General features: G+C 43.4%; 51 protein-coding genes, 3 pseudogenes and 1 riboswitch. Of the genes and pseudogenes, 16 read left to right on the top strand and 38 right to left on the bottom strand.

What is annotated here, in order from left to right:
* Nucleotides 1–254: 254 nt before the first annotated feature.
* From DW793_RS06075 to DW793_RS15260, 13 genes are all read right to left on the bottom strand, one after another.
* Nucleotides 255–1352, bottom strand: a complete 1098-nt coding sequence (locus tag DW793_RS06075; protein ID WP_118157366.1) for a hypothetical protein — start codon at nt 1350–1352, stop codon at nt 255–257.
* Nucleotides 1345–1848, bottom strand: a complete 504-nt coding sequence (locus DW793_RS06070; protein ID WP_117938377.1) for an RNA polymerase sigma factor — start codon at nt 1846–1848, stop codon at nt 1345–1347. Before DW793_RS06070 ends, DW793_RS06075 begins: the two co-directional genes overlap by 8 nt.
* A 108-nt stretch (nt 1849–1956) precedes the next feature.
* Nucleotides 1957–2556, bottom strand: coding sequence for a DUF4364 family protein (locus DW793_RS06065; protein WP_022288567.1), 600 nt, complete (start codon nt 2554–2556; stop codon nt 1957–1959).
* 27 nt (nt 2557–2583) lie between these two features.
* Complete coding sequence (gene aroC, locus DW793_RS06060; RefSeq protein WP_038671275.1) at nt 2584–3675, bottom strand: chorismate synthase; 1092 nt, start codon at nt 3673–3675, stop codon at nt 2584–2586.
* Nucleotides 3676–3761: 86 nt separating this feature from the next.
* A complete protein-coding gene (gene aroA, locus DW793_RS06055) occupies nt 3762–4991 on the bottom strand; it encodes a 3-phosphoshikimate 1-carboxyvinyltransferase (protein WP_118157365.1) in 1230 nt (409 codons plus the stop codon).
* A 12-nt stretch (nt 4992–5003) separates the two neighbouring features.
* A complete protein-coding gene (gene aroB / locus DW793_RS06050) occupies nt 5004–6113 on the bottom strand; it encodes a 3-dehydroquinate synthase (RefSeq protein ID WP_118157364.1) in 1110 nt (369 codons plus the stop codon).
* Between the two features lie 49 nt (nt 6114–6162).
* Nucleotides 6163–6351 (bottom strand): hypothetical protein, encoded by a 189-nt coding sequence (locus DW793_RS15890; protein WP_390624644.1) that lies wholly within the window; start codon nt 6349–6351, stop codon nt 6163–6165.
* A gap of 56 nt (nt 6352–6407) precedes the next feature.
* Nucleotides 6408–6632: an LURP-one-related family protein gene (locus tag DW793_RS15885; RefSeq protein ID WP_390624643.1), complete on the bottom strand. Its 225-nt coding sequence runs from the start codon at nt 6630–6632 to the stop codon at nt 6408–6410.
* Nucleotides 6633–6744: 112 nt separating this feature from the next.
* The gene (gene aroF, locus DW793_RS06040) at nt 6745–7767 is read right to left on the bottom strand and encodes a 3-deoxy-7-phosphoheptulonate synthase (RefSeq protein WP_038671269.1); all 1023 of its coding nucleotides are present in this window, start codon (nt 7765–7767) and stop codon (nt 6745–6747) included.
* Between the two features lie 350 nt (nt 7768–8117).
* On the bottom strand, nt 8118–9371 hold the full coding sequence (gene hflX, locus DW793_RS06035; RefSeq protein ID WP_181979725.1) for a GTPase HflX: 1254 nt from the start codon (nt 9369–9371) through the stop codon (nt 8118–8120).
* A 294-nt stretch (nt 9372–9665) separates the two neighbouring features.
* The gene (locus DW793_RS06030) at nt 9666–12002 is read right to left on the bottom strand and encodes a diguanylate cyclase (protein WP_118157363.1); all 2337 of its coding nucleotides are present in this window, start codon (nt 12000–12002) and stop codon (nt 9666–9668) included.
* A gap of 83 nt (nt 12003–12085) precedes the next feature.
* Nucleotides 12086–13837 carry an EAL domain-containing protein gene (locus tag DW793_RS06025; protein WP_252969697.1) on the bottom strand — a complete coding sequence of 584 codons (1752 nt, stop codon included), beginning with the start codon at nt 13835–13837 and terminating at the stop codon, nt 12086–12088.
* The gene (locus DW793_RS15260; protein ID WP_252969695.1) at nt 13810–14679 is read right to left on the bottom strand and encodes a hypothetical protein; all 870 of its coding nucleotides are present in this window, start codon (nt 14677–14679) and stop codon (nt 13810–13812) included. Before DW793_RS15260 ends, DW793_RS06025 begins: the two co-directional genes overlap by 28 nt.
* A 251-nt stretch (nt 14680–14930) precedes the next feature.
* On the opposite strand from DW793_RS15260, the gene recQ reads away from it, so the two are divergent.
* Nucleotides 14931–17216 (top strand): DNA helicase RecQ, encoded by a 2286-nt coding sequence (gene recQ, locus DW793_RS06020; protein ID WP_118157361.1) that lies wholly within the window; start codon nt 14931–14933, stop codon nt 17214–17216.
* Between the two features lie 111 nt (nt 17217–17327).
* A riboswitch (TPP riboswitch) is annotated at nt 17328–17437 on the top strand.
* 58 nt (nt 17438–17495) lie between these two features.
* A complete protein-coding gene (locus DW793_RS06015) occupies nt 17496–18080 on the top strand; it encodes an energy-coupled thiamine transporter ThiT (protein ID WP_117877970.1) in 585 nt (194 codons plus the stop codon).
* A gap of 88 nt (nt 18081–18168) precedes the next feature.
* Here DW793_RS06015 and DW793_RS06010 read toward each other — a convergent pair whose 3' ends face one another.
* The 3 genes from DW793_RS06010 to DW793_RS06000 all read right to left on the bottom strand — a co-directional run bounded on the left by DW793_RS06010 (nt 18169) and on the right by DW793_RS06000 (nt 22610).
* Nucleotides 18169–19842, bottom strand: coding sequence for a bifunctional diguanylate cyclase/phosphodiesterase (locus DW793_RS06010; RefSeq protein ID WP_118157360.1), 1674 nt, complete (start codon nt 19840–19842; stop codon nt 18169–18171).
* Between the two features lie 153 nt (nt 19843–19995).
* Complete coding sequence (locus tag DW793_RS06005; RefSeq protein ID WP_118157359.1) at nt 19996–20931, bottom strand: uridine kinase family protein; 936 nt, start codon at nt 20929–20931, stop codon at nt 19996–19998.
* A 92-nt stretch (nt 20932–21023) separates the two neighbouring features.
* Nucleotides 21024–22610, bottom strand: coding sequence for an MBL fold metallo-hydrolase RNA specificity domain-containing protein (locus tag DW793_RS06000; protein ID WP_118157358.1), 1587 nt, complete (start codon nt 22608–22610; stop codon nt 21024–21026).
* Nucleotides 22611–22819: 209 nt separating this feature from the next.
* Between DW793_RS06000 and spoIIID the strand changes: the two genes are divergently transcribed.
* On the top strand, nt 22820–23086 hold the full coding sequence (gene spoIIID, locus DW793_RS05995) for a sporulation transcriptional regulator SpoIIID (protein WP_038671255.1): 267 nt from the start codon (nt 22820–22822) through the stop codon (nt 23084–23086).
* A gap of 123 nt (nt 23087–23209) precedes the next feature.
* On the opposite strand, the gene DW793_RS05990 is transcribed toward spoIIID, so the two are convergent.
* On the bottom strand, nt 23210–23536 hold the full coding sequence (locus DW793_RS05990; protein ID WP_117877944.1) for a winged helix-turn-helix transcriptional regulator: 327 nt from the start codon (nt 23534–23536) through the stop codon (nt 23210–23212).
* Between the two features lie 276 nt (nt 23537–23812).
* On the opposite strand from DW793_RS05990, the gene DW793_RS15255 reads away from it, so the two are divergent.
* On the top strand, nt 23813–24028 hold the full coding sequence (locus tag DW793_RS15255; protein WP_252969694.1) for a hypothetical protein: 216 nt from the start codon (nt 23813–23815) through the stop codon (nt 24026–24028).
* A 5-nt stretch (nt 24029–24033) separates the two neighbouring features.
* Nucleotides 24034–24603, top strand: a complete 570-nt coding sequence (locus DW793_RS05985; protein ID WP_252969693.1) for a hypothetical protein — start codon at nt 24034–24036, stop codon at nt 24601–24603.
* A gap of 71 nt (nt 24604–24674) precedes the next feature.
* On the opposite strand, the gene DW793_RS05980 is transcribed toward DW793_RS05985, so the two are convergent.
* From DW793_RS05980 to thrH, 14 genes and pseudogenes are all read right to left on the bottom strand, one after another.
* The gene (locus DW793_RS05980; protein WP_117897684.1) at nt 24675–26144 is read right to left on the bottom strand and encodes a TrkH family potassium uptake protein; all 1470 of its coding nucleotides are present in this window, start codon (nt 26142–26144) and stop codon (nt 24675–24677) included.
* 10 nt (nt 26145–26154) lie between these two features.
* Complete coding sequence (gene trkA / locus DW793_RS05975; RefSeq protein WP_117928123.1) at nt 26155–27540, bottom strand: Trk system potassium transporter TrkA; 1386 nt, start codon at nt 27538–27540, stop codon at nt 26155–26157.
* Nucleotides 27541–27835: 295 nt separating this feature from the next.
* Entirely contained in the window at nt 27836–30094 is a 2259-nt protein-coding gene (locus DW793_RS05970) for an ABC transporter permease (RefSeq protein WP_118157357.1), read from the bottom strand.
* Nucleotides 30095–30105: 11 nt separating this feature from the next.
* Nucleotides 30106–30804, bottom strand: a complete 699-nt coding sequence (locus DW793_RS05965; protein WP_118157367.1) for an ABC transporter ATP-binding protein — start codon at nt 30802–30804, stop codon at nt 30106–30108.
* A 177-nt stretch (nt 30805–30981) separates the two neighbouring features.
* On the bottom strand, nt 30982–31359 hold the full coding sequence (locus DW793_RS05960; RefSeq protein ID WP_117877934.1) for a metal-dependent transcriptional regulator: 378 nt from the start codon (nt 31357–31359) through the stop codon (nt 30982–30984).
* Between the two features lie 34 nt (nt 31360–31393).
* Complete coding sequence (locus DW793_RS05955; RefSeq protein ID WP_022288587.1) at nt 31394–31552, bottom strand: FeoB-associated Cys-rich membrane protein; 159 nt, start codon at nt 31550–31552, stop codon at nt 31394–31396.
* 51 nt (nt 31553–31603) lie between these two features.
* Nucleotides 31604–34092 (bottom strand): annotated as a pseudogene (locus DW793_RS05950) (ferrous iron transporter B).
* A gap of 104 nt (nt 34093–34196) precedes the next feature.
* The gene (locus DW793_RS05945; protein WP_022288589.1) at nt 34197–34418 is read right to left on the bottom strand and encodes a FeoA family protein; all 222 of its coding nucleotides are present in this window, start codon (nt 34416–34418) and stop codon (nt 34197–34199) included.
* Nucleotides 34419–34487: 69 nt separating this feature from the next.
* On the bottom strand, nt 34488–34700 hold the full coding sequence (locus tag DW793_RS05940; protein WP_022288590.1) for a FeoA family protein: 213 nt from the start codon (nt 34698–34700) through the stop codon (nt 34488–34490).
* A 296-nt stretch (nt 34701–34996) separates the two neighbouring features.
* Nucleotides 34997–35404: a flavodoxin gene (locus tag DW793_RS05935; RefSeq protein ID WP_118157356.1), complete on the bottom strand. Its 408-nt coding sequence runs from the start codon at nt 35402–35404 to the stop codon at nt 34997–34999.
* Nucleotides 35405–35416: 12 nt separating this feature from the next.
* Entirely contained in the window at nt 35417–35989 is a 573-nt protein-coding gene (locus DW793_RS05930) for a DUF3793 family protein (RefSeq protein WP_118157355.1), read from the bottom strand.
* A 43-nt stretch (nt 35990–36032) separates the two neighbouring features.
* The gene (locus tag DW793_RS05925) at nt 36033–36332 is read right to left on the bottom strand and encodes a DUF2325 domain-containing protein (RefSeq protein ID WP_022288593.1); all 300 of its coding nucleotides are present in this window, start codon (nt 36330–36332) and stop codon (nt 36033–36035) included.
* Between the two features lie 249 nt (nt 36333–36581).
* Nucleotides 36582–37826, bottom strand: a complete 1245-nt coding sequence (locus tag DW793_RS05920) for an SGNH/GDSL hydrolase family protein (protein ID WP_118157354.1) — start codon at nt 37824–37826, stop codon at nt 36582–36584.
* 26 nt (nt 37827–37852) lie between these two features.
* Nucleotides 37853–38454: pseudogene (gene thrH, locus DW793_RS05915) on the bottom strand (bifunctional phosphoserine phosphatase/homoserine phosphotransferase ThrH).
* A gap of 240 nt (nt 38455–38694) precedes the next feature.
* Between thrH and DW793_RS05910 the strand changes: the two are divergent.
* The 5 genes from DW793_RS05910 (at nt 38695) to DW793_RS05890 (ending at nt 45940) form a co-directional block, all read left to right on the top strand.
* Nucleotides 38695–39414: a TetR/AcrR family transcriptional regulator gene (locus DW793_RS05910; protein WP_252969692.1), complete on the top strand. Its 720-nt coding sequence runs from the start codon at nt 38695–38697 to the stop codon at nt 39412–39414.
* Nucleotides 39411–42989, top strand: a complete 3579-nt coding sequence (locus DW793_RS15245) for a hypothetical protein (protein WP_118157353.1) — start codon at nt 39411–39413, stop codon at nt 42987–42989. The genes DW793_RS05910 and DW793_RS15245 overlap by 4 nt, the downstream gene beginning before the upstream one ends.
* The gene (locus DW793_RS05900) at nt 42986–43936 is read left to right on the top strand and encodes an NPXTG-anchored protein (protein ID WP_118157352.1); all 951 of its coding nucleotides are present in this window, start codon (nt 42986–42988) and stop codon (nt 43934–43936) included. Before DW793_RS15245 ends, DW793_RS05900 begins: the two co-directional genes overlap by 4 nt.
* Before the next feature lie 164 nt (nt 43937–44100).
* Nucleotides 44101–44676: a PduL/EutD family phosphate acyltransferase gene (locus DW793_RS05895; RefSeq protein ID WP_242988978.1), complete on the top strand. Its 576-nt coding sequence runs from the start codon at nt 44101–44103 to the stop codon at nt 44674–44676.
* Nucleotides 44677–44923: 247 nt separating this feature from the next.
* The gene (locus tag DW793_RS05890) at nt 44924–45940 is read left to right on the top strand and encodes a CPBP family intramembrane glutamic endopeptidase (protein WP_118157351.1); all 1017 of its coding nucleotides are present in this window, start codon (nt 44924–44926) and stop codon (nt 45938–45940) included.
* A 64-nt stretch (nt 45941–46004) separates the two neighbouring features.
* Here the strand turns inward: DW793_RS05890 and DW793_RS05885 are convergent, their stop codons facing one another.
* The gene (locus DW793_RS05885; RefSeq protein WP_118157350.1) at nt 46005–46526 is read right to left on the bottom strand and encodes a hypothetical protein; all 522 of its coding nucleotides are present in this window, start codon (nt 46524–46526) and stop codon (nt 46005–46007) included.
* Nucleotides 46527–46570: 44 nt separating this feature from the next.
* Nucleotides 46571–47422 (bottom strand): extracellular solute-binding protein, encoded by an 852-nt coding sequence (locus DW793_RS05880; RefSeq protein ID WP_181988304.1) that lies wholly within the window; start codon nt 47420–47422, stop codon nt 46571–46573.
* 424 nt (nt 47423–47846) lie between these two features.
* Here DW793_RS05880 and DW793_RS05875 point away from each other — a divergent pair, with 424 nt between their 5' ends.
* Together DW793_RS05875 and nrdR are read left to right on the top strand one after the other, a co-directional pair.
* A complete protein-coding gene (locus tag DW793_RS05875; RefSeq protein ID WP_290126976.1) occupies nt 47847–49187 on the top strand; it encodes a glycoside hydrolase family 130 protein in 1341 nt (446 codons plus the stop codon).
* Between the two features lie 130 nt (nt 49188–49317).
* On the top strand, nt 49318–49770 hold the full coding sequence (gene nrdR, locus DW793_RS05870; RefSeq protein ID WP_022288601.1) for a transcriptional regulator NrdR: 453 nt from the start codon (nt 49318–49320) through the stop codon (nt 49768–49770).
* Between the two features lie 1079 nt (nt 49771–50849).
* Here the strand turns inward: nrdR and DW793_RS05865 are convergent.
* Nucleotides 50850–52628: a glycoside hydrolase family 44 protein gene (locus DW793_RS05865; protein WP_118157348.1), complete on the bottom strand. Its 1779-nt coding sequence runs from the start codon at nt 52626–52628 to the stop codon at nt 50850–50852.
* 16 nt (nt 52629–52644) lie between these two features.
* Nucleotides 52645–54189, bottom strand: a complete 1545-nt coding sequence (locus DW793_RS05860; RefSeq protein ID WP_118157347.1) for an alpha-amylase family glycosyl hydrolase — start codon at nt 54187–54189, stop codon at nt 52645–52647.
* A 135-nt stretch (nt 54190–54324) separates the two neighbouring features.
* On the opposite strand from DW793_RS05860, the gene DW793_RS05855 reads away from it, so the two are divergent.
* A complete protein-coding gene (locus DW793_RS05855) occupies nt 54325–55215 on the top strand; it encodes an AraC family transcriptional regulator (RefSeq protein ID WP_118157346.1) in 891 nt (296 codons plus the stop codon).
* A gap of 42 nt (nt 55216–55257) precedes the next feature.
* Entirely contained in the window at nt 55258–55713 is a 456-nt protein-coding gene (locus tag DW793_RS05850) for a GGDEF domain-containing protein (RefSeq protein ID WP_290126975.1), read from the top strand.
* Between the two features lie 241 nt (nt 55714–55954).
* Here DW793_RS05850 and DW793_RS05845 read toward each other — a convergent pair whose 3' ends face one another.
* The 3 genes and pseudogenes from DW793_RS05845 to DW793_RS05835 all read right to left on the bottom strand — a co-directional run.
* Nucleotides 55955–56368 (bottom strand): hypothetical protein, encoded by a 414-nt coding sequence (locus tag DW793_RS05845; RefSeq protein WP_147342167.1) that lies wholly within the window; start codon nt 56366–56368, stop codon nt 55955–55957.
* 101 nt (nt 56369–56469) lie between these two features.
* Entirely contained in the window at nt 56470–56772 is a 303-nt protein-coding gene (locus DW793_RS05840; RefSeq protein ID WP_147342166.1) for a hypothetical protein, read from the bottom strand.
* 55 nt (nt 56773–56827) lie between these two features.
* Nucleotides 56828–56959 (bottom strand): annotated as a pseudogene (locus DW793_RS05835) (resolvase); the annotation flags it as partial.
* Nucleotides 56960–56961: 2 nt separating this feature from the next.
* On the opposite strand from DW793_RS05835, the gene DW793_RS14445 reads away from it, so the two are divergent.
* Together DW793_RS14445 and DW793_RS05830 are read left to right on the top strand one after the other, a co-directional pair.
* Complete coding sequence (locus tag DW793_RS14445) at nt 56962–57165, top strand: hypothetical protein (RefSeq protein WP_147342165.1); 204 nt, start codon at nt 56962–56964, stop codon at nt 57163–57165.
* Between the two features lie 290 nt (nt 57166–57455).
* Nucleotides 57456–57665 carry a hypothetical protein gene (locus DW793_RS05830; RefSeq protein WP_118157342.1) on the top strand — a complete coding sequence of 70 codons (210 nt, stop codon included), beginning with the start codon at nt 57456–57458 and terminating at the stop codon, nt 57663–57665.
* The last annotated feature ends 6 nt before the right edge of the window (nt 57666–57671 follow it).

The raw sequence follows: 57671 nt of genomic DNA, 5'->3' as shown, positions 1-57671 counted from the left end.
GCTAAGGTTTGTCAAGACTTTTCTTTGTGAACTTTTTATGAAGTTCTTTTTGTGCTACTCCTCAGGTCTCTTCTGTTCTCCCGAACCTTTTACCTTCGTTTCGCTTCTTCCTTTATCGCTCTCTCTCGAGGCGACTTGTTTATTTTATCACTTTTATGCCTTTTTGTCAAGCGTTTTGTACCGTTTCTATGTTTTTTATAGATATTTTCATTATTTTGCACAGAAACAGTACAAAACTTACACAATATTGACGATCAGAAGAACGTCGAATATATCTTTGACTCGCCTACATGATAAACTACCCCGTCATTGAACGCAAATACAACTGTTAGAGTAAAAGTACCCTTGCTGTCTGTAAAAGCGCCGTTCTGCGAATGTACAGTAAGCGTCCTGCACTCATTAGTATAATTAACGCCGAATGTCTTATTCACTTCCTCTATAGTCGATCCAGTCTTTATTCCGCCTATAGAGAACTCAGGACAATTATCCAAAAACAATCCCATGACATCACATTCACTTGCCTTAGCTTCTTCATAAGTATAATTGTCAATGGTCATGCTTCCTGAATATCCTGTTGCACCATTGCTGAAGAAAGTTTCCATATCATCTTCCGCTATCACATAATTCTTCGGGTCAACGCTCTCAGAATAACCGCCTAGACCTGCCGCCCAAAGACCCATATCCGCTACATCACTATACTTTGCAGGAAACGCAAATGCCCTGCCTTTTAATGTCATATCAAAAAGTCTTTCGTCCTGCACATATATCTCAGGGTAAACAGGGTCTTTTTCATCGAACTCTATAGGGTCTTCCGTTTCATTTTTGGACGATGTGATCTCCGATTTGCTGTCGTTTGCATTACTATCTGTATTTTCTGTATTACTATTGTCTGAAATAATTCCGCCATTGTTGTCACTTATGTGGTCATTATCTGCTATCTGCGTATTTCCACCCGTATTGTTGTTTATATTGGGCGTATCGTCCGTCTTGCCGTTGTCGATTTTTGAATCATGTGTACTGTCGACAATGCTTTCCTCTGTTTCGCCACCAGCTACTGTCTGATTTTCGTCAGAGCCGTTCCCATTTCTATTTATAAGGTCAGGCGACCAACTGTCATTGTACTGCACTGATGAACTGCCGCTTGTCTTTATGCTGTTTTTATCAGTTTTGCTGTCGGATAAAAACAGACCTGCTCCAACTGCCACACACAGTGCCGCCGCACATACTCCGCCTATCCACATAGGTTTCCTGCTTACCACCGCAGTATTGTTGAGCTTATTTTTCAATTCCTCGACCTGCTCTTCATCAGGCTCTATCTGCTCTTTCATGCCTCTGAAAAATTCCTTATTCATAGAAATATCCTCCTTTCAGCTTTTCTTTCAACATTTCTCTTGCCCTTGTAAGCTGCATTCTCACCGTTCCACTGCGTACTTTCACTATCTCAGCTATCTCATCAGTAGACATCTCTTCAAAATAGTAAAGATAGACCACCATTCTGTATTTTTCAGGCAGTTCCGTTACAGCACAGAAAACATCATTTTCCTCACGGCTTCTGAAAAAGCTTACCTCTTCCTTTCTTTCTTCAAGGGGAACTGTACGCCTGCGCCAGCTTGACAATGTTATCTTTTTGCACTGATTGAGAGTAGTCCTGATAAGCCAGAACTTCTCCTCATCATTGTCCTTGACTGTTATCCCCTTTCGATAAGCTGCAAGAAACACTTCCTGAAAAACATCGTCTGCATCTGCTTTTGAGCCAAGACGTGCTATAGCGATTCCATAAACGGTACTTTTATATTTATCTATAAGCCTGTCTATCTCTGAAGGCGTATTTTTCAAATTGACGTCCATTTGATCACCCCTTTATAATAAATACTTTTTCTCTCCCGAAATGTCACAAAAAAAATAAATTTTTTTTCAAAAGCCGCCTGAGCATATGCCCAGACGGCTCAACTTTCTTTAGAACAATCCCTGCTCCTCTGCAGCAGACGGCACATATTCCTCATTCTCGATTATATAGTCCACCACTCTGCAATAGAAATCTGTAGGATTCATCTGAATTTTCGATTTTATATAATTTGCCTGCTCCTGATCAGGTGCGTAAAGAGTTATGTCCATAAGCACCATATCATCGTCACAGCAGCGGCAATGCACGTTATAACCACGCTTTGCAGGCTTTATATCAAAGCTTACGTCACGATCGTTTTTAAGCTTGACGAACAGTCTTAGACCTGCCGCATATATCTTATCTCTAAAACTTTTCGGCACGAGTTTTTTAAATTTCTCAGCGCCCTCAATGCCCTTTTCAGTGAGCCGATAGTAATTCGTGCCTTCTATTTCCGCAAGCTCCAGCGTGCCGTTTTCCAACATTCTGCTGACAGCTTCCGTATATACAAAATAATTCACAACACCCTCGCCCGTGGCTATCTCTGTCAGCTGATTAGGCGTACAAAGCTGATTTATCTGACCCAGAAAATAAGCCAGAAGTATTTGAACCTCATACACGTCGGAAATGTTCTTCATGTTCTCTGATATATGAGCCTCAGGATTTTGTACCAAGCTATCAATCCTCCTTTGGAAATTTCTCTAAAAATTTGGGTATTCAAGCATATGATTGAGCAAAGCTATATTAACAGCCGCCTCAACACATGGCACAGCTCTTGGAACAACACAAGGGTCGTGTCTGCCCTTTACTTCGAGAGTTTCATTTTTCATAGCTGAATAGTCCACAGTTGCCTGCGGTCTTGCAATTGACGGAGTAGGCTTGAAAGCCACTCTAAGTGTGATAGGCATACCAGAAGCTATTCCGCCCAGTATTCCGCCGTGATTGTTTGTCTTTGTTACAACGTGACCCTTATCATTTACATAGAACTCGTCATTGTTCTCAGAGCCTGTCATTTCCGCCACCTTAAAGCCTGCACCAAACTCCAGACCCTTTACCGCAGGGATACCGAAAATAAGCTGAGCTATAGAGTTTTCAAGTCCGTCAAAGATAGGCGAGCCGATACCGGCTGGAACATTGATAGCGATACATTCTATAATTCCGCCAACGCTGTCCTTATCCTTTCTTGCCTTGTCTATCTCCTTTATCATTTCGTTGCCCTGAACGTCGATAATAGTCGGGAACTCTTTCTCACGAACTTCCCTTATCATATCCTTAGTGGTATTGATAGGGTCAAAAGCCTTATCCTTTATGCCATGGATCTCTGCGATATGAGCGCCCACATAGATACCTCTTTTTTCAAGTATCTGACCTGCCACTGCTCCTGCAAAGCATAGGGGCGCAGTAAGTCTGCCTGAAAAATGTCCGCCACCTCTTACATCATTGAAGCCTCTGTATCTCAATGCGCCTGTATAATCGGCGTGACCCGGTCTTGCAAGCCTTGAAAGATTTGAATAATCCTGTGAATGCTGGTCTGTATTGGCTATAAGCGCACAAAGAGGAGTACCCGTAGTCTTGCCGTTAAAATAGCCAGACATTATCTGCGGCATATCCTTTTCTTTTCTCTGTGTAGAGGTCTTGTTCTGTTTAGGCGCTCTTCTTGCCATAAATTGATATATCTTGTCAAGGTCGATGCTCTCCCCCGGCGGTACATTATCCATAACAACGCCTATTGCAGGGCCGTGGCTCTCACCGAAAACGGTAAAGCCTATATTGTTGTTCCATGTTGATGACATTTTACTTCCTCCTGTCAGCTTATAAAGCCTGTATAAATAACGGCAGATACCCGCCAGATCAGTACAAATTTTTGTACTAGCCCACGTTAAGGCTCACGGCTTATCTCTCCTCCGATGCTCTCATATACCTCAAAGAAATCAGGATATGACTTGCTGACGCACTCCGCACCGTTTATCTTCAGTGGTGAAGTACATCTTGTGGCAGCCACCGCCATTGACATTGCGATCCTGTGGTCGTTGAAGCTGTCAACTTCTCCGCCATTCAGCGAGCCAACGCCCTCTATCTCCAATCCGTCCTCAAGCTCAGTTACCTTTCCGCCAATTGCGTTAAGGCACTGTGAGATAGCCGAAAGTCTGTCGCACTCCTTTATCCTAAGACGTGCGGCATTTCGTATATAGCTTTTTCCCTCGCAGAAGCTTCCAAGTACTGTAAGAACAGGTACAAGGTCGGGTATATCCGAACAGTCGAGGTCAAAAGGCCGCAAACCGCCATTTTTATTATACACTATTTTATCGCATATTTCAACAATTTTTTTATCTCCCTGAAAAGATTTTTCAGAAAGCCCTGCGATATCAATATCACTGCCCAAAGAATTTGCCACCTTGAAGAAAGCCGCCTGAGAATAATCCCCCTCAACTCTGCCGCTGAAAGGCATATAACGCTGACCGCCATTTACAAAATATCCATTCTCTGTTTCCTCAACCTGACAGCCATGCTCTCTCAAAGTGCCTAGAGTTATGTCAACATATGGCTTTGACTCCAAATGAGAAGTGAGTATTATCTCGCTGTCCTCATCAAGAAGCGGCAGAGCAAACAGAAGCCCTGTGATAAACTGAGAAGATATTCCACCGTCAACATAGAACTTGCCACCTGTGAGCTTTCCGTTAGCGGAAAAAGGCATGGAGTTGTCATATTCAAAGCTTACGCCATGTTTCGGAAACTCATCAAGATATGGTGTGATAGGTCTTTGCGGAAGCCTGCCCCTGCCGGTGAACTGAGTATCCACCCCAAGCGCACAAGCAACAGGTATGAGAAATCTCAGCGTTGAGCCGCTCTCACAGCAATCCAAAACTGCGCTCTCAGGAATATCCTTTATGCCTTCTATCACAGCCTTGTCGCCGTCAAAATCTATTTTCGCCCCAAGCGCCCTCATGCAATCCATAGTCGCAAGGATATCCACCGAGGGATAAAGATTTGTTATCTCAGAAACGCCGTTTGACAGCGCCGCCGCTATCACCATTCTGTGTGCAACGCTTTTTGAGGGCGGAACTGTCACCTGTCCGCTGAGTTTTTTCGGAAATACAGTTATGTTCATCGCTATCCTCCGTTACATCTCTGTGATTATTTCAGCTATCTGCTCCTCGGATATCTCTTTGCCGTACTGATTTTCACCGAAGCACATCATCTCGCCTATTTCTTTTTGGAAAACAAATCTCAGCTTTCCGTCACGGACCTTTTTATCTGTATAAAGCTTTTTCAAAAGCGCCTTTCTGTCAATATAATCAGGTATTTTTGTAGGAAGCTTTGTCCTTTCAAGAAGCTTTTCCACACGCTGTTCATTTTCATGGGATATGAAACCAAGCTTCTCGCCCAATCTTGCCTGTGCCACCATGCCGATAGCTACAGCTTCGCCATGATATAGTCTATAATCAGACACAGTTTCTATAGCTCTGCCGACAGTGTGACCGAGATTAAGCACCTCTCTCAGACCCGACTCTCTCTCGTCTTTCATTACCACTTTGTACTTGACTTCGCAGTTTTTCTTTGCGATATACTCGCAGGCTTCACCGTCACATTCAAGCACCTTTTCCACGTTTTTTTCAAGATACTCAAACAGCTCCTTATCACCAAGACAGCCGTGCTTTATAGTTTCCGCAAGACCGCTTGAAAGCTGTTCTTCAGGCAGTGTTTTCCATGTGTCTATATCCAGATAAACTTTCTTAGGCTGATTGAACAGACCGATAAGATTTGTAGCAAGTGGCGTATCAACGGCAGTTTTTCCGCCAACTGATGCGTCAGCCGCCGCAAGGAGCGTTGTGGCATAATTCACAAAAGGCACTCCTCTGCCGAATGTTCCTGCAACAAAGCCTGCCAGGTCTGTGACAACTCCGCCGCCAACGGCTACCACACAGCAATCACGGCGAAAGCCTTTTTCAAGCATAGAGTCCTCAACAAACTCTTTCATCTGCCTGGTTTTGGACTTTTCTCCCTCAGGTATCACAAAAAGCTCGGCTTTCAGACCTGCGGCATTGAGCCTGTCATAAATATCTCTGCCATAGAGATCCACAACGATAGAATCCGTCACAACGGCAAATTTCTTTATCTTTCCCACAAGACCGCCTTTAAGGTCGCTGACAAGCGTATCCTGCAATTTTCTGCCTATTTCTATATCATAAGAATCGTCCACGACCCTTTTAAGCTCGCAGTTGAATTTCATTTATATCAAAACCTTTCAGTACAATTTTTTACACAGTTATTGCAAGAGCCTAATTGCCGTCTGAGCATTTCTCGGCGTCTATCGCAAGTGCGATCAGCAATCCCGCCAAAGCATTGCTATCATCATAAACGTCTATGACATAGGTATCAGTAAGGTGCAAAAGCTCCTTTGACACACGCATTATCTGTTCAGCACCGCTATAAACGGAATAGTCCCAGCCGAAAATATCACCGTCCACTCTCCAACCGCAGAAATCAATAAGGAACTTTGGCTTGAAAAATGTAAACTCTTTCTTTATACAGCCATATACTCTCCGCCTATGTATATCTCAAAGGTAGGGAAAATTTTCAGCACCTTTTCTTTCAGCACGCCGACCTTGTTTCCCACGTTGTCGTATATCTCCAGCAAGTGACCCCATGAGAGCCTGCCTTTTACGCTGAAAACTGCGTTACCGTATTCGTCGCACACATCATAGCTGTCAAACCATGAAAAAAGCCTTTGTTTAAGCACAAGTTTCATCGTTCCTCCTCCTTTGTACTTTATCCATTTACAGTTCTAAAACATTATACCACATAACTGAATATTTGTAAAGAAAAAGAGGTGCGAAAACACCTCTTTTTCAATGTCTTGTTTATTCGTTTACATCAAGAGGCTTGCCCATGAACTCGGAAAGTGCCTTAACTTTCTTCATTGTTTCAGCGAACTGTGCAGGAGTAAGTGACTGCGCACCATCGCTCCATGCGTTCTTAGGGTCGTTGTGTACCTCTATCTCAAGTGCGTCACAGCCTGCTGTTACAGCACAAAGTGCCATTGGCTCAACAAGTGAAGCGATACCTGTAGCGTGGCTAGGGTCGATAGTGATAGGAAGGTGTGTTTTCTGCTGAAGCAGAGGAACGGCTGAAAGATCGAGAGTATTTCTTGTGGCAGGCTCGAATGTACGGATACCTCTTTCGCAAAGGATAACGTTCTGATTGCCCTCAGACATTATGTACTCAGCGGACATGAGAAGCTCCTGAAGTGTTGATGAAAGTCCTCTCTTGAGAAGAACAGGCTTGTCGCTTCTGCCGAGAGCCTTGAGAAGTGTGAAATTCTGCATATTTCTTGCTCCTACCTGAACAACGTCAACGTCAGCAAAGCAGTCAAGATCAGAAAGATCCATGATCTCAGTAACGATAGGCAGACCTGTTATCTTTCTAGCCTGAATAAGAAGGTCGATGCCCTCCTTGCCAAGACCCTGGAATGAATATGGTGAAGTTCTTGGCTTGAATGCGCCACCTCTGAGCATTGTTGCACCTGCTTCCTTTACAGCGATAGCAGTTGTGATTATCTGCTCCTCAGTTTCAACAGAGCAAGGGCCTGCAATGACCTGAAGCTTTCCGCCGCCTATCTTTCTGCCTGCAACGTCGATAACAGTATTATCAGGGTGGAACTTTCTGTTAGCATTCTTGTAAGGCTCCTGAACACGCTGTACATTTTCAACACATTCCTTAGCCTGAACTGCTTCTATATCGATCTGAGTTGTGTCGCCAATAAGACCGATAACATTTGAATGAACACCCTCTACCAGATTCGTCGATACGTGGAACTGGTCGAGCCAGTTCAAAAGCTCTTCTACCTGTTTTTCCTGTGAATTGTTTTTCAATACGATGATCATGTTACTTTCCTCCGAAAATCAAATTTGTATAGGCAATAAAAACAGCCGTGACATTCTTTTACAAGAAAGCCACGGCTTATAATAAACGCATATATAAAAACAGAAACTTCTCTATACGCCTATTCTGATCTCGTCGCTTTCTTCACACGCCAAAAAAACTCGAAGCCATAAAAGTAGCTCAAGCTCATAAAGAAGTATGTAAAGACTGCAGACATGATAACAGTAGACATATTCTGTTTTTTCCTTTCGATTTATTTGTTATTGCTAACCACGATTATTATACTCTCACAGGCAGGGCTTGTCAATAGCCATGCCGAGAGTTTACACTTTTTTAACGTTTGCAAAACACTTTATTCTTCGTTTTTCACCTTATAGCTTTCCACAAGATGATAGACCTTGATATCCACAAGAGCGTCAAGAACGATACCCTCAGCGGTATAATCCTCGCTGAATATCCTGCCCTCCTGCCTTATGGTGTTCACAAGACCCGCCTTGTCAAAAGGCAAAAGAAGCCTGCATCTTACGCTGTTTTCGGGTAACGCCTTTTGTATAGCCGCAAGCAGGCTGTCAATGCCTGTGCCGTTTTTGGCGGATATCTTCACCGCTTCACCCGACGTGTCAAGCTCGTTTATATAAGGCACTTTGTCGCACTTGTTGAACACTGTCACCACAGGTATTCCCTCACAGCCAAGCTCTTTGAGCAGTTCAAGGGTAACTTTTGCCTGCTCCTCGCAGTCATCAGCCGAGGCGTCGCACACATGGATTATAACGTCCGCACTTGCTGCCTCTTCAAGAGTGGATTTGAAAGCTTCCACAAGCTGATGCGGCAGACGTCTGATAAGTCCTACCGTGTCAATAAGCGTCACCGACCTGCCGTCAGGAAGCTCTATAGCCCTTGATGTTGTTTCCAAAGTCGCAAAAAGCTTGTTCTCTGCAAGCACGCCCGCTTCTGTAAGATAATTAAGCAGTGTGGATTTGCCCACGTTTGTATAGCCCACTATCGCCGCTGTAAGAACACCGTCTTTCTTGCGGCGTTTTCTCATAAGCCCACGACGCTTCTCTATCTCCTTAAGCTCGTCTGAAAGTGCCGCAATGCGTGTTCTGATGTGTCGCTTGTCAGTTTCAAGCTTCGACTCACCAGGACCTCTTGTGCCGATACCACCGCCAAGACGTGACATATTAGTTCCCATGCCTGCAAGCCTTGGAAGTCTGTATTTGTTCTGTGCTATCTCTACCTGCAATCTGCCCTCACGAGTAGTCGCACGCTGAGCAAAGATATCCAGTATGAGCATAGTTCTGTCAATAGTGAAAACGCCGCACACGTCCTCGATATTTCTTATCTGTGTGGCTGTAAGCTCGCAGTCAAAAACTATCCTGTCGATATTTTCATTTCTGCATATCTCAGCCATTTCTTCAAGCCTGCCTGAGCCTATGCAGGTACCGCTGTCAAAGGACGGCCTTTTCTGTGTCACTCTCGCTATCACCTCGCCGCCTGCTGTTTCTGTCAGCTCTTCAAGCTCGTCAAGGGAAAGCTCCACGTCATACGAACCTGTGTCCACTGCCGCAAGCAGCACACGGTCTTTCTTTATTGTGTTGTCAAACATTTCTGCCATATTAATCACTCCTAATGTCTGTTATCAAGCCGCTCTTCGGCTTTTTCAGGCATAAAAAAACACACCCTCAGGCGTGTAACCAAAACGTTATACGGAAGAGTCGGAGCGGCTTGTGCCAATGCACCTGCCTGATATTCGGTTTAATAGTTTCTCACCCATATTCTTGTAATTCTCATGTCATCCGACGCTCCTTTCGTAAAATATGTTTTATTATATCACAGCCATGATATTTTGTCAAGCATAAAAACAAAAAGCAGGCTGCCTTTTTCAGACAGCCTGCAAATGTTATTCATAATCGCTTTTAAGAATACTTCTCTTGTGCTTTTTTTCCTCATAAAGCAGGATATCAGCATGGCTGAGAAGCTCGCCTATCTCAAGCGTGGCACTGCATACGAACGGATAAACGCCTACGCTCGTATGGATTATATATGGCTTATCGGCAGCATATTTAATGTTGTATTCTCTTGTGACCGCTTCTATATGGTTTCTCATTGACGGGATATCTATTGCGTTATCAAGAAAAGCACATACAACGAACTCATCGCCACCTATACGACCCACTATCTCACTGTTTCCAAAAGAGTGTTTAAGTATCTTTGCCGCAGATAGTATAGCAAAGTCGCCCTCCTCGTGACCAAATTTATCATTTATGGTTTTCAGACAGTCAAGGTCGGCAAAGACCATGATAGCCTTTTCACCCTCGTTTTTGTCATTGCTTAGTCTTTTACGAAGTTCCTCAAAAAATCCCCTTCGATTGTAGCAACCCGTCAAAGCGTCCTGCCTTGAAAGATCTCGAAGAAGCTCATTGTTTTCCTTGATCTCGATAAGGCTCTTTTTAAGCTGCTTCTGGGTAACAGCCTGCTGCTTCATCAAGGTTATTATTTTAAGTGCCGCACAAAGTTGAACTGTCACCGACTGCAAATAATTAAAATACTCATGCTTTATCTCACACATCAGTATTCCGTAATGCTCCTCGTTAGAGAACAATGGTGATACCACTAATGTATAACGTCTGTCTGTTGGCAGATACTTATTCGACAACAGCTCTGTATACTTTACAGCCTGCTCTTCATGTGGGAGCTGGATAGCGTCAGAACCATTGTGATAGGCTTTGAGATACATATATTCCGGCGGTTGCCACTTATCTGTACCAAAGTGAATAATGGCAGGCTCGAAGCTGAACAGAAAGCTTGATTCCATATGAAGCCTCGTAAGCTTATCCACAACGGTCTCATATGCTCTGTCATCATAAGCTTCAAATACAAGCATATCCCTTGTGATAGAGTTTGCCTGCCATGCAAGAAACTCATTATCCTCAAGCTTTTCCTTACAGTAATTCGCATTGCGTTCTGCCAGTATCTTGTATATCTGAATAAAAGTCTGATTTAACTTCAAATGTCTCTCCACGTTATCAAAACGAGAAATAAGCTTTTGCTGAATATACTCAACAGAAGCATAAAGCTCATCAACGCTCACAAACCTAAAAAATTCTTCACTGGCAAGAGTTGAGATCATTTCTAATACCTTGTCTTTTTTGACCTCATTATCAAGATTTTCCTCACGGGCATAATCATCAAGAGCATATATTATCTTGACGTAAACTTCTCGCATTTTCGCAGTTGTTTCACTTGCACTGTATTTATTGAACAAAAACTGGCTCATTCTTCTTGCAAACGCTTCCGGATCATCTGATATGCGACCAAAAGATATGGTTTTTAATTTTGAGTTGCCCTGACAGCCGCAGGAATTTCTTCTTACCATTTCTGAAGAGATCTTATCGTTGTTTATAGCCTTATTTATAACATAGTTCACAGCCTCCTGAACGGCATGATAGCCAAGCTCAGAAGGGTCAGCCTTGACAGTCGTCAAATGCGGATTAAGCTCCTCAGCCACTGGATCGTCATCAAAGCCTGTCACAAGGATATCCTTACCAGGACGTATTCCACGTTCTTCCATAGCCTTATAGCCTGCAATTGCCATCTGGTCGTTTGCAAAAACTATAGCTTCAAGTTCTGGATTATCGTCAATTAGCTTTCCGACTTCGTCAACACAGAATTTCGAAAAATTGCCATATGCAACACGCTTTTCGTCATAGATGATACCATTTTCCTCAAGAGTCTCCTTGTAAACGTCAAGTCTTTCAAGGGCATCATCACTTGTTTTAGGTCCGCTTACCATACCTATCTTTTTACAGCCATGCACCTTTATAAGATGTTCTATAGCCTCCTTCATTCCCGTTCTGTTGTCGAGCATGATACAAGGATAACCATCAATATGTGCCGTTATAGTTATAACAGGCGTTCCAGCAAATTTTTTCAGAAACTGAACCTTATGCTCGTTGTCAAGATATGTTCCAAGTGTGCCGATAAGCACAAGCAGAACGTCGAACTTATTTGCCGCCGCCATATCAAACAAAGTATTATACTGATACTCATACACCGTTCTCAGCTTGTCGGCATAGATCCCATCTATATATCTGCCTGGAAAAATAACGAGGTCAGCGTCGCACTGCTCTGCGCCTATCATTGCGCCCTCTGCAACCGCATCGTCAAAATCATCTTCAAGGTGGCTCACCAAAAGTCCTATTTTTATACGTCTGCGTTTAGCAGTATCATTCATCATCTCATGATCCTCCGTACAAATCAGCCGTGCTGCTTCAGACGATCTAAAGCAGCGTCACACAAGGCACGCCTATGGGCTTTGCCTTATTTGTTTATCTTGATATCTTTCTTACAGTCGACTACTGAAAGCGTACCATTCGGACTTCCAAGCCACCAGCCATCGCCTGTAAGGAACATTACGTCGAACTGACAGCTTTGTGCTGTCACGTCACCTTTACCTGTTTTGTCTCCAACACCTGAAACAGAACCGCCCTCGCAATAAAGCTTAAAGACAGTATTTTTAAGCTCACAATCCAGCTCGCCGTCCCTTGTTCCCACACAGTTGAGAGTTCTTCCCTTCATGGAAATGTTGAGCCTGCCATCAAGAATACATATCCTTCCGGTCCCGTTACTCATAACTCCCACTGCAGTCAGGTTATTTCCAGAAAGCTCACAGCTCATGTTATAGTCTGAAATGCTTATATCAGCACTGCCCTTTACGGCACCAATGCCCACTGACATTCCTGCCGCAAGCTTTAGTCTGCAGCCACAGTTTGATATAGTCACATCTGCGTCGCCATCGATGCTTCCAATACCAACGCACCTATCGCCACTGCAATTTACAGCTATATCACCGCCTGCAATGACAATACCATCTTTGCAGCCTCCTCCGCCTATGCCGACGCACTTGTCGCCATTTGCAGTTATATCAAGAACACCTGTCATTGCGACAGTTATCCTTCCACAAGGCTGCTTGCTGTCAGTACCTATTGCATAGCAATCCTGTGATTCTGATCTGATATAAAGCTCACCTGAGCCTACAAGCTCTAACGACGATCCCTCAGGAACATAAATACCTCTGCCGTCTATACGATCTTCACCGCTGCACACTATCCTGACTCTCGAACCGGTGCCTAGCTTTATGATCGGCAGATCCTCATATATAGTGAGCCATGCGTTTTTCAAGTGAATGACGCAATCAACACCATTACCAATTGTCACGGACAAAGGCACCGCACAATCGTCCTCAGCCTTTCCTGAAAGAGTAAATGTACCTGTGCCGAGAAAAATGTCAGAATATCTTTTTTTATACATCTCAGCAAGGTCGATAACGTCATTATCCTCAGCGTGGAAGACCTTTTTATCTTTATCTCCAGCCTCGATACTGTAAGCCACTATCTCCTCACGGATATTTTCTGAGATATCGTGAATAAGCACAGGCTTCGGCTTAGAAACATAATAACCCTGAATAAGATCGACGCCGAAATATATCATGGTTTTAAGTTCTTCGCTTGTTTCAACACCCTCTGCAAGTGCGGTATATCCGCTTGAATGGAAATATTCCACCATTTTTGAAACTATCTTCTGAGCCTTAGGATTCTGGTCAATACCAGAAATGAGGGAACGGTCTATCTTTACCACCTCAGGATCATATCGCAGAAGATTCGATGTATTTGAGTAGCCTGTGCCGTAATCGTCAATAGCAAGGCTCATATTGTTCTTTTCAAGACGCACCCTTATTCTATCGAGGTCATCCTCGCTGATCTCTGTCTGCTCTGTCATTTCGATAACGACCTTTTCAAGAAGTTCGCCATAGTCATTGACGATCGCATAAAAATCCTTATCGTCAAGAGCATGAGATGATATTGAATTTATATACAGCCTGCGGTTTTCAAAATCAAGCTGATGCTTGCTGAGATATTTAAGAGTATTTTTCAGTGTAGCTTTCTCTATATCGTAAAGTCTGCCAAAATTTTTAGCACAGTTGAGTATCTGAAGCGGATTGAGTGCTATATTTCCCTTTGTTCTCATAAGCGCTTCATAAGCGACTATCTCGCCTGTTGAAGAACTAACGATAGGCTGAAAATGATATGTAAACAGATTTTTATCAAGAAGCTCTGAAAAAGCCCTGATATTCTCGATATCGCTCTTCTGCTTTGCATATTTTTCAGGATCAAAGCAGCAAATACTGCCTGCACCCTTTGCCTTAGCTCATAGAGTGCAAAGCCTGCTGCGTGCATGAGTCTTGCTGGCACTTCAAAGCCGCTGCTTATGCCTGCCGTCACAGAAAGCGAATGATTTGAAGACGATCTCACTCCAAATTCATCTGGCAGGCAACACTCCTTCACCGCTTTACGTATATTGTCAGCAAATTCCTCAGGCTTACCTCCAAAGCATGGAACATATATCCAAAACTGACCGTCTGAATTGAATGCCGTCACAGTATTTTCAGGCAAAACCGCAACAGCCGCCTTAAGTGCCTCCCCTATGCAGTAGTCTGAATCCAAAAGCTTCCCTGCTCCATCAAATCTTACAAGAGCAAGCAATGATGAGCGTGTCATTCCATCAAGAAGTCTTACAAGCTCTGATTGTGGTATAATGTCGATCCCTTCAAAAACACTTTTTGACATATATTCTTTCGACAGATACACTATTCCGGCGGTAATGCCACTTGGAGTGTCAAGAAGTTCTATACACAACGGCAGGCCAAGATCTCGTCCTCCGCCGTTCAATGCAACTATATCTCTGAACTTGTCATAATCTGTGTTCTCTCTAAGTCCCATAAGAGCACGACAGTTTTCATCGGCATAAAACTCTCCGCTTTTCTCGTCCATAACAAACCCGCCGATATTGTGCCATATTGAACAAACCTTTCCCCAGACAGCACCAAAATAGCTTTGCCACAATTTATTTTCCATATCCATGATCTTCACCATGCCTGAATATACGACTGTGTTCAGACAATCCTTCCTTTGGAGATTTGTTAATTTTTTATATTTTTATAACTAATTATTTATCAAGCCTATTATAACATAATTCCGATAAAATTACAATAGCGACTAAGGAAAAGATGTTACAAAATCGTGCATGGAATTTTGTATATCTGTTTGACTTAGCTGGTTTTTGGTAGTATAATATAAGCATACACACAATGGAAAGTTAGGATAAAATGACAGATTTTCGCAATAAGTATTCAGTGCTTCAGGACTTTTTCGGACACTCTCAGTTCAGAAACGGTCAGGAGCAGATAATAGACAGCATACTTGCAGGGCGTGACTGCCTTGGAGTTATGCCAACAGGCGCAGGCAAATCTATGTGCTATCAGATACCTGCTCTTATGTTTGACGGGATAACTATAGTTGTTTCGCCGCTCATATCCCTTATGAAAGATCAGGTGAACTCGCTGATACAATCAGGAGTGAGGGCAGCGTATCTGAACTCGTCACTGACGGCGGCACAGTATGAAATGGCTATATCAAACGCCGCACGTGGTATGTACAAGATAATATATGTTGCACCTGAAAGGCTGATGACAGGATCGTTTCTGTCACTGGCTTCGTCGGTGAAGATATCCATGCTTGCGGTGGACGAAGCCCACTGCGTTTCTCAGTGGGGACAGGATTTCAGACCTTCCTATATGAAGATACCCGAGTTTCTTGGCAAACTTCCCTACCGTCCCATAGTCAGTGCATTCACCGCCACTGCCACCGCAGAAGTAAAAGCGGACATTATCAAAATGCTTGAACTCCGTGACCCTTTCACTATAACCACAGGCTTTGACAGAAAAAATCTCTACTTTGGCGTTTCTCACCCTCATGACAAATACAGTGAAACAGTGAGGATAGTTGAGAAATACAAGGACAACTGCGGAATAATCTACTGCTCCACAAGAAAAAATGTTGAGAGTGTGTGTGAAAAGCTCTGTGCCGACGGCTACAACGCTTCACGCTATCATGCAGGACTTTCTGATGAGGAAAGGCGTAAAAATCAGGACGATTTTATCTTTGATCGTGTCCAGGTCATGGTGGCGACCAATGCTTTCGGCATGGGAATAGACAAATCAAACGTGAGCTATGTCATACATTATAATATGCCTAAGAATATTGAAAGCTATTATCAGGAGGCAGGCAGAGCGGGACGTGACGGCAACGAAGCAAAGTGCATTTTGCTCTACAGCAGTCAGGACGTTGCGACCAACAAGTTTCTTATAAACAATTCTCATGACAATCCCGACCTTGATGATGACACACTTGAAATGATACGCAAACGTGATCTTATGCGTCTGAAAAAGATGACCGATTACTGCAATACAAACGGCTGTCTGAGAGAGTTTATCCTTGGATATTTCGGTGAGAAGCAGGACAAGCCTTGTCAGAACTGTTCAGGCTGTTTGGGTGATTTCGGAGAAACAGAAGAAGTTGACGTGTCTGTGGATTGTCAGAAGGTGCTTTCCTGCATTTATAGACTTCACCAGCGAAACCTTTCTTTTGGAGCAGGTGTCATAGCACAGATACTTAAAGGCTCAGACTCCGAAAAGGTAAAGCGTTTTGACCTTTCCACTCTTTCGACATACGGCATAATGAAAGACTCCACGCAGATATATATCCGCAGGCTCATAGCTTTTCTTGAAGCTGATGATTACATCACACAGACTTCACACGGGGATTTTTCTGTACTTACCCTTACAAGAAGGTCTGCAGAGATATTAATGGACAAAAAGACTATTACAATACGCCTTCCAAAGAAAAAGCCAAAGAGCGAAACGGTCACAAAGATCGGCAGGGACGAAGTTACGACATTCGACAAGGAGCTTTTCGGACGGCTCAGAGCAGTGCGGAGCAAGCTTGCGACACAGGCGAGTCTGCCTGCATATATCATTCTTACAGACGCTTCACTGCGTGATATGTGTATAAAGCTGCCTAAGACGCAGACAGAGCTTTTGAATATCTCAGGGGTGGGAAAGTCAAAGCAGGAACGTTATGGAAGATACTTTGTAGCTGAGATACAGAAATATCTCAAGGAAAATCCTGACGCCGCTTCGGGCTATAAATATATCCCTGAGGGCTATCTGCAAAAACAGATGGCGGAAGACGGTCAAAGCACAAAGGAATATATAATCGCCCACGCAGGTGAGCTTTCAGGCAAAGAACAGGATATGACCCTTTCAGAAGTATGCGACAGCATTTTCTATCAGCTCGGCACAGACGGCGATATAAGAAGCATAAAACTTGCCATAAAAGAATGGCTCATAGGTGAAAATTATCTTGCAAAAAACGGTGCAAACGGCAGGGGCTTTCTTGAAACTACAATACTTTCCCCCGAAGCAGGAATAATAGAGCGTGAAAAAATATCACAGCTTGGAAACAGCTACAAGACGATACTTTTTCCAAAGCAGGCGCAGGAATTTATTTTTGAGAACATAGAGGAGATACTCAGCAAAGATGTACAAAACTAATAATAAAATGCGGTTTTGTGACAAATATTTATGTTTTCATACAATTTAGGTGGGGAAAATCAGAAAAGCTATTGAAAACCCACGAAAAAAGCAGTATAATAACAATAGTACATAAAACGACACGGGAGCTGAATGTTTTTCGGCTGAGAAAGAGCAAATTGATGTTCTGACCGCACCTGATATGGGTAATGCCAGCGTAGGAAAATAGTGTGTATATCTATGCGTATGCCCTTTTATCAGGCATACGCATTTTTTGTACGCAGAAAGGAATGGTATAATATGAAAAATTCAAAAACACTCACATTGGTCGAGGGTGCAGTAATGGTGGCACTGGCAACAGTGCTTAGCTTTATCAGAGTATACAAGCTCCCTTGGGGCGGCTCTATCACACTGCTCTCCATGCTTCCTATAGCCGTTTTCAGCATTAAGCATGGCGTAGCAAAGGGTCTTGGAGCGGCATTTGTTTTCTCTCTCATTCAGTTCATTCAGGGTATCACAGACGGACTTTTCGGCTGGGGACTTTCTCCTATAATGCTCGTTGCCTGCATATTCATTGACTATCTTGCAGCCTACACAGTTCTCGGTGTGGCAGGAATGTTCAGAAAGAAAGGCGCAGTAGGCTGGATAGCAGGAACGATGATAGCAGTTTTCCTGAGATTTGTTTGCCACTTCATCAGCGGCGTTGTTATCTGGAAGTCATTCGGCGCACTGTGGGACGGCTTCTCAACAGACAACAGCGTACTCTACAGCCTGCTTTACAACGGCTCATATATGCTTCCTGAAATGATATTCACAGCTATCGGTGCGTTTGCACTTTTCGAGATACCTCAGACTAGAAAGATACTTTCCACACAGGATAAATAATCACACATTGCAAAAGGCTGGCAGTCTGCGGCTGTTTTCATTCATGCAAAAAAAAAGGACGAACACAAAATGTTCGTCCTTTTATTTATCAGTTATAACCGCAGGCAAGACGTTTCTCAAACTCAACCGCAGGCAGAGGCTTGTCAAACACAAAGCCCTGAACAGCGTCACAGCCAACTTCTCTGAGATAGTCAAGCTGCTGCTCAGTTTCAACTCCCTCGGCGATAGTTTCCTTGCCAAGCTTTTTAACCATTTTTATAATGTAATAGAACATTATAAGATCTTTATCCTTGCCCTCATAATCCTTTTCAAGAGGAATAAAGGACTTGTCTATCTTTATTACCTGCAGATCAACATTCTTTATCATATTGAGCGATGAAAAACCAGTGCCAAAATCGTCCATAGATGTGACGATACCATTAGCTCTCAGACCATTCACGATCTCTGTGATAAGCTCAAAATTCTGATAATCCTCGCTTTCAGTAAGCTCTATTTCTATAAGCTGGTGATCAAGCTCGTATTTGTCGATCAAGGCAACTATATTACCTATCATATTTTTTTCTTCCAGGTGCTTCCTCGAAAAATTCACTGATATCCTCAAGGGTTCAAAACCCATATCTATGCGTTTTCTCAGCCATTTGCAAACTTCTTCAAGCACATAGTAGTCAAGCTTTATTATGCTTCCGTCATTCGTAAGAAGCGGAATAAACTCCACCGGTGCTGATAACCTTCCCTTTCTATGCCAACGTACAAGGGCTTCTGCACCAAATATCTCCTTGGTTTCGATGCGTACCTTTGGCTGATAATACACCTCAAACTCACCTGCCATAAGCCCAGCCATGAAGTTTGACAGCACTCCCTGAATTTTCATCAGTTCTTGTTTTATATTTTCGGAATACTCCATTACATGGCCTGCGCCAACTCGTCTTGCAGCAGCATATGCAATGCTTGCACGAGCCATTACTTCTCTTGGATATCTTATACCCACAGTTGACGAATATCCGATGGTTGCACTAAAAATAAAATCCTTTGATACTTTGCCATCATCATACCTTATGTTCATAAAGCTGAGCATATCAATATATTCTCTGAGCGATTCGTTCTTTACAAGCATAACGAAATTATCGCCGCCAAGTCTTGCGATCATCTCACCATCTGAAAGATTTCGGTATATAGTCTTTGTATAATTACGCAAAACAACGTCGCCCTGTTCGTAATTTAATACCTTATTTACATATTTGAAGTTATGTATATTGAAAAAGATTATACTGAAATCCTCTATCCTGTTTTGCGCTATAAGCATACCAGCATAGTTTATCAAAGCGTCTAAAGTTGCTGCACCTGTTTCGATATCCGTTTTTATAACATGAGTAACAAGCTCCTGCATAATTACCCTGTTAAATTGGATAAAAACAGTGTTTGCGATTATCTCTACGATATTCCTTTGCTCGTTATCAAAGCCATTGGAATTACCAGAATAAAAGGTCACTGTTATAAAGCCGCCTTCAAACAAAGGAAAACTTGCCTCAAAAGGCTCGTTTTCCACGTCCTTCTCTCTGTCATAAAGCACCATGAGCATATCTGCACCATCCTCACAAAGCTTTGTTGCAGGCATTTTCACTGCAAGCTCCGCTCTGACGATGTCAAGCTTGTCTGCCACAGCAGCCACAGCACTTTTCACCTTGGCACTGCATTTGTCCATATTCTCCGAATCTTCATATATCGTTCGGAAGAAAAGCATCAAATCATTATCAAAATTCATTTTTATCCCCACTAATTTTTTATTCAATGATCACGTTCAGGAAAACGTTTTCAAAAATACCTGTACTTACCTTATTTCATTTTACTACTTTTTATAAAAAAAGTCAAGCAAACATAGCAAAACGCCGTCCTTTTCCGACGGCGTTTTATCGTCTTAGTATCTATAGCTGCTTTCACCTACAAACTCCCTTGCAAGGGAATTTACAGGCACACTTTCGAGCATCACCGGCTCTATCTCCTCAAGGGCTTTTAGCATAGGCAAAAAGCGTTCAAAATCCTTATAGCTCCTGCTCTCACGTCGCAGTGTATCCAAAAGATAGTTCTTATACAAGGCAGGCTCATAAGCGTGAAAAGTATCCACTGAAAACTCAGCCCTGTGCTTGTATGGCATTATATACTTGTTCTCGCCAGCCTCAACGCTGTCGAACATATCTAGTGTTTCCGCTGCACTTCTGCCACGGAAAAATCCGTCCCTTATAAGTCTGCGCATAAGCCTGATATAGCAAGGATGCAGAAGCTCACCGTCTTTCAATTCAAGTCTGCTTCTTACACTGACGTACATACATCTTGCATAATCCCCAGCCGCACCTGTGACCTCTGGATTAAGGGCATGGATACCCTCAAAAACAACTATGTCGTTTTTGTTTCGTCTGAGTTTTTCTCCATCACGCCTGCATTGTTCTGAAAATTCAAACTTCGGCAGAACGACTTCCTCGCTGCTGTTTATCTTTTCCATATGCTCATAAAGAAGCTTTCGGTCTATTCTGTCAGGAGATTCATAGTCTGGCTTGCCGTCCTCTCCTATAACAGCGGTGAAGCTGTCAGCAGGCAGAAAATAATCGTCCATAGAGATAGTGTGGGTGTGTATCCCCCTGCTGTCAAGTATTTCCTCTATTTTCAACGCTGTTGTGGTCTTGCCCGCCCCTGACGGACCTGCCAAAAGCAATATAGGCTTCTCCTTTTGATGCTCCTCGATGCTGTCTGCAATGGCAACAAGCTTTTCATTATATTTTCTGTCGCACTCTTCAACAAAAAGCTTTTCGTCATCTCTGACCTTTCTGTTTATAGCACTGACGTGTATCTTTTTCATTGTGTGGTTTGTTCCTTTCGTATACGTCAGGCAACACCACACATAAAGCGTGCAGTGTTGCCCTGTATCTCATATTATATGTGCAGCAAAAGCTAATCGTTCCACTTTGCACAGATATTATTTATGGTATCAGTGAGCTTTGCAAGGTCTTTATTAGTAAGACCTGAGCTTTTGTTCACCAAAGCCGTCAGCCTGTCAAGAGCGCTGAGCAGACGCTGATAATTAGGCGACGCACCTGTCTTCTTGACTATCTTTATAGGGGTCGTGTTTTTGAACTCGCCGCTCATAAGGTCAAGCTCCGCACCGCTGTATGGTGCAAAGGCGTTTAGTCCGAAATCGTTACGCAAATGCTCCTTATACGCCTCGGCAACTGAATCCTCGCCGTGGTTGACAAAGACTTTCTTAGGCGGCTTTTCATAGCTTTTTATCCACCTGTCCAGACCGTCAACGTCAGCATGACCGCTCACGCCTGGCAGCACCAGTATCTCAGCCCTGACAACGACTTCCTCGCCGAAAAGCTTTGCCGTTTTTGCACCCTCCACAAGACTTCTTCCAAGGGTATTCATAGCCTGATAGCCCACAAAAAGTATGGTGTTTTCAGGTTTCCACAAATTGTGTTTGAGGTGGTGTTTTATTCTGCCCGCCTCGCACATACCGCTTGCGGAAATTATTATCTTAGGTGTGTCGATAAAGTTTATGGCTCTTGACTCGTCACTTGTGACAGCAATATTAAGTCCGCTGAAAGTGATAGGATTTATGCCCTTGTTCACATAGGACATTGCTTCCTCGTCAAAGCATGAATTTTTGTTCTTATTGAATATCTGCGTTGCCTCGATAGCAAGTGGAGAATCCACATACACAGGAAAATCCCCATGACCCGTCACCATATTCTCAGCCTTGATATGCCTTATAAAATACAGCAGTTCCTGAGTTCTGCCCACTGCGAATGACGGTATAACAAGGTTTCCTCCCCTATCAAAGGTCTTTTGAATGACCTCTGCAAGACTCTTTGCATAGTCCTTCGGCTTATCATGGCGACGGTTACCGTATGTGGACTCCATTACAACATAATCTGCCTCCGTTATATACTGCGGATCTCTGATAAGAGGCTGGTCAAGGTTTCCTATATCTCCCGAAAATACGATCTTACGTTCTTCACCGTTCTCTGTGAGCCATATCTCGATGCTTGATGAGCCAAGCAGGTGACCTGCGTCGATAAAGCGTACCTTTATGCCCTCGGATATCTCCGTCACCTCACTGTATGGGTGTGGGCAAAGGCAGGCAATAGCCGCCTCTGCGTCTGCCATAGTATAGAGTGGCGACACCTCGCCAGTGCCCTTACGTTTGCCCTTTCTGCTTCTCCACTCTGCTTCAAACTCCTGAATATGCGCTGAATCTCTCAGCATTATCTCACATAAATTACAAGTGGCCTCCGTTGCGTGTATCTGACCAGCAAAGCCGCCTGCCGCCAACAGTGGAAGCAGACCTGAATGATCTATATGAGCATGAGTCAGCAATACAAAATCTATATTTCCAGGAGGACAAGGTATCTTCGCATTTTCAAAATAGTCAACGCCCTGCTCCATTCCGAAATCCACCAGAAATCTCTTTCCGCAGGCTTCTATATATGTACAGCTTCCCGTTACCTCATGTGTTGCACCGATAAAATTAAGTTTCATTGCCCTTATCCCCTCGTTTCGTTCATATTCTGTGACAGTATCTCTATCACACTTACATTATAGCACATTCCCAGTGTGATTTCAAGCATTTTGCATAAAAATATTTGATTATCGGCAATTATTTTGTAAAGTCTGAAAGAACGTCAAGTAATAATGAGGTAAGCAACAGCATATAGATTACTACAGAAAAATTTAATGGGGTGTGAACAATGAATGGATCCGAAAAGGAACGATGTGTGCTGCTTGGAGAATATGTTGCGGCACACAGAGCCACGGTACGCTGTGCGGCAAAGGAATTTGGCATAAGCAAATCCACAGTACATAAGGATCTGACAGAACGTCTGCCGAAAATCTCTCCTCAGCTTTTCAAAAGCGTAAAAGAGGTCCTTGAGGAAAACAAACGTGAAAGACATATAAGAGGCGGAATAGCGACCAAGCATAAATATGAACAGCAGTTCAAAAAGGCTGTAAAATAACAGGCGTAAAAAGCTAGCATTTTTAAATTTACAATTTGATCTTACAACAAAAGACTGCATTACGACCATTTTCAGGTCGATATGCAGTCTTTTGCATTTACTTATTCTGTATATTATTATAATTCAATTAAATGATGCCTTATATTCATTTCCCCACTTCTCCATAGCGTCTAAAATAGGACGCATGGTCTCGCCAAGGTCGCTTAGCGAATACTCTACTCTCGGCGGCACTTCTGCATAAACAGTGCGAACGATTATCCCGTCTGATTCCATTGCACGGAGATTTTCCGTAAGCACCTTCTGACTTATACCTGTCAGTGACTTTTGAAGCTCATTAAACCGCCATGGACGCATACGCAAATTGCGCAGGATAAGCAGTTTCCACTTGTTGCCGATAAGCTGCACAGTTGTTGCTATAGGACATTCAGGCAGATCTTCTTTTCTCAGCATATTATCACCTCAATAGTTTCATTTAGAATGTTACATTCATTATAGCATATTACAAGCCAAAAAGCAACATTAGTTTTATTCATATAATGTTTACAATTTTATTTTTACATAAAAACAGCGTTTTTGCGCAAAACTTACTTTTTGGTAACTACCTTACAAAAAAGTGCGTACTTTTCAAGGTAAAAACTTTGTGATATGATAAAGTCAAGGAAAGAGATCAAGCGCTTGTTCTTCCGAAAGTCAAATCCAAACGCAAAACTTTAGGAGGAATATATTATGAACAAAAATACATTTACATCTGTTAAGCTCGCAAAAGGCGAAGTGAACGTTTACGATTTCGGTGGCATAAAGCTTCACGCTTACAAGACCAACGATTTTATCGACAACGAAGTTTTATCGTCGAGAAAAACGGCAAGGCTGTCGTTATCGAGTCACCTTGCTTCTTTGACAACAATACCGAGCTTGCAGACTATCTCAAGGACGTTGAGGTAGAAGGTATGCTGGTGGCATATCACGGCGCAGGCGCAACGTTCCTGCCTGACGTGCCTAAGTATGCAACACAGAACGCTGTGGAATATTCAGAAAACGGTGGTGGAAAGGCTCTTATCAACAACTTCACAGGCGCATTCGGCGATATTTTCGACAAGTCAGTTCACAAGATAACGAACGTTATCAGCGAGGGCAAGATCGCTATCGGCGGCATTGATTTTGTTATCAAGCAGACTTCTGAGGCATTTGACGTTGAGATACCTGAGATAAATGCAGTTTACACTCATATGCTAGGTCACGATTGCCACTCTATCGTTGCAGGGGCAGGTCACGCTGACGCAATAATTGCACAGCTTCGTGACTATATTGCAAAGGGCTATGACCTTATACTCACTTCCCACTACACACCTGAGGATCTTAAAGACGCTCAGACAAAGATAGACTATCTTGAAAACCTTAAATCCATTGCTGCAAACTGCACAAGCGCAGAAAGCTTCAAGGCAGAAGTCGAGAAGCAGTATCCAAACTACAGCGGCGGAAATTATCTTGACATGACAGCAGGGTTTTTCTTTAAATAACATACCTTATAGAAAATCAAAAGACTGCACATCGTCCCTGAATGGGTCGAGATGCAGTCCTTTTTATGTTATCAGAATTTTCTTGCTTCCGCCCTTTTAGAAATAAGATCTTTCCATGCAGAGGGGTGGAAAAGTATCAGCAGAGGGAAAAGCTCCAATCTGCCTGCAAGCATATCGAACATGAAAACGAACTTTGAAAAAACAGAGAAGTTTGAAAAGTTGCCTGTTGGACCTACCTCCGCAAGACCAGGTCCCATGTTATTGATGGTTGTCAGCACAGCAGTAAAGTTTGTTACAAGATCTTTACCATCAAATGCCACCATAAAAACTGATGAAGCAAAAATTATCACGAATGTTACGATATAAACATTTATAGAACGCACTATCTCATGCTCAACAGGTTTGCCGTCAAGGTTTACCTTGCGTATGCTCTTTGGGTGTATATATGAGTGAAGCTCCTTTATCATTGTCTTGAAAAGCACGATCACTCTTGATACCTTTATACCTCCGCCCGTACTGCCTGCGCAAGCTCCTATGAACATTATAAGTACAAGCACCGTCCGGCATATCTGAGGCCACAGATTAAAGTCAGTGCTTGAAAAGCCCGTACTTGTAATGAGCGACGCCACCTGAAAGACTGACTTTGTGAGTGCGTCAAAAATGCTAACACAGCGGTCGAGGATATTTGCGAATATTATAGCTGTGGCAATGAGGATTATAGCAAAATAGCACCGTACTTCCTCCATTTTGAATGCCTTTTTAAAATGCCTGTATATAATATAATAGTATGCGTTAAAATTCACGCCAAACAGTATCATGAAAATGGCAACCACCCACTGCAAATATGGCGAATAGCTTCCTAAGCTGTCGTTCTTGACTCCAAAACCACCCGTGCCTGCCGTTCCAACGGCTGTACAAATGCTGTCAAACACAGGCATTTTGCCGATAATAAGAAAAATAAATTCCAGTATGGTCATGCCAAAATAGATTATATAAAGTATCCTTGCGGTATATTTCATCTTTGGAACAAGCTTGCCCACTGATGGTCCAGGGCTTTCCGCTCTCATAAGATTTATATTTGAGCCACCGCTCAGCGGTATGATAGCAAGCAGGAAAACTAAAACTCCCATACCGCCTATCCAGTGCGTGAAACTTCGCCAAAAAAGTGCAGTATGAGAAAGCGCCTCAACATTAGTAAGGATCGAAGCACCAGTTGTTGTAAAGCCGGAAACTGTTTCAAACATAGCATCCGTGAAGCTTGGTATCTCTCCGCTTATCCAAAAAGGCATACACCCAACAAGGCTCATAACTATCCAGCTCAAAGATGTTGCTATACAACCCTCTTTGAGATAAAACACATAGTTTTTAGGCTTTTTCCAAGCCATTACCACACCAATAGCAAGGCACACAATGGCTGTTCCAAGATAATAAAGTCCCACGCCTTCCCCGTAAACCAGCGACACTATGCAAGGCAGCAGCAAAAAGCAGGCTTCCATTCGCATAACGTTTCCTAAAATATATCGAATGATCGAGCTGTTCATATTTCCTCCGCTATTTCAGAATATCAGTGATATCGTTAAATCCCGTATGAGTAGTGACGACCATTACAGTGTCGCCCTTCTCTATAGTATCCTGACCGCTCGGGATAATGATCTTGCCGTTTCGATTTATGAACGCTACAAGCAAATGTCTTTTTAAATCAAGAGCCTGAAGCGGTGCACCTGTGACCTCTGACTCCTGATCCACCTTGAACTCGATAGCTTCTACTCTATGATCGAACAAATGATACAGCGTTTCGATATTGCTATCTCCCGATTCATTCTTCGCACGGACGTAGGCTATTATCGCCTCAGAGGTGATATATCTTGGATATACTACGCTTCCAAGGTCCAGTCTGCTTATAACGTCCTTGAAGTTTATCCTGTTTATCTTTGTGATAGTCTTAGCATTTGACACTTGTCTGGCATGAAGAGTGAGCAGGATATTTTCTTCGTCTATTCCCGTGAGAGCCACAAATGACTCTGCATACTCTATGCCCTCTTCCTTCAGAAGTTCCTCGTCAGTGCCATCACCATTTATTATTATCGCCTTTGGCAAAAGCACGCTGAGATCCTCACAGCGCTGTCTGTCATTCTCGATTATCTTGACGTTGATCCCCATGCCAATAAGACGTTTTGCAAGATAATAAGCCGCCTTGCCACCGCCTATTATCATTGTGTTCTTCACCTGATTTGTCTTCACACTGAGATCCTCAAAGAACGTTCTTGAAAAATTTCTTTGGGTGCAAAATGAGATAACATCATTCTTTTTCATTGTGAAATCGCCAGATGGAATATATATTTCCCCTTCTCTCTCAACAGCGCATATAAGCAGGTTTGTTGCCGTTTTACGGCTAAGCTCAGCGATCGTAGTGCCGACAAGAGGATTGCCCTCAGGTATCTTATACTTTATAAGCTCCGCCTGACCATTTGCAAAGGTGTTTACCTCAAGAGCTGTTGGCAGACAAAGTATTCTTGACGCTTCTCTTGAAGCCTCAAGCTCAGGATTTATGACCATTGCAAGACCAAGCTTCTCTCTTAGATAGACTATCTCCTTGCTGTAATCAGGTGTTCTTACTCTTGCTATAGCTGAACACTTCGCTACTCTCTTGGCAAGTGTACAACAAAGCAGGTTAAGCTCATCAGACTCTGTGACAGCAATTATAAGGTCGGCGTTCTCTATGCCGGCGTCCTGCTGAACGCTAAAGCTTGCGCCGTTTCCTACGATGCCCATAATGTCATAAAGACTACTGAGTTCCTGTATCTTTTTTGCATTCTTGTCAACTATCGTGATATCGTGACCCTCTTTCACAAGCTGTTCAACAAGGGTCGTGCCTACTTTTCCGCAGCCCACAATGATAATATTCAAACCGCCTGCAGGCTTCTTTTGTTTACTCATATTTTTCCTCCCACCGAATGACATACTGTCATTCACAGCAGTTCTCTGCACTTCTTCTCTTCATTAAGCAGAGCCTGATCATCAAAAGCGTATAATTCCATATCATATAATGTATCACTATGCTGTTAATAATATGTTAAAGTATAGTAAAGATATTAATAAAATTTACGACGATTGCCTAACTCATTTTTCCAAATTAGCGATTTTCAAAAAAAGTTATAAAAAAACACAAAAAACTGTGCCGCCGATACATACCGACAGCACAGCTCAATTAAGAAAGAATGATTTGGAAGAATTACTCTACATTTTTGAGTGCCTCATCAAGAGGTACTTTCTTTACACGTCTTGTAAGGATAAATGCTATTACCGCATATGAAATGATACCGAGCAACGGCACTTCAACAAATATTTTTGCTGGCACATAATATGGCATCCAGCCTGAATACTGAGCGAAAGCAACTTTGAATATATACTTCAAAGTGACATTTACTATAGGAACAGTCAGCAGCATTGAGGCTATAACGACTATGGTCGTAGTCGTTATATAAAGGCTGTTTATTTCCCTGTTGTTATAACCCAGTATCTTTGTCATAGAAATAGACTGGCTGTTCTTTTCTATTATGACCTTTGAAAGAAGATAAACAATTAGCATGAACATTATAACACCCGCTGTCGCAAACATACTTATCATAGAACCCATAGACAGTATGAGCTGTCGTGATGTTTTTGTCAGGTCGTCTTTCGTTATAGTTGTCGCAATATACAGATCGTCTATATCCTTTATCTTTGTATTGGAGAAATAACCATTAAAATACCCGTCCTCAAGTTCAAAGGTCTTTATGAAATCGCTGTCTGTCAGATAAACTGCTATAGTTGCAGGATCGTCATAGATACCCTCTACCTTAAAATTGTATTTTTTATCTCCGTAAGACTCTTTCAGCGTCACTTCATCGCCGACCTCTATGTTATACTTCTGAGAATAACCATCAGAGATAAACGCTCCGCCGTCTTTTATATCTGCATGAACGAACTTGCTGTTTTCTTTAACTCCGTAAATAGTTGCCGTTTCCTCTTTTAGCTTGTCATCGACAGTTTTAAGAGAGCCTGAACAGTATTTCTCTACACCCTCTGTTTTAGTTTCAGCAGGCATTTTCAGCACATACTGATATTTGCTTATCATATTATCTTCTATTATATCCTGATAATGAAGAAGCATAGGCTTCATGCCAAGGCCAAAGAAGATGATAACATTAGCAAAAAGAATGCCAACAAACACTGTAATATAGTTAGGAATGTTCTGGAAGATGACTCTAAGTCTGAAACGCTTTAATATGCCTATCCTTGTGTTGAGCTTAAAAGCCTTTTTCTTCTGACGCTTTTTAAGATCACGCCTTAAAAATTTAAGCGGTGAAAGACTTAGTTTATTTACAAGCATTACAAGGTTTATTACGAAAAGTATTATAAGAGGAACTACTGTCGTCTTTATAAACGCATCTGCGTTCCAGATCGTTTTGTATGTTGGCAGACTGTAGCTTCCATAGTACGCTTTGACCGCAAAATCCTTAAAGCAGGTGTAACCAAGTATGTTGCCTGCAATGGCAGATACAAGCACGACTATCATAGGCGTTGCAAGATAATGTCTTACAAGCTCGCCCTTTGTGTAGCCTGAGGCTCTGAGCGTACCTATAACGTTTGCTTCTTTTGCAATGGTGTTTCCCGTTGTTATAGCAAAAACAAATGCGATTATGACCATAACAAGATAAAGAAAAACTGTTATCATTGTGTTATCGCCCTTGATATCGTCGCCTGTAAAATGTATCGCCTGATTTGAGTATTCCGGAATAAACTGAGTGAGCATTGAGATTCCATTTATATGCTTCATGACCTTCTCAGCCATATCCTGAGCTTCCTCGTCGTCTGCCGGGGTTTTATCATATTTCCATGAGTAGCTGTAATGAAGATCAGCCTCACCATAATCGTCAAAAAGCGTATCGGTAACGATAGCTACACCGAACTTCAAAGCGTCAAACATCATATCAGACGGATTAGAATACAGTGCGCTGTAATCTGAAAGTGCAACAAGACCTGTTATCTTAAGCTTCTTGCCACCGACCGTCAGGCTGTCGCCAACTTTAAGCTCGTTATTGTCAGCATACATTCTGTCAATAGCGATCTCGTCATCAGCAGAAGGAAGTTCACCGTCCATTATACATATCTTGTCGATATCCTTACGATTTTTGAAAAGTCTGATTGTGCTGTCAACTTCTTTTGTTTCTTTGTCAAGATAAAAATTTTCGTATACCTTTATCTTCTCCTCACCGTCCTCTATCTTTTTGACAGCATCATCATCGGCTTTTTGAAGAAGTTCAAAATTTCCGCTTTCGATATTGTATTTCTCAAAGCTTTCGTCATAAGCAACAGACATACTGCCTGCCGCAACAAGAAAGCCTGATACTATGCCTATCATCATTGTGATGAAAAGAAACAGGACAATATATTTGCTTATCTCGCCTTTCAGTTCTCTGGGCAGACGTTTTGTAAGAGGGGTTCTCATATTCTCCCTCCTTACCAGTCAAGCTCTGCGGCTGTGAGCCTAGTTTCGTTAAGATAATTCTTTCTTATCATACCATCTCTGAGCTTTACAACTCTGTCAGCCATTTGCTTGATAGCGTCATTATGTGTTACCATTATGATAGTGTTGCCATACTTCTTGTTTACGTCCTCTATAAGCTGCAATATCTCCTTGGAGGTATTGTAGTCAAGCGCACCTGTGGGCTCGTCGCAGAGCAGGATATCAGGGTTCTTGACGATGGCTCTGCCAATAGCAGTTCTCTGCTGCTGACCTCCAGAAAGCTGATTAGGAAGCTTGTGACGATGCTCGTAAAGCCCAAGGGTTTTAAGCAGGTCGTCAACGTCAAGAGGATTGTCGCTAAGATATGCGCCTACCTCGATATTCTCCTTGATATTCAGGTTAGGTATAAGGTTGTACATCTGGAAGATATAACCCAAGTGCTTTCTTCTGTAAAGGGTCAATGCCTTTTCGTTCATGTCGGCTGTTTTTTCGCCGTTTATTGAGATATACCCCTCGTCAGCGGCGTCAATTCCTCCTATAATGTTCAGAAGTGTTGATTTACCTGAGCCTGACGGTCCGAGAAGCACGCAGAACTCTCCTTTTTCTATTTCGATTTCAATGCCCTTAAGCACTTCAACCCTGCTCTCGCCCTCGCCAAAATGCTTTTTTATGTTCTTTATTTCAAGAAACACATTCATTCCCCTTTCCAACTATTTATTTTAATAATGTATCTTTGCCGTTTTTTAACGTCATATTATACATATTTGTATGCCATAACTTACTTCACATTGTGGTTAATTGCAACTAACCGATATATCTGATAGATCCCGCCGAAAAAGGCGGGATCTAACGATATAAATATTACTGATTTAGCCGTTTGTCGTGCTTTGCAATGCAAAGCTTACAAGCTTGTCGAGAGCGTCCTCAGATATCTGAGAAACAATAGCCACCGAGTCATTCTCGGCATTTTTTCTCTCAACGCCCACACGGTTTTCAAGAAAATCCTGAAGTATCACACTTGGAGTATAAAGCTCATTAGCTGCCTTTATGCCCTCAGATGTTAGTGTGATCTCACGGTAAGGCTCTTTGATTATATAGCCCTCGTCTATAAGCTTCTGAGTCATCTTGACGGTGCTTGCCTTTGTCACGCCCAGAACAGAAGCTACCTCTGTGGACTTGACAGGTCTGCCGTTCTGACCCAGTCTGTATATGGCAAATAAATACCTTTTCTGTGATTTAGTCAGCATTCAGATGACCTCCCCGAAGTTTATTACTGTTTTATCATGATCTGTGACAGCGAGAAGAATTTGGACAACAGCCGCAGCTGCCACCGCAAGAGCTTTTGCCCTGTTTCTTATCCTTTACGAGCTTGTAAATTATAGCTGCCACGATAGCAGCAAGAATCACTGCAACCAGAATCGTACCGCCTACTGTGTCCATAATTATCCTCCCAACTGTTTATGCAAGATCAGTGATGATATTTGCTTTTTATTATGCGTTTGCGCCTACCTTAACGTCCTTTTCAAGCTTTGTGCTTTCCTTATAAGGTCTAACGAGCATATAGATGATAAGAGCGATAAGAGCTATTGCAAAGATAAGACCGATAACATTCACATTACCAGTGAAGAGGTTGCCAAGCTGATTTACGATAAGTGCGATAACATAAGCAAAACCACACTCGTAGCCAATAGCGAACCAGAACCACTTTCTGCTGTTCATCTCACGCTTGATAGCTCCCATTGCTGCGAAGCAAGGCGCGCAGAGGAGGTTGAAGATAAGGAACGACATACCTGTGATGCCAGTGAATGCAGCACCGATCGCAGAGTAAACTGAACCATCTCCGCCGCCGTAAAGGATACCCATTGTACCAACGATGTTCTCCTTAGCAACAAGACCTGTAACAGCTGCAACAGTTGCCTGCCAGTTGCCCCAGCCAAGAGGTGCGAAGATCCAGCAGATAGCCTTACCGATGTGAGCAAGGATACTGTATTCCATCTGGTCTTCTGTGAGCATACCGAACGAACCGTCTACCCAGCCGAAGTATGAAGTGAACCATACGAAGATAGTTGACAGTGTAATGATAGTACCAGCCTTCTTGATGAATGACCAGCCACGCTCCCACATTGATCTGAGTACGTTGCCTACTGTTGGGATATGGTAAGCAGGAAGCTCCATAACGAATGGTGCAGGATCTCCTGCGAACATCTTTGTCTTTTTCAGCATGATACCTGAAATAATGATAGCTGCGATACCGATGAAGTATGCGCCCGTTGCTACCCAAGCAGAGCCTCCGAAGATAGCACCTGCGATCATTGCAATAAATGGCGTCTTAGCACCGCAAGGAATAAATGTTGTTGTCATGACAGTCATACGTCTGTCACGCTCGTTCTCGATAGTTCTTGAAGCCATGATACCAGGGATACCGCAACCTGTACCAATAAGGATCGGAATAAATGACTTTCCTGAAAGACCGAACTTTCTGAAGATCCTGTCCATTACGAATGCGATACGAGCCATGTAACCGCAAGCCTCAAGGATAGCAAGAAGAATGAAGAGTACGAGCATCTGTGGTACAAATCCAAGAACCGCACCAACACCGGCAACGATACCGTCAAGGATAAGACCCTTGAGCCAATCTGCGCAGTTTACTGCGTCAAGACCGCTTTCGATAAGTACAGGGATACCTGGTACCCATACGCCGTAATCAGCAGGATCCGGATCAGCGAAGTTATACTTCTCAGCGGCTGCAACTGCAGCTTCCAGATCAGCATACTTAGCTGTTTCTGTTGTTTCTTCAAGTGTTTCCTCGTCCTCTACTGTATAATCAGCAGTTGCGGACTTATCTACTGTAGCAAGCAGGTTGTCTGCTGTTGTCTTTGCAGCGGCAGCATCAAAGTCATCAGCTTCGTTGTCGATAGCCTCGCCGCCCTGCTGCTCGATAAATGCGTTGATTATGTCAAGCGAGCTGCCATATTCGTCAGCAGCGTCCTCAGCGTCAGATGAACCGATACCGAACAGATGCCAACCGTCACCAAAGAGTCCGTCGTTTGCCCAGTCAGTTGCGGCTGAACCTACTGTTACCATTGAGATATAGTAAACAAGGAACATAACTACTGCAAAGATAGGAAGACCGAGCCAACGGTTCGTAACGATCTTATCTATCTTATCTGATGTTGTAAGACCGCCCTGATTTTTCTTTTTGTAGCAATCCTTGATTATTGAAGCTATGTAAATGTATCTCTCGTTTGTGATGATACTCTCCGAGTCGTCGTCCATTTCTTTTTCAGCGGCACAGATATCCTTTTCGATATGGGCCTTTACCTGCTCAGACATACCGAGCTGTTCGATGACCTTCTCATCTCTCTCAAATATCTTTATAGCGTACCATCTCTGCTGTTCTTCAGCAACATCATTGAGAAATGCTTCCTCAATATGAGCGATAGCGTGTTCAACAACGCCGTTGAATGAATGCTGAGGTACCATTGGAACTTTTGACTCAGCAGCCTTTACTGCAAGCTCAGCAGCTTCCTTGATACCGGTGCCTTTAAGTGCGGATATCTCGCAGACCTGACAGCCAAGCTCCTTAGCAAGCTGATCTGTATTGATCTTGTCGCCATTCTTTTTAACAACGTCCATCATGTTGATAGCAACAACAACAGGGATACCAAGCTCAACGAGCTGTGTGTAAGATAAAGGTTTCTTTCGAGGTTTGTACCGTCGATGATATTGAGGATAGCGTCCGGACGCTCGCTAATAAGATAGTTTCTTGCAACTACTTCCTCAAGTGTGTAAGGTGAAAGTGAGTAGATACCAGGAAGGTCCATGATAACTACGTCCTTATGACCCTTGAGCTTACCCTCTTTCTTTTCAACTGTTACGCCCGGCCAGTTACCTACGAACTGGTTTGAACCTGTAAGAGCGTTGAAAAGAGTTGTTTTACCGCAGTTAGGGTTACCTGCGAGAGCAATTTTGATCTCCATACAATTCGATCCTTTCAGAATTTCGACACTCTGATATATCCTCATCTTCTAAGTACACATCAGCTCTGCCGATGAAATTTTTTGCTGTTTGCCTGAACTATGTATCAGACCGTTTCGATCATCTCAGCGTCAGCCTTTCTGAGCGAAAGCTCATAGCCTCTGACTGTTACTTCAATAGGGTCACCCAAAGGCGCAACCTTTCTTACATGGACTTCAACACCCTTTGTGATGCCCATATCCATGATCCTTCTCTTTACAGCACCAGTGCCGTTGAGCTTCTTCACGGTAACTGTTGAACCGATCTTAGCTTCTTTCAATGTTGCCATAACTTGATCCTCCTAACTATACAAAATATCTTCAAACATATTTATCATGGCTTGACCGCCAAATGTTTCCTATACCATTATCTTCGCAGCCATTTCCTTTGAAACAGCTACTCTTGATTCTTTGACCTTAACGATAACGTTTCCTCCGATAGTGCTTACTACCGTTACCGTTCCACCTGCGACAAAACCCAGATTTTCAAGAAACTTTCTTGTTTCAGGTTTTCCGCCTACTTTCTTTATCATGTTTTCTTCCCCTACGTTTGCAAATGTCAGCGGCATCATTCAGACCCTCCTGTTCTTTTGTCAGTATCAAAAGTTAGATTAGTCTAACTTTCAGGCTTATTTAAAGGGTTAGCATTTTCTAACCCATAATATAGTTTAGCACGGCTAACCGAATTTGTCAAGACTAAATGTGCCGTTTTTTCAATTTTGTAAGCTTGCACAAAATCATAAGTTAGTTAAACATAACTTTAGTTAGTTTTCAATAACTTAATCACAGCACAAACGCAGACAGAAAAGCAAAACTGCCTTTTTCCGCCTGCGTTTGCAGTTTACATTATTACATTAGAGATATATGCTTACTTAGTAAGAGCCTCGCCCAAAGCCTTGCAGCTTGCGAGAGCGTCGTCGTCAGGAGTTTCGTTTACAATAAGTCCCTCGCCATTTACAAGTGTTGCACTGTCGCCCGTAACTCTGTCCTGCCACTGACGCATCCACTCGCCGTCACCCCAGCCGTACGAACCGAAGAGTGCTATCTTCTTGCCTGAGAGCTTGCCCTCGATACCTGCGAAAAATGGCTCGAACTCACTGTCCTCAAGCTCCTCTGCACCCATTGCAGGGCATCCAAGAGCTATTGCGTCATAATCCTCAACATTGCCGCTGAACTCAGAAACTGCGAAGCACTCTGCGCCTGCACCCTCTGCAACTGCCTTTGCCATAGCCTCTGTGTTGCCTGTACCGCTCCAATAAATTACTGCTGTTTTCATTATGATTACCTCCTAAGAAATTTTCAGGGCTTGGTAAATGCTTTCGCCCTGAGCAAGTTTATTACACAGATAATTTCTGCACTTGTCATAATTGCTGAAAATACGTCTTGCTCTGTTTTCGTCAGAGTAGACTTTCCAATATCCGCAGAGAAGATAGTTTCTTCCCTTGTTCTGTATGAACCCTGTAACATCGTCAACAGGATAGCCAAGAAACAAACCTATCTCATGAGGAAAATCCTCACTTGCGGATATTCTTTCAGACAGCCTTTCAAGCTGCTGTTCAAGGGTCATACGGCTGTCATAGCCAAAGCTTTCAAGAAGCTTTCTTACTCTGTTGTCTGCAAGTCTGTCAGATAAAAGCTTTTCGTTATAGAGAAAAAGCAGCTTTCTGCTTTTGCACTCGCAAAGCACTGTTAGCTTCATGCCCTTTGTATATGCCCTGCTGTTGAAAAGCTCGACATTCTCTTCAAGCCCGTCCTTGTTCTTTTCCATTGACATAAGACAGGCAGGCTTTATTCCAAGCATTGCAGGGGCAAGATGATAAGCCATGCTTTTTTCAAAATTTCTCAGCTCAGACTGTGACATAGTCCCTCCTTTGGTTAGAAATTCCTAACCCATACATATAGATCTATGCGTTTACAACGCCTTTAGTACAATATTTTTCAAGCACGTTCTTCAAAGCCGAACAGCTTGATGAATGGCATATAGCCACAGGAAAATCAAGTTTGCTTGCTCTTTGGTTAAGACCATTGAGCATTTTATGTGACACTGTATCAGTAAACACCACTGCCAGATCAGGACTGCCTATCTTCTTATCAAAACCTGTAGGATATTTGATGAACACCTTAGCCTTGCAATCATATGATTTGCAGATATCCTTATAGCGTGTTGCCATACGATCATTTCCGCCTACTATTATAACGCTCATACTTTTTCGACCTCCTCCTTTCAATTTTACTGGTTAGCATTTCCTAACTGCATTTATATATTAGCACACACTAACCCTGTTTGTCAAGGGTAACTTATGTCAGAAGTATAAACTTTTCATATGATAAAATATTCACGGCAAAAGCGAAGATACTATATATAATATGCGTTACATATCGCAGATTATGTTTGGTATTGTTTTGCAAAAAAAACGGCGAAGTGTCAAAAGACACAACGCCGTAAAAAAATATTATTTGCCTAAAAGCTCTGCAAATTGTTTCATGAATGCCTCGCACACGACCTTGCCGCCCTCGCCGTTTGGGTGACCGCCGTAAAGTGCAGCTGACGGATCATCAGTCGGAGAAAGCTGTGCAGCAAAATCAAAATACTCTGCGCCGTATTTCTCAGCCGTCTGCTTTTCCATATCGTTAAGAGCAGTTCTCACTGCTTCGTGTTCCTCGTCATAATCCTGTGGAGGAGCATTGAAAAGTATGGTCTTGCAGTCTGCCGCCTGAGATTGTTCAAGGATAGTGCTTATATAGCCGTTCACCTCATCAGCATTGTTTCCGCCATCTCCACCGTATTCGCCTGAAACTATGTCGTTCGTTCCGAAAGCAACTATCATGATGTCACTGTTGAGCGATCTTCCGAGCCAATTGCCTTTCTGTGCGCAATCGCTCGCTCTCGCCCAGCCAAGGCCGCAGTTCCAGAAAGCATAATCAGAACCAAGCTCTTTTGCAATGCGTGCCGCCCAGAACTCATACGCCATGAAGTCTGTCATACAGCCCTGTGTGATAGAGTCGCCGATAGCCGTAACACGATATTTCACATCACGCTTTGCTCCTATAAGAAGCGGCAGTGGCACATCGTCACAATAAGTGAAATCGCTGCCGTTTTTCGATGATGTGGTAGACGTGAGGTTTGACATCTTGTTGCATGGGATATCTCTTCCCGTCACCGTCCACTCCCACACAAGATAATGATCATCAGGGATATTCAGCGTAACAGGGTCGCTCCAAAAAGTTTCCGCAGGTGCGACTTTCTTTGAGCCTGCACCGTCAAATGTTACCTCAGTGCGTGAGGTTATCTCGTCATCCGGACCTGTTCCACCGTCGCAGACATAAGCCGAGGAAATCTCATACTCTCCGCCCTCTTTGCCTGCAAAAGCCTGCTTGCCGTCAGCGTTGTATGTAGAATCCACAGTATTTGAAAAATAGAAAGCATATTCAAGCTCTCCGTATTCCTCCAGTGGAAAATAAGCTCTGTATGTTACCTCGTTAGCTTTCTTTACCACAAAATTGTTTCCCGTGGCAACGTAAGTATTCGACACATATGTATCGAACTTATCATCAGCTATCTTACAGCTTTCCACAGCAGGCTTTTCATCAGCCTTTGAGCTTGATTTATCAGCCACGCTGCTGTCAGCGCTTTGACCGCAGGCTACCGCAGAAAGTGACAAAGCCGCTGCCATTAAAAGTGATATTACCTTTTTCATCTATGTTTTCCTTTGTCTGGAAACTATTAGTCCATAGCAGCCTTTATTGCAGCCATAAGCTCATCATATGTTTCATAAGCAGGAAGCTCAGGATATTCAGCCTTGATGCTGTCTGTGCTTCTGAACAGGAAACCAGCCTTGCTCGCCTGAATCATACCGAGGTCATTGTGGCTGTCACCGCTTGCGATAGTTTCAAAACCGATAGACTGGAGAGCCTTTACAGTTGTGAGTTTTGACTTGTCACATCTCATCTTGAAGCCTGTTATCTCGCCGTTGTCAGCAACTTCAAGAGTGTTGCAGAAAATAGTAGGATAACCAAGCTTCTTCATAAGAGGACCTGCAAACTGTGAGAAAGTATCGCTGATGATTATTACCTGTGTGAAGCTTCTCAGCTCGTCAAGGAACTCCTTTGCGCCCGGCATTGGTCGATAGTTGCGATAGTATCCTGAATTTCCTTAAGACCAAGACCATGTTCCTTAAGAATGTTGATACGGTATTTCATAAGCTTGTCATAGTCAGGCTCATCTCTTGTTGTTCTTTTAAGCTCAGGGATACCTGTAGCCTCAGCAAAAGCTATCCATATCTCAGGAACGAGAACTCCCTCAAGGTCAAGACAAGTGATATACATACTCATAATTATTTCCTCCTTAGAAATATACAAAAAATTCGTAATTTGATTATACCATACTTTTTATAATAATACAAGAGTTTTGCTTTAAATCATTAAGGCAAAAATAACACAAAAAAATCGTTGCCCATTGTAAAATTTCGCAGTTACCCCTTTCTGGCACTTGACAAATTGTGTTACATATGCTATAACTAATACATATACTAATTATAAATCATTATTAATAAACAATGAAAAGAGGTGATAAATATTTCTACAAGAAAAGACGGTATCGAAACAAAAAAAAAGATACTCACTGTATGCGTCCAACTGTTTCTGGAACAGGGGTATAAACAGACAACTATCTCACAGATAGTGAAAAAAGCTGGCGTTGCAAGAGGAAGCTTTCAGAATTTATTCTCCACAAAAGACGCTATTCTAATGGAACTTGTGGGCACGATGTTCAGCGGACAATTTGGAGTGGCAAAGAACATTGTTGGTGATAATATGTCGCCGATATACACATATGCTGTGGAAACTGCCATACAGATAACCCTCACTGAGCTGAATGAAAATCTCCGAGAGATCTACATTGAGGCTTATACTATGCCTGAAACGGCTGAGTATATCTATGTCCACACTACGGCGGAACTGAAACAGATATTCGGCTCGAACTTTCCGGGCTACACCGAGAGTGATTTCTATGAAATGGAAATCGGAACATCAGGAATAATGCGCAACTATATGGCAAGAAAATGCGATATTCATTTTTCTCTTGACCACAAGCTTAGACGTTTTCTGACGGCGGCAATGCGAGTGTATAAAGTACCGGAGGAAGAACAGGCAAAAGTGCTTGCATTTATCAGATCGCTTGATATTAGAGCTATCGCCACAGAGGTCATGTATAAGCTGTTTGCAATGCTGGAAATGACATTCGATTTTAAACTTTCAAAAGATGATGAAGAGGGGGAAACAAGATGAAAAAACGGTTATTGAGCATCATACTTACTCTATGTATGGTAATGTCCATTACACCATTGAACGCATTTGCGGTCACAGAATATGGCATATGGATAGGCGACGAACAGGTAACATCTGATAAAACATGGAGCAAACAGGGCTGGAAATACGATATACAAAGCAAGACCCTGACGCTTCTTGGCTACAATATGGCGACTATAGGCAAACGTATAAACGGCAACAGCGAAAGACCCAGCCGATTTGGTCTTATATACGTTGAAGGCGAACAAGATCTGAACATAAAGCTTGTCGGCAGCATTGATCTTGGTGACAGCCCATTTTCAAGCCAAGCCGCAACAAAATACAATGAGAGCTACAGCGGAATTTACGCTCCTGACAGTAATATCACTATCATTGGCAGCGGAACGTTTTCAGCAGTAACACATGACGCAGCAATATACTGCTCAAATCTTACTATCGGCGACGGTACTGAACAAAACGCTACTAATGTATCGTGCGAAAGCTTCGGCGCTTGCATTATCGTAAAGTATAATATGATAGTTAATGACTACAGCACTGTCTGGGCTTGCGCAAACGGACCAACTGTGGGCATGAACGGCATTTATGTTGAGGGTTCGCTTTATGTAAACGGCACTAATACCACTGTGGAGGGCCGTGCTACATACAGACCTGTTAAGGGAGAGTGCACCAATTACACACACTACAGACCAAAAAATCTCACTTCAGGCGGATATTTCAACAATGCAGGTTCAACTATTGCAGGAATAATGGTATATGGAATTTTGACAGTTGACGGCAGTAAGGTCGAAGGTAACGTCTTTAAAGAGATATACAAACCACAAGAGTATGATTCAGAATACACCTCAGGCCTTGAAGCAGGCGGTATCGTAATAAAGAACAACGCCACAGTAGAAGGCAGAAACATTAATCCGTCCACGCCGGGATTCATGGAATATGGCGTACAAGTTCACCATTACGCCATAAAATTTTTAGGAAAAGGACGTGTCCGTGCCGGAACAGAGTATGTGGATTATGAAAGCGTCAATCGTGGTTTCCGTAAATCAGGCGGCAACGAAATAACAGTTTCGGGACGGCTGAAACTCTATGAAAGCGATACTTGTCCCGCTGACTTCAAGAAGTTTGCGCAGTATGGCTTCGGAGGGTATACAGAGTATTATACAGAAAACATGGATGACATCTATATAAAAGATGATAATGGCCGTGGTAAAATGTCATATTTCAAGGATATGCATGATTATGAAACATTTTATTTAGCAAGCGGAATAGATCTAAAAGATATATATGAAATCGATCTGGACACCAACGTTCCATTTGATGTAAACATACTTTCAGGCGATATCAAAATGAACATAGATATCAAAAGCGGTTTTGAGCTTCCGAAGATCATTGTCTATGACGGCGCAACTTTAAAATTAAAGACCTCCCCTGATAAAACATATAATTTCACTTATCCTATCGAGCTGAAAGGCGGCACGATAGAATTTACAAACAGTGCGATCGTGCGAGGACTTAACATTGTAGGAGAGGGCAAGGTCATCATTGATAGCGGAAACTACTCTGGAACGCTTGGTGACAACGTAATCTTGCAGATATCAGGCGGAAGCGCTGACTTCAATGACAACGGCAAGGCTGTGGACGCAAAAGGAAACTCGGTACACAAGTACACCTATGTTGCAAGGGGTGCAGATGGCAATGAGTTTATAGGCAGTGCTAACACACGTCAGCCGCCATATGACGATTTTTATGGCTATAACCGCTCAGAAATATTCCATGACGGAAACAAGCTTCATCTCTGGCTCAAGTCACAGGATTCCATTTATGGCGTGAATGCTTTTAAAATAAAAGCTGACGGCACTCTTGAAGATGAGAACACCTATTTTAATCTGCGTTATGGAACGAATATCTTAGAGCATAGGATACCTTTTGATCCTATAACATTAAAATACTTTGTTGTGAAAAAGAACGACGTCGTTACGCTGAAAACAATGGAAAACGAGCCGTCCTCACTGCAAGACAGTGATATCCGAGTAGAATGGTACAGTGTTGAAAACGACAAGCGCACAAAAATAAATGCCCATGGCACAAGCATGTATGTGGGGCGTATGGGCAACAGTGACAATGGTACGCATTATCAGGCAGATGTATATTATTTAGGCTGGGATTCCAAGCTCAATCATTCATATACCTATGACGCATATATCTTCATTGACGAGCCGGTATTTACTGCTCCTGACAAATTCCACTTGGATAAAAAGGCAAAATTCGAGGTCACAAACAATACGCCAAATGGCGCAGTAAGGCTCAAATATCTATGGGAAGTGAGCAAGGACGGCGGAAAGACTTTCACCGCCATTGACGGAGAAACTTCTTCTGTTTACGAGCCTACTATAGAAAGCCAAATGAACGGCTGGCAGATAAGATGCAAAACATGGGTATCAACAGGCGACGGACAAAAAACTGAGCCGACCGTTTTCGGCCCTGTTACGATAAACTTCTCCGAAAAAGCACCGGTCATAGTAAAACACCCGCAAAGCGGTGCAACAAACGCTCCTAGCCAGCCTAAACCTGTTAAGCCCGGAGAAATAACTATCGTAATTGAACGTTACTATTTCTTCAATGTAGAAGCAACAGGCAGTGAACCGCTCCAATATCAGTGGCAGGAAAGCAGCGATAACGGAGAAACTTTCGTTGATATCCCATATACCAACGACAATTCACATTCATTAAAAGTGCGAAAAGAAAACAACGGAAAGCTTGTGCGCTGTGTTGTATCAAATGAATACGGCTCTGTAGTTTCAAATGCGGCAAAGCTTACAATATATTATTCTCCTGAGTTTACAGCCTCACTCGGCAATAAGACCATAAACAGCGGAGAAAAGGCTACGTTCACACTTCCTATCGCTCAGGGAAATCCTTACGGAGCTGAGGTGATATGGCAGGTGAGCAAGGACGATGGAAAGACTTTTGCAGACGTTACCGAAGCTGACGGAACGTTCTCTCTTGATTCAAAAGTCGTGGACGGCAAGGAAGAATGGTCGACTACATTCACCACCTGTGCAACGAACATAAGCTTTAACGGATATATGTACAGATGTACGGTCAAGAACGCTGAAAATGCGGACTATGTGGGTACTTGGGTATCGGAAAAAGCAACGCTTACAGTAATAAGAAACTGCGCAGTAGACGGACATATATTTGACGAGGGAACGATAATCTCCGAGCCGACTTGCATCGATAAGGGTGTGAAGAGGTTTAATTGCTCCGAATGTTCACAGTACAAAGATGAGCCTATAAACCATTGGGACATGATTGGAAAGAAGCGACCTGCACAGCTCCAAAGACCTGCAAACGCTGTCAGGCTACTGAGGGCGAGCCTATCGAACACAGCTTCGGCGATTATATATCCGACGAAAACGGACATTGGAAGCAGTGCAGTGAGTGCGGAACTGACAGCCAAAAGGAACTTCACGCCTACAAGTGGAATACGGAAGGCGGCGAATATTGGCAGGAATGTACAATTTGCGGATATGAAACGAAAAAATCAACTATTTTGAAGATATCCATAAACGGAACTGACGAGACCTGTCCTTTAGGTGATTATGAATTTACATTTGCTCTGCCTGAGGGCTGTACTGACATGACAGTAGGCTTCAGATTTGCAGGCGACGGTACGGAATTGGCGTTTACCGCAAAAGACGATCTTTACACCGCAAAGGTAAGTGCGTCAGATCTTGAGAGCGGAACAATGACGGTTTACGCTTCGGCAAAACTCAAAGACGGTTTTGTCATCACAGGTGAAAAAGAAGTAACCGTGCTGGAAAACCATGTGGGCGGCACTGCGACTTGTACTGAAAAGGCAAAGTGCAAATTCTGTAATAAAGAATACGGCGACCTTGACCCGACAAATCACACAGGCAAACCTGTTTGGGACTTTGACAGCAAAGAACATGAGAAAAAATATGATTGCTGCGGCGAGGTGACTATTGAGAGAGAACCCCACGAATGGAACGCAGGCGAATGTACAGAGTGTGGATACAAGTGTACACATTCCGGCGACAAGGCGACCTGCACAAAGAAAGCCACCTGCGATATCTGCGGCAGTGAATACGGCGATATCGACCCGAACGATCACGGAAAGCTCACACATATAGATAAAGTTGACGCAACACATGACAAAGAGGGAAATATCGAGTATTGGTACTGCGAAGAATGCGGCAAGTATTTCGGTGACAAGGACGGCACAAAGGAGATACAAAAGGCAGACACTATTACAGATAAGCTGAAAGACACTCCAAGTGATGACAAAAAAGATAACTCAAAGCCAGATAAGACGAAAGACGATACTAACGAGAGCAAGACAGACAGCTCCACGGCTGATAAGCCTAAGAGCGAGCAGAAAAACCCACAGACCGGAAGCGGCAGTGGTATGAGCCTTTGGCTTGCAATGCTGTTGATAAGCGGCGGTGCGGCAATGGGAATAAAGAAAAAACACAAGAAATAACTGATCTCTTAATTGCACACAGCGGTTGTCTCAAACGGCAGCCGCTGTTTTTTTGATCAACATGACAAAAAATTTGTTATCCAAAGTTAAATTACCCCTTGACCTGTGGCGAAAATAGTAGTAAAATAGAAGTGTAAATACAATAATTGAAAGGAATGTTCATCATGCCAAAGTTTATCGTTGAAACATCTGCACGTCACGTTCACGTTACTCAGGAAACTCTTGAGATACTGTTCGGAAAGGGTGCAACACTTACAAAGAAGAAAGATCTTTCACAGCCTGGTCAGTTTGCTTGTGAGGAGAGAGTTACAGTTGTAGGTCCTAAGAAAGAACTTGCAAACGTATCTATCCTCGGTCCTGTAAGAAAAGCAGACCAGATCGAGCTTTCAGCTACAGACGCACGTTCTATCGGTGTTGCCGCTCCTATCAGAGAGTCAGGCGACACAGCAGGCTCAGGCGCTTGCAAGCTTGTTGGCCCATGTGGCGAAGTTGAGTGTTCTGAGGGCGTTATCGTTGCTAAAAGACATATCCATATGACACCTGCTGACGCTGAAACATTCGGCGTAAAGGATAAGGATATCGTTGCAGTAAAGATAGAGTCTGCAGAAAGAACAGCTATCCTCTGCGACACTGTTATCAGAGTAAGCGACAAGTTCGCTCTTGCTATGCACATTGATACAGACGAGTCAAATGCTGTAGGTGCAGGCAGAGAGCAGTACGGCGAGATAGTTAAGCTCTAATATCGCAGTACATACAACTGTTGATTTGTAGGGACGAACAGTGTTCGCCCGCCTTTTAAAAACTTTCAACCAAAAGACCGCTCATCATAGGGCGGTCTTTTTTCATACAAAAAATACATCGCCGCAGGCGATACCATAAGTCCTCACTCCTAATTCCTCACTGACAACAACGTTTCGATTGACACAAAACTCCACCTGTGATATAATTTTCTTGTAAAACACCTAACGCAAATATGGAGATCATAAAATGAATAACGATACAATAAAACTTATACGGAAAACCTCAAACGTAAATTCACTTATGGTGATAATTTTCTATATGCTTGATATCGCACTTATAAGACTTGGCGACTTAGTGGTGTACCATATCGCAGGAAAGTCCGCCTACTATGAGGATATCGCTCAGCTTGTGAGCTACTGCATACAGTATCTCGTGGTTGTGCCGATAGTTCTTGTGGTATTCAGACTTGTGAGTGGCAAAAAAGAGGGGCTTAAAATAACAGCCTGTTTCAGAAAGCCCTCAATGCCTGCAAAATGGGTCGCAAAATGGATCGTCATATCATTCGGTCTTATCTATGCCTCAAATTATATCAACACATTTATTTTCTCATATGTGCAGAAAGCTTCGGGAACGAGCCTTAAAGGCGTTGACTTCACCTCAAGCGGCACTGCCCTGGGCGGCATAACGAGCGTGCTGGCAATGTCAGTGCTTGCACCGTTTTTTGAGGAGCTTATGTTCAGGGGTACGCTTTTCAGAAATGCCGAAAAGTGCGGTCAGCTCACAGGCATTATAATGGTGGGGCTGACATTCGGTCTTTGGCATGGAAGCTATCAGCAAATACTCTATGCGGCTGTTATGGGTATGTGCGCCTGCTTTATGGTTGCAAAAACAGGATCTATCTTCCCGTCTTTGATACTTCACTTCACCATGAACACTATCGGAGCAATTCAGAGCGTCGCACTTGGTTCCATAGACTTTGACAAGTTTGCCGCAGAACTTGAAAAAGGTCAGATCACAGGCACAGCACCAATGATAATAATTGCTGTCGCACTGCTTTCATTCGGACTTATGATAGCTGGACTTGTGCTTTTTGTAAAAGAGCTTAGGTATCATCGTGACAGTTTCAGGCTCATAAACTTCTGCCCTGACGTTTCACAAGGCAAAAAGATAGTCATCTATCTCACCGCACCTGTTACCATACTCGCCTTTGCCGGTCTTATCTTCATCACAGTCCGCACAGCTTTAGGGCTTGGGCTATTCTAAAATACGCATAAAAATAACGCAGACTTTTTACAGCCTGCGTTATTTTTTTATCAGGAGTTATTTATTATGATTTAAGGCTTGCGATCTTCTGGTTGAGTTCCTTGATCTCGGAATCTACAGTTGCAGAATACTTCTCACGAACCTGCGTCCATGTGGACTGTACACCCTCTTCATTAACATTTGAAGCATCACTGTAGAGTGCGTCAACCAGGCACTGGTTTCCGTCAAACTGCTTTCTGTCGCCGAGAGCGGAAGATATACCGTAAGCATAGTCAAAGAGCATAAGGTAATCGTCAGAAACAACGTCCATTTTCACATCATACATCTCGTCTGTCCAATTAGGGTTGTTCTCCATGAACTTGTCCTTGTTTGTCTGCTCATACTTAGGATCTGTCTTTGAAGCTCTTACGCACTCGAACCAGCACTTAACAGCTTCGCTTCTTGTTGAACCTTTTACCCACATGAAAGCTGTCATATCAGACGTTGTTATCTTCTGCTGATTATCGTCATACCGAGGGATAGGAACAACGCCCCAGTTCTCGCCCTCCTTTGGAGTCTGGTTGCCTGTGTAAGCCCACTCGCCCATTGCATAGAACAAGCAGTTCTGATTGAAGCAATCTCTTGCAGAGCCTACCCAGCCGTTGAGGATAAGTCCGTCCTCATCATATTATAAAGGAAGTTCTGAGCCTTTTCGATATCAGGGTCGTTAAGATTACTTGAAAACTCGTTTGTTGCAGGATCATAGTTTACAAGACGCTTGCCCGTCTGCTGAACAACGTGCGCTCTGAAGAAGCCGTTTACTCCGTAACGCTCAGTATCAGCCGGTGCGTTGCCAACATATGAGGACATGATATCCTCCCAATTCTTCCAAGTCCACTCATTGTTTACATAAAGCTCATATGGATCGTCAAGACCCTCTGCGTCAATGATATCCTTATCATAGCAGAGCATAGCAGAAGCAGAATAGCCAAGAGGCGCAACATAGTGCTTTCCATTGAGCATGAACTGATCTGCTGTATCCTTTGTTGCAGACCACAAAGGCTGGCTGAAATCAACTATGCTGTCGATAGGCTGATACATATCCTTTACTACCTGTGAAGGGAATGCAAGCCACTCATACTTGAATATATCAGGAATATCCTTGTTAGCTGTGATAGCAGCAGCAAGATTATCAAATCTGTCCTCATTTGAAGTCTGCTGGAATCTTATCTTTCCGCCCTTGCTCTCAAAAAGCTGAAGCTCTGTGCTCTTCTCAGGACTGCCCTTAGTAGGGTTAATGTCGCCCTCACCGAGATAAAGTATCTCTTTTTCAGCACCCTCAGGGATAGCCTCGATAGATTCCGTGTCAGCTACCGCAACGTTCTCTGTTGCAGAAAAATCGTCCTCCGCCTTGCTTGAAGAGTTTGATGAGCTTCCGCAACCCGCTACTCCTGTTGCCATTGACAAAGCCATTACAGCCGCTATGTACTTTTTGTAATTCATAAAATATTCCTCCATAATTCAATATTTTAGCATCAAAGCTGTCCGTATGTAGTTGATGAGTTCATATATTAAATCTTGCTATAATTATACAACACATATAAAGCTATTGTCAATCACCATTATAGCACAATTATCAGCAATTTCATTGTACACTTTGCACAATGAAATCCATGTGTATTGTTAAAACACAATATTACAATCAATATCGTATAAAATATGCATATAAAGTTCAAATATTTAATATGCAGTTTGAAAGCCTTTTGTAGAAAACATTAACACAGGCGGTAAAAAATGCACCGTATTTATGCAGTTCGTAAAACTTTTTTCATGTAATCGTTTGATGTTTTCAGTGGTACTTGTAATTAGCGAATTATTATAGTATACTTGTTTAAGAAGATTTTTTACCGAAAGGAAATTGCTTGATATGACAGATTTTGAAAGAAACAAAGCAAGGGTGACAGCCAAATATGAGGCTCTCATCAACAGAAAAAACATTGTATCAGACAGCTACAACGGAATTTATGACAGATACGTTTACCCTGTTCTGACAGCCGCACACGCACCTATTATCTGGAAATATGACATGAACCCTGAGACAAATCCATACTTCATGGAGAGATTGGGCATAAACGCAGTACTGAACTCAGGCGCTATTTATCTCAACGGCAAGTATTACCTTGTTGCAAGAGTTGAGGGCAATGACAGAAAGTCATTTTTTGCAGTAGCAGAAAGCGACAGCCCTGTTGACGGCTTCCGTTTCTGGGACTTCCCTGTTCAGCTTCCTGACACTGAACCGGAGGAAACAAACGTATACGATATGAGACTTACTCAGCATGAGGACGGCTGGATATACGGTGTATTCTGCTCAGAGAGCAAGGACAAGACTTCAAACGATCTTTCTGCCGCTACAGCTCAGGCTGGAATCGTAAGGACAAAGGATCTTAAGACATGGGAAAGACTTCCTAATCTCAAATCCAAGTCACCACAGCAGAGAAACGTTGTGCTTCACCCTGAGTTCGTTGACGGAAAGTACGCATTCTACACACGTCCACAGGACGATTTTATCGAAACCGGCTCAGGCGGAGGAGTATGCTTCGGTCTTTGCGAAGACATCACAAACCCTGTTATCTGCACAGATGAAGTTGTTATCTCACCAAGACAGTATCACACAATCACAGAGGTAAAGAACGGTGCAGGCGCAGTGCCTATCAAGACACCAAAGGGTTGGATACACATTGCACATGGTGTAAGAAACACAGCCGCAGGTCTTAGATACGTAATTTATGTATTTGCAACTGACCTTAAAGACCCTTCCAAGCTAATCGCTTCGCCGTCAGGACTTTTCATTGCACCACACGGCAGTGAAAGAGTGGGTGACGTATCAAACGTTGCATTCACAAACGGCGCGATCGTTCGTGAAAACGGTGACGTGTATATTTACTACGCTTCATCAGACACAAGACTTCACGTTGCGGCAACAACGATCGACAAGCTTATGGATTACACATTCAACACTCCGTCAGACCCACTGCGTTCTGTTGATTGCGTAAAGCAGAGATGCGAGCTTATCAAAAAAATCTCGAATATCTTAACAAGTAATATATCAAACACAAACAGACGGCTTCTGCTGTCTGTTTTTTTGTACACTAAAACTTCCTTTAAGTCTGCCATATCCGTGCATAAATATTGCACTACCCATGTAGAGGACGTCGAAGGCGCCGTCCCCTACAATTATGCTATTGTTTGTCTGCCGCAAAACTGCTGAATCCCTTTACCGCAACTTTTTTTATATACCCTCTTGCAATCGTCCACAATCTATGGTATAATTAATTAATAAAAGCACAATATATGCAATATCACACACAACATTTTCTATTAACTAAGGAGTGTTAATAATGAGATGTCCTTTTTGCAACTATGAAGATACAAGAGTAATAGATTCACGTCCAAGCGAGGGAAAAAAGCGTCGCCGCCGTGAGTGTCCGAAATGTGGAAAGCGTTTCACTACTTACGAGGTGGTCGAAAAGCCACAGCTTATGGTATACAAGCGTGACGGCTCGTTTGAGCCTTTTGACAGACAGAAGCTTATAAAAGGCATTCAGAACGCTATCAAAAAGCGTCCTGTCAGTGTTGATGATATGAAAAACCTTGTTGACGATATAGAGAACACCTTTGCAAACAAAATGCAGACTGAAACTACTACAAGCGAGATAGGCGATATGGTGCTTATGGGTCTGAAAAAGCTTGACCACGTTGCATATGTGCGTTTCGCTTCCGTTTACAAAGACTTCTCTGACGTTGATTCGTTCATTCAGATAATCACTGAGCTTTCTGACAAAAAGAAATAAAAAAAGAGCGTTCCGATATTTTTCGGGACGCTCAGCCTGTCGCAAAACCCCTAGATTCATCTCGAATCAGGGGTTTTGCTTTTATGCAATCAATAAAGCAACAATAAATGTAATCAATTTTTGTAAAAAGTGTCAAAACAAAGCAATCTACACTCCGTGGAGAGATTCATATTGTAAAAGATCTGGTTGAATCTGTTCCGAGCAATATAAAACAGCAAGTAAAAAAATGAAATTTGGTCAAAAGAGCCAGCCTGCTCTAACTGAATACACGTTTCACCTATATAGGACAGAACTCGGGTGAAATTTGCACTCGTTTACAAAAGATTCAAAAAGAATCTGCAAGCTGCATGATCAGGCATAGGCGATATATTGCCCTGTCCGTTAAAATGACAATGGGCGGCATAGTGATGATCTTACGCCTGTGATCGACACCAAACAGCCGAACCTGATGACAGATGTGCTGACTGCCCTCATTTTTAAGTATAACTGGAAAAATATCGCTGTGCCGTATATTTCAAAATCAGAATTATCTTTGCTTTCAGCTCTGGAAATTTCATATTTAAAATAGAGTTCTAACAGACATTATCTGTCTTATGAAAGCAGAAAGGACTCCATAACCGTTTGGTTACTGAGTCCTTATTCTTCTTATTGTATTTTTCATACAGCAGTCTGTTGCCGAGAAGGAAATGACGGAGATGATTTTAGAAAGAGGATATTAGCACGCATAGTTAAAGTGACTTTTTATAATCATTACCACCAAAAAAGTGGTGGTTTGCTCTGCTCCAAAAAGGAACTGTTACTGGCTTTGCCCCTCAAGAGACTCCGAGGGTTCAGAACCGCATTACATTCACTGGCAGCCCTTATATGTTAGGTGCATAATTTCATTTGTTTATAACCTCCGTGTATTTTAATTTAGTAATGCAGTCGCCAAATTACTACTATTTTATCATATTCGGAGGTTGTTTTAAAGCGTTCGCTGAAGCTTTTTTATGTCCCCGGTAGAACCGGACGTTTAATTACGCTAAAACGCCCAAAAGAGCCCTCGAAAACGCTTTCAGGGCGTTTCCGAGAACCTGCGATCAGTGTTGAGTTTTCTTTATCCTGAATACAGCAAACACTATAGCTGCCACAAGAGCCGCTGCCCCTCCGACTATCCCCAAGATAAGCGGGAGACTGCTTTTTCCCTCTCCTTTTTCGGCAGCGGAGGAAACAGCTTCTCTTGTATCAAGAGCTTCCTTATCCTTGGCAATTACCAGAAGCGATACCGTCCTTGGCTCCATTTCAAGAGTCAGGCTGCTGCCGTTCAGTGTCACAGCCGGGTTTGAATCGGTCATATCAAATAACTGTGCTGACATACTGTTTATCCCGTAAAGGTGAGCGTACTTGTACTCGTTTCCAAGCTCGATATTTGCGGTCGTTTTGTCGTCAAACGCCTTGTTTGTCACTACGAGGGTGATGACGTCCTCGTTATCTCCGTTAATTGCAGCATAGGCGGTCGAGGTCTCGATATCGTCCGTGGTACAGGACACAAGCGTATCGCCAAAGCCGCTTCCGCTGCCGTCATAGTTGGTGTACAGATTGATCGCGGCAAGCTGATACTGTGCGTCCATTGTAAACAGGTTGGCAGCATAGACCCCGTTCTGCGCAAAAATGCCGAGGGTGTCCGCCTCCATTATAGCACCGCAGACATCGTAAGCTCCCTGAAAATCATATTCAGTGATGGCAAGCTTTGTGCCGGGGTAATAGGTATCTATTGACTCCTTAAGTGCCGGAAGTATCGGCAGGAACTCTGCGCCTGCGTCGGTTATCCAGCTGTCCTCGGTGTAGGTATCGTCCCAGAAGCTTCGGGTCGAGTTCAGCTTATTGTAAACACAGTCGGGATCGCCATAATGCTCGCAGTAGCGCTTTCCGCAGGCGCCCTTTGCCTCGGTGTAAAAATGCACATCGAGCACATCGAGCAGTCGCCTGCCGTTCTCGTCCTCTGCCTTCTTCATTTCGTCAAGATAGTAATCTATAAACCATTTGTACTCGGGGTTGTCGTTTTTTATCTCTTTCCAGTCAGGCGCATCAGCGAAATTCGTAAACGCCCCGTAGCCGAAAAGCGCAGGACCGAATATCTCGGCATTCGGGTCAATATCCTTTACTGCCTTAGACATAGTTACCGACTTTTCAACGATCTCAGCGCAGGTGGTTTTTTCGGGATGAACGAGTGAGTGAGTGCTGCTCCACAGCCCCGGCTCATTGTCGAGAGAATAGCCCCTGATGCCGCCGTTCTGTGAGTCGCCAAGGGTGTTCACAAGGTAGTTTACAAACTCGTCCATATAAACAGTGCCGTCATTCAGATTGGGCGTCAGGCTGAATTCATCGCCCTTTACAAGTTCAACCTTTTTCCAGCGGTCAGAGGGCGCTCTCTCAGCCTTGCTGACCTCGCCGTTCATGTCGGCAGAAACGTAGCCCGCAAGCTGCAGCGTCATAAGAGGGTATGCGCCCTTTGCGGTGCAGACCTCATTCAGCTTCAGAGCGGCACAGCCCGGCTTGTCCTTCATATCCTCCGGAACATTCTGCTGAAAATATCCGTCGGAGATGTTTTTCCAGTCAGCTCCTGCATTTGAAGCGTTCGTTTCCCAGTTGTAAGCGCTGTAGCGGTTGCCGCCCGCACGCACCGCCTTATAGGAAACGTCATTTTCCATAAGCTCCGCATTAACGCCGTAAATATAGGGAGAGATCGCTTTTCTGTCCTTGCCCGTATCAACGGTTATGTTCACTGTTCTGCCCGATGAAGTGCCGCTCACCGAAAGCGTGCAGCTGAGCATTATGGACATTGCTGCCATAAAAGCCGCAAGATTTCTTATTCGCATAGTATCACTGTCCTTTTTAATCAAGCTTCACAAACGCTGCCGAGCCTGCTCCGATAACGCAGCTGTTGCCGCTTATCTCTACACCGCTCCCGAAGCTGTATATAACCTCTCCAAGTGAGCCGCCGACCGTCAGCTCACAGGCGGAATCGGTGGGGTTTACTGCAACGAGTATTCTCTCGCCGTCAAAGCTTCTGACATATGCAAGAGGTCTGCCCTTTGCGCCGTCGCAGACAAACTCGATATCTCCAAGGCTTTGCAGAGCTTTGTGCGCCTGTCTTACTGCAATTAGCTTTTTGACCTCGCTGCACAACGAATTATTGACGGCAATCTGCTTCTCCGCAGTCGGTCTGTCGGGGTCGAGGTCAAGGGGGATATAGAGCTTCTCTGCCGGAGCGGAAGAAAATCCTGCATTCTCCGAGCTGTCCCACTGCATAGGTGAGCGCGAGCCGGTCCTGCCGTAACCGCCCTCAACAGAGTTCAGCCCCTCAACGTAGTTCATGCCGATCTCATCGCCGTAGTAGATGTAGGGTGCTCCCGGCATCGACAGCAGGAAGGCAAAGACAAGCTTTCTGCGCTCTCCTTTGATGTGGCGGGCGAGTCTGTCCATATCGTGATTGCCCGAGGGTATGCAAATCAGTCCCTTACGCTCCGAACGCTCATAGCTGTCCATATATTTGGACACAAACGCCGATGCGTCACCCTCTCCGCTGAAGAAGGGCTTTTCATTTCTGAACAGGTCGTTGTAGTGGGAAGACCCGAAGTGCAGCAGGAAGTCCATATGAAAGCCACCTGCAAGACTCTGGTAAGGCTCTCCCCACTCGGAGACCATTGCGGCCTCGGGGTATTCCTCGTCAAGAAATGCCCTTATGTTCTGCCAGAGGGCGATGTTGCCCTTCTGATCCTCATCGTTTTTGACAAGTGAACCTGCCATGTCCACACGAAAGCCGTCACAGCCCCGTGAAAGCCAGAAGCGCATGACGTCCTTGAGCGCCTCCCGGGTAGCTACAGCGCCCTCGGAATCCATAGACTGCTGCCAGGGAGCGTTCGGCTTGTAGAAGCCGTAGTTAAGAGCAGGCTGGTGGGTGAAGAAATTGACCGCACAGCTGCCGTCACGTTCGGATATGCCCCTTATTGACGGGTAGCCCGCAGGCTCCTCCCAAACGCTGTCCGTCCAGACATAGCGGTCGGTGAACTCGTTGCGGTCGGCCTTCATGCTTTCTTTGAACCAGGGGTGCTCCCATGAGGTGTGCCCCGGCACGAGGTCAAGCAGAACGTGCATACCCAGCTTGTGAGCCTCCTCGAACAGACGGACGAGGTCGTCATTTGTGCCGTATCTGGGGGCTACCCTGCAATAGTCCGAAACATCGTAGCCTGCATCCAAAAATGGCGATTCAAAGCAGGGGTTTATCCATATCGCCGTGCAGCCCAGCTCCTTGATGTAGGGCAGCTTTTCGGTGATGCCGTTTATATTTCCGATGCCGTCACCGTCCGTGTCCTTGAAGGACTGGGGATAGATCTCATAAAATACTGCGTCGTCGAGCCAGTCAGGTCTTTTTGCCATAATAATTACCTCCGTATAAATATTCGTCAAGGGGTTGATTTGCTTGCTTCTGTATGATATAATACTACATATTGGAGAAAAAATCTACGCCGATAATATCATAAACCGATACTATAATACTTTTATGGTGATTATATGGAAAAAGCCGCATTAAAAGAACACCGCCGGCACAGCACAGCCGACAAGCCGTTTTCTTACTATATCTCGAATATTTCCGAATACTTTCCCAATGTTCCGCTGCACTGGCATAAGGAATTTGAGCTTAATGTCATTCTGGAGGGCGAGGGTGATTTTATAACGGGCGATAAACACTTTACAGCTTACAAGGGCGATATTGTGCTGACACCGCCTGACATGCTCCATGCTGTTTATCAGCATGATGACAAGAGATGTGTCTACGATACCCTTGATCTTGACGGCTCCATGCTGGGCAGCCGTGACAATGACCGTGCCGCAGACGCGTTTATCGCACCTCTCATTTCAGGAGCGTACAGTATAGAAACTCACATTACCCCCGAGCATTGCTATTACAGCGAGCTTCTGACCACGGTGGAAAATATGATAAGTGCCGCCAAGGGTGACACGCCCCTTCTTGATATGCTGATAAAAAGCGAGCTGCTGCGGTTCATGTTCCTGCTCTATGAGAGCGGCAGCATTTCAAGGAACGGTTTTGTAAAAAAAAGCTCACTGATGCGCCCCGCGATAGAGTACATCAATGAGCATTTTACTGAGCCCCTCACCATAGACCAGCTTGCGGGCGTTGTTCACCTGAGCAAAAGCTATTTCATGGGTGCATTCAAGAGGGAAACCGGCGTCGGAGCAATGGAATATATAGCCCAGCTGCGCCTGAAGCTTGCAAGAGAGCTTTTGAGAGACACCGACAAAAGCGTTGCAGATATAGCTTTTGAATGCGGATATCACAACCTCTCGAACTTCAACAGGCAGTTCAGATCCGCCGGCGGCTGCTCTCCCAAGGAGTACCGCTCACGCTGCACAGACTCAGATCAGACAGTACAGAATGATTGAAAGGTTATCATTAAGCTGTACAGCCGTGTTTTCACTGTAGGTTTGTCAGACCGCTGCGGCATGAAAAGCTGGCTGCACGAAAAGGCTCAGAATGCCGCCCCTGACGATACTGCAATGGTACTTAGAACAGATATGGGCGGCTTGAAGGCGATAAATGACACCTTTGGCCATGCTGAAGGAGACTATGGGATCAGAACCGTCTCGAATGTTGTTCAGAGCATTACCAGTAATGATGAGATATGTGTACGCACAGGCGGTGATGAGTTTTGTCTTATAGGGATAGGAAAATACGCTGATGATGAACCGCAAAGACGGACAGAACGCTTTTTAAAAACACTCGAAGCTGTGGGTCGAAGTCCCGACAAGCCCTACGAGATAACAGCGAGCATAGGGTGGGCAAGTGCTCCTTACAGTGAAAATGTTGTAAGCGAGCTGCTCAAGACCGCTGATGAGCGAATGTATGAAAATAAGCTGATGAGAAAGAAAAACAGGATATGACATACAATCATATCACTGCTTAGGGGTAAAAAATCTGATATCATTTGCGTACTTATAATACCTGCCTTAGCTGCCGAATACACTCAGACACGGATAACCGTCCTGCTTCAGACGGCTATCCGTGTCTTATTATTACAGCCTTTCCAAATAGAAAATTCAGCCCTCAAAAGTTGGATCGCCGATCCCTCCGTGATATTATTTCTTGAATTTGCTGCTTATCTCGGCAAACTGTGATGCGATCTTACTCCTGCGCTCTTGCAGCTTCATCGACCTCTGCTGCTACCTCAGCCGCATCGCTCCAGTCCACAGCACTGCCGATCAAGGCACCGTAGCCGCCCATGATCATCATTCCAAGCGGTCCGCCTGCGATACCGAGGAGGGAACCGATAAGACCACTGACAGCGGTATCATTCGATGTTTGCGCACCCGTGTCGAAGCCGTCAAGTGTCTTGATCGAGCCCTCGGTATTCTTTGCGATGATAGCCTGAGATACGACATAATCATTTGTCACTGACCTTGCTTTAAGCTCTGAAAGCGCTTGAAAGCCCTCGCTTTCAACGCAAAATTTACGATAATGATGTTTTCCATAAAATATCCTCCTTGTTAAAATTAAAATCGCCTTTGCACCGCAACTGATCGTAAGCATTACGTTCATTCGGCTTACTATCATCATAGCACAAAAGCAATCAATTTACCACTACAAAAATGCAAAAAGTGTTCGGACTTTAGAGTATCTCAACAATATTATCCATGACCTCAAAGATGATCTCTTTCAGGTCTTTGGTGCTGACCTTGTCCGGTGAGGACAGCCAGAAAGGTGTATGCACCGTTTACAGCGGAAGCCACCATTTCAGCGATAAGGACATAGTTTTTTATTGTGACCTTTTCGGGATAACGCAGTTTGAATTTGAGCTTGGTACAGCTTTCCCATTTTTCAATAAAGCATAGATCCGGCTGAGTTATCATAAAAGCATGAAAGACGCTCCAATGCTCCTTGAGTAAAAGCTCTATATCTTCAAGAGCTTTATCCATATCTGCCATAGACAAAGGTCTGTTCAAATTTCCGCCGACAACATTCATAAGTCCACGGATCAGTTCATCCTAGATCTCAGCTCTTACCCTCCTCGATGTCCGTCATCATTGCTTTGAATCCGTCACGCTCGAAAGTTGTTCCCAAAACCACGTCATCGACATAGTAAACGGTATTACTAAAACCATTATCCGCTGCATACATCTTGAGGATAGCCATTGACGGATTTTGAAATCTTTGGTATAGTGAATATGGGGAATCGCAGGAGCGACGATGAGAGAGAACCAGAAGAAGTCGCACAGCGACTTTCACATGATACAAGGCTTGGCAGAGGGCGCTGCCACTACGATCCCGAATTGAGAAAAACAGAAAAAGGAAAACTGAAAAGATCAAAGACGAGAACAAGCGTGATCTGTACCTGAAATGTCTTTTTGACGCTTTTTTACTACCTTTGGTTCAAATGCCTTTGCTGTCTTAATATCATACATCTAAAAAATCAACCTCCTGTGTTATTTCTATTTTACCGCAGCTTGCTGACTTTTTACAGCTTTTTCAGAGTGGCGATCTTTGCCGCTTTTGTTATGCAGGTTTAAGTCGGCATCCGACAGAAGTAAAATGTTAGAGAACCTTGTTGCATGGTGTATGAAAACATGATATACTTAATTTGGAAACGGATAATATTCTGAAATGGAGATAGGAAGGGAGTGATTGTATGCTGCCGATATATATGGCATTGATCGATGATGAGGAAGATATCTCAGCTTTTGAGATACTGTATAAAGAATGTAAAAGTAAAGCATATATAATTGCTTATAAGATATTAAAAAACGAAAGTCTTGCGGAAGAATGTGTTTCAGAAGTCTTTCTGTTGCAAAGAATTTCAAAAAAAGTTAACAATTTTAGTTTCTTACGAACAGCATAAATATAT

Source organism: Ruminococcus sp. AM31-15AC, from assembly GCF_003462045.1.
Lineage (GTDB): Bacteria > Bacillota > Clostridia > Oscillospirales > Ruminococcaceae > Hominimerdicola > Hominimerdicola aceti.
This window is presented reverse-complemented; position numbering and strand designations above follow the sequence as displayed.

Coding starts and splice junctions, on each gene's coding strand:
- DW793_RS06075 (WP_118157366.1), bottom strand. CDS start 1,352: ATGAATAAGGAATTTTTCAGAGGCATGAAAGAGCAGATAGAGCCTGAT.
- DW793_RS06070 (WP_117938377.1), bottom strand. CDS start 1,848: ATGGACGTCAATTTGAAAAATACGCCTTCAGAGATAGACAGGCTTATA.
- aroC (WP_038671275.1), bottom strand. CDS start 3,675: ATGTCATCAACATGGAACAACAATATAGGCTTTACCGTTTTCGGTGAG.
- aroA (WP_118157365.1), bottom strand. CDS start 4,991: ATGAACATAACTGTATTTCCGAAAAAACTCAGCGGACAGGTGACAGTT.
- aroB (WP_118157364.1), bottom strand. CDS start 6,113: ATGAAATTCAACTGCGAGCTTAAAAGGGTCGTGGACGATTCTTATGAT.
- DW793_RS15885 (WP_390624643.1), bottom strand. CDS start 6,632: ATGAAACTTGTGCTTAAACAAAGGCTTTTTTCATGGTTTGACAGCTAT.
- aroF (WP_038671269.1), bottom strand. CDS start 7,767: ATGATCATCGTATTGAAAAACAATTCACAGGAAAAACAGGTAGAAGAG.
- hflX (WP_181979725.1), bottom strand. CDS start 9,371: ATGTTTGACAACACAATAAAGAAAGACCGTGTGCTGCTTGCGGCAGTG.
- DW793_RS06030 (WP_118157363.1), bottom strand. CDS start 12,002: ATGATGAATGATACTGCTAAACGCAGACGTATAAAAATAGGACTTTTG.
- DW793_RS15260 (WP_252969695.1), bottom strand. CDS start 14,679: ATGGAAAATAAATTGTGGCAAAGCTATTTTGGTGCTGTCTGGGGAAAG.
- recQ (WP_118157361.1), top strand. CDS start 14,931: ATGACAGATTTTCGCAATAAGTATTCAGTGCTTCAGGACTTTTTCGGA.
- DW793_RS06015 (WP_117877970.1), top strand. CDS start 17,496: ATGAAAAATTCAAAAACACTCACATTGGTCGAGGGTGCAGTAATGGTG.
- DW793_RS06010 (WP_118157360.1), bottom strand. CDS start 19,842: ATGAATTTTGATAATGATTTGATGCTTTTCTTCCGAACGATATATGAA.
- DW793_RS06005 (WP_118157359.1), bottom strand. CDS start 20,931: ATGAAAAAGATACACGTCAGTGCTATAAACAGAAAGGTCAGAGATGAC.
- DW793_RS06000 (WP_118157358.1), bottom strand. CDS start 22,610: ATGAAACTTAATTTTATCGGTGCAACACATGAGGTAACGGGAAGCTGT.
- spoIIID (WP_038671255.1), top strand. CDS start 22,820: ATGAATGGATCCGAAAAGGAACGATGTGTGCTGCTTGGAGAATATGTT.
- DW793_RS05990 (WP_117877944.1), bottom strand. CDS start 23,536: ATGCTGAGAAAAGAAGATCTGCCTGAATGTCCTATAGCAACAACTGTG.
- DW793_RS15255 (WP_252969694.1), top strand. CDS start 23,813: ATGAACAAAAATACATTTACATCTGTTAAGCTCGCAAAAGGCGAAGTG.
- DW793_RS05985 (WP_252969693.1), top strand. CDS start 24,034: ATGCTGGTGGCATATCACGGCGCAGGCGCAACGTTCCTGCCTGACGTG.
- DW793_RS05980 (WP_117897684.1), bottom strand. CDS start 26,144: ATGAACAGCTCGATCATTCGATATATTTTAGGAAACGTTATGCGAATG.
- trkA (WP_117928123.1), bottom strand. CDS start 27,540: ATGAGTAAACAAAAGAAGCCTGCAGGCGGTTTGAATATTATCATTGTG.
- DW793_RS05970 (WP_118157357.1), bottom strand. CDS start 30,094: ATGAGAACCCCTCTTACAAAACGTCTGCCCAGAGAACTGAAAGGCGAG.
- DW793_RS05960 (WP_117877934.1), bottom strand. CDS start 31,359: ATGCTGACTAAATCACAGAAAAGGTATTTATTTGCCATATACAGACTG.
- DW793_RS05955 (WP_022288587.1), bottom strand. CDS start 31,552: ATGGACACAGTAGGCGGTACGATTCTGGTTGCAGTGATTCTTGCTGCT.
- DW793_RS05945 (WP_022288589.1), bottom strand. CDS start 34,418: ATGGCAACATTGAAAGAAGCTAAGATCGGTTCAACAGTTACCGTGAAG.
- DW793_RS05940 (WP_022288590.1), bottom strand. CDS start 34,700: ATGATGCCGCTGACATTTGCAAACGTAGGGGAAGAAAACATGATAAAG.
- DW793_RS05935 (WP_118157356.1), bottom strand. CDS start 35,404: ATGAAAACAGCAGTAATTTATTGGAGCGGTACAGGCAACACAGAGGCT.
- DW793_RS05930 (WP_118157355.1), bottom strand. CDS start 35,989: ATGTCACAGTCTGAGCTGAGAAATTTTGAAAAAAGCATGGCTTATCAT.
- DW793_RS05925 (WP_022288593.1), bottom strand. CDS start 36,332: ATGAGCGTTATAATAGTAGGCGGAAATGATCGTATGGCAACACGCTAT.
- DW793_RS05920 (WP_118157354.1), bottom strand. CDS start 37,826: ATGAAAAAGGTAATATCACTTTTAATGGCAGCGGCTTTGTCACTTTCT.
- DW793_RS15245 (WP_118157353.1), top strand. CDS start 39,411: ATGAAAAAACGGTTATTGAGCATCATACTTACTCTATGTATGGTAATG.
- DW793_RS05895 (WP_242988978.1), top strand. CDS start 44,101: ATGCCAAAGTTTATCGTTGAAACATCTGCACGTCACGTTCACGTTACT.
- DW793_RS05890 (WP_118157351.1), top strand. CDS start 44,924: ATGAATAACGATACAATAAAACTTATACGGAAAACCTCAAACGTAAAT.
- DW793_RS05885 (WP_118157350.1), bottom strand. CDS start 46,526: ATGGGCGAGTGGGCTTACACAGGCAACCAGACTCCAAAGGAGGGCGAG.
- DW793_RS05880 (WP_181988304.1), bottom strand. CDS start 47,422: ATGAATTACAAAAAGTACATAGCGGCTGTAATGGCTTTGTCAATGGCA.
- DW793_RS05875 (WP_290126976.1), top strand. CDS start 47,847: ATGACAGATTTTGAAAGAAACAAAGCAAGGGTGACAGCCAAATATGAG.
- nrdR (WP_022288601.1), top strand. CDS start 49,318: ATGAGATGTCCTTTTTGCAACTATGAAGATACAAGAGTAATAGATTCA.
- DW793_RS05865 (WP_118157348.1), bottom strand. CDS start 52,628: ATGCGAATAAGAAATCTTGCGGCTTTTATGGCAGCAATGTCCATAATG.
- DW793_RS05860 (WP_118157347.1), bottom strand. CDS start 54,189: ATGGCAAAAAGACCTGACTGGCTCGACGACGCAGTATTTTATGAGATC.
- DW793_RS05855 (WP_118157346.1), top strand. CDS start 54,325: ATGGAAAAAGCCGCATTAAAAGAACACCGCCGGCACAGCACAGCCGAC.
- DW793_RS05845 (WP_147342167.1), bottom strand. CDS start 56,368: ATGAACGTAATGCTTACGATCAGTTGCGGTGCAAAGGCGATTTTAATT.
- DW793_RS05830 (WP_118157342.1), top strand. CDS start 57,456: ATGCTGCCGATATATATGGCATTGATCGATGATGAGGAAGATATCTCA.